Origin of the sequence: Streptomyces sp. NPDC016640, assembly GCF_043076215.1 — a bacterium.
Classification (GTDB): Bacteria; Actinomycetota; Actinomycetes; order Streptomycetales; family Streptomycetaceae; genus Streptomyces.
Genome location: NZ_JBIBRG010000004.1, coordinates 212689 through 267929 on the forward strand (window position 1 = coordinate 212689; position 55241 = coordinate 267929).

A 55241-nucleotide genomic window follows, 5' to 3' on the forward strand; every position below is an offset into this window, starting at 1 on the left:
GCACCGTCTTCTTGATCATCTCCCCGGCGGTGGAGGCGACCGCGCGGCCCGCGGGCTCGCTCCCGGTGAGGGTCGCCGCCTTCACCCGCTCGTCCCGCAGGACGTCGTCGACCGCGGCGGAACCGATCAGCAGGGTCTGGAAGCAGCCCTCGGTGAAGCCCGCGCGGTGGAACAGGTCCTCCAGGTACAGGGCGGTCTGCGGCACGTTCGAGGCGTGCTTGAGCAGGCCCACGTTGCCCGCCATCAGCGCGGGCGCCGCGAACCGCACCACCTGCCACAGCGGGAAGTTCCACGGCATCACGGCGAGCACCGGACCCAGCGGCCGGTAGCGCACCAGCACCCGGGAGGCGCCGGAGTCCTTCACGTCGGAGGCGTCGGGCTCCTCGTCGGCGAGGAGTTCCGCCGCGTGGTCGGCGTACCAGTGCATCGCCTTGGCGCACTTGGCCGCCTCCGCGCGGGCCTGCCGGACCGGCTTGCCCATCTCCGTGGTGATCACCCGGCCGATGGTGTCCTGGTCCTCGTCGAGGATCTCGGCGGCCCGGTGCAGCAGGCCGGCCCGCTCGCCGAAGGACGTGGTCCGGTACGTGCGGAAGGTGGCCTGCGCGAGCTGGAGCCGGCGTTCGACCTCGTCCTCGCCCATGGGGTGGTACGTCTTGACCGTCTCGCCGTTCGCCGGATTGACCGTTGCGATGCGCATCGCTGACCTCCCTGAGGACGGGCTGTGCCTCTCGACCCTCCCGCGGGGCGATGGGCGGCGCAACGCGGGAGGTCTCCTCAGGCCGAGTGCTCCGCCAGGCGGTCGAGAAACGCGGCTTGCGCCGTGACGATCACCTGCCGGGCCCGGTCCAGGGTGAACCACGCCACCCGGTCGAGCTCCGGGAACTCCCGGATCCGTCCCGACCGCGGCGGCCACTCCATCTCGAACGTGCCGGGAACGACCGTCGCCGGGTCGAGGTCGGACTCGACCGCCCAGGCCGTGACGGTCTTCCCGCCCGACTGACGGACCTCCCCGAGCGGCACCGCCTCCCCGTCCGGCGGCGGCAGCCCCAGTTCCTCCCGGAACTCCCGGCGCGCCGCCTCCCAGGCCGGTTCGCCGGGGCCGTACTCACCCTTCGGCACCGTCCAGGCGCCGCTCTCCCGCCGTGCGAAGAACGGGCCGCCCATATGACCGAGCAACACCTCCAGCCCTTGTCCGGTGTGTCGGAACACCAGCAGCCCGGCACTCCGGGCGCCCGTCACGGCCGCACCTCGGGGTGCGCGGCGAGCAGCGTCTCCACCGTGTCCGCCTCCTCGGGCCGTTTGTCCTCGCGGTAGCGGATCAGGCGGGCGAAGCGCAGGGTGACGCCGGCCGGGTAGCGGGTGGAGCGCTGGAGGCCGTCGTAGGCGATCTCCACGACGAGTTCGGGGCGCACGGTGACGACGTATCCGCTCTCGTCGACCGCCAGCTCCCGCAGCCTCTCCGTCTGCCAGGCCAGCACCGCGTCGGTCATGCCCTTGAAGGTCTTGCCGAGCATGGCGAAACCGCCGTCGGCGGTGCGGGCGCCCAGGTGCAGGTTGGAGAGCCTTCCGGCGCGGCGGCCGTGCCCCCATTCGGCGGCCAGCACCACCAGGTCGAGCGTGTGGACCGGCTTGACCTTCAGCCAGGAGGCGCCGCGCCGGCCGGCGCTGTAGGGGGCGTCCAGGCCCTTGACCACGACGCCCTCGTGGCCGCGCCGCAGCGTCCCGGCGAGGAAGTCCTCCGCCGCGGCCAGGTCCCCGGGACCCGACACCAGGGCGCGCCGCACCCGCATGGGCTCCGGGACCAGCCGGGCCAGCGCGACGTGCCGCTCGGTGAACGGCAGGTCCAGCAGGTCGCGGCCGTCCACGGAGAGCGCGTCGAAGAAGACGGGCGAGACGGGGACCTCCCGGGCGGCCGTCGCCACGTCCACCCGCGAGCCGACCCGCCCGGCGGTCTCCTGGAAGGAGCGGGGGCGGCCGTCGCCGTCGAAGGAGACGACCTCCCCGTCCAGGATGAACCGCTCGCCCCGCAACTCCCTGGCCGCCGCGGTCACTTCCGGCAGCCGGTCGGTGATGTCGTCCAGAGTGCGGGTGTGCACGCGTACCGTGTCGCCGTCGCGGTGCACCTGGACGCGGATGCCGTCGAGCTTCTCCTCGACCGCGCAGGTCCCCAGCTTCTCGACCGCCTCGGCGACCGATGAGGCGCTGTGCGCCAGCATCGGCAGCACCGGGCGGCCGACCGTGAGCCGGAACCGCTCCAGCGCTCCGGGGCCGTCCGCCAGCAGCGCCTCGGCCACCGTCTGCAGGGAGCCGGCCAGCATCACCGCCCGCCGCACGTCGGCCGGCGGCGCCCCCGTGGCCCGGGCCAGCCCCTCCACCGCGACCGCGTCCAGGGCGCCCTGCCGGACCTCGCCGGTGAGCAGCCCGAAGAGGAACCGCTGCTCGTCCTCGGTGGACGCGCCCAACAGCTCGCCGACCAGCCGGGCCCGCTCGGCCCGGGATCCCGGACCGGACACCTTGCCGAGCGCGGTGAGCCGCGCGTCGGCCTCGCGCACGGTCAGGGACGGCTCGGCGGCGGGGGCGACCGGACGGCTCAGCACCTTCCAGCCCACGCCGAGCCGTCCCTGCGGCAGCCGGCCCGCCAGACAGGGGATGACGATCGGCACGTCGTCCGCCTCCGCCTCCCGGAACAGCTCGGCGAGCAGCGCGATCTTCCGGGACCGCGCCGAAGTGGCGGCGACCTCCTGGGACACCTGGGCCAGCCGGGACAGCAGCATGGGGCCATCGTGCTACGGAGGAGGGCGCCGCACACCCCGGCCGGCCGCGGTCATCCGGCCACCGCGGCGTCCAGGTCGCTCATCAGCAGGTCTCCGACGATCGCGGACGCCGCGCGGTAGCCGCCGCTCGCGGCGTGCACGACCTGCTCGGCGAAACCGATCGCGTTGCCCGCGGCCCAGACGCCGGGCACCGAGGTCAGACCCGTCCGGTCGACGACCGGGTAGGCGCCGAACGGAGTCTCCTCCAGCGCGGCGCCCAGCCGCTCCAGCAGCCCCGTCCGCGGCACCGGGCGCGGCGCGACGAAGACCACGGAGCGGGCGTGCGCGCTGCCGTCGGCCAGCCGCACCCCGGTGAGCCGGTCGTCCTCGACGACCAGGCCCGCGACCTCCCCGGGCACCACGCCGACCCCTGCGGCGGCCAGCCGCCGCAGGTCCTGGTCGGACAGCTCCTCCTCGGCGACCCGGTGCAGGAAGAGGGTGACGTCCTTCGACCACTGGGACACCATCAGCGCCTGGTGCACGCTCATCGCACTCGACGCGAGCACGCCGAAGGGCTCGTCGCGCACCTCCCAGCCGTGGCAGAAGGGGCAGTGCAGCACGTCCCTCCCGAACCGCTCGGCGACCCCCGGGACCTCGGGCAGCTCGTCCTCCAGCCCGGTGGCGACGATCAGCCGCCGGGCGCGCACGGTCCCTCCCGCGTCCAGGACGACGGTGAAGTCGCCGTCCCGGGCGACGTCGGCGACCCGGTCCCGGACCAGCTCGACGCCGTAGCGGGCGATCTCCTCCCGTCCGAGTGCCAGGAACTCGGCCGGCGGCATCCCGTCCCGGGACAGATAGCCCTGCATGTGGGACGAGGGCGCGTTGCGCGGCTCGCCCGCGTCGACGACCAGCGTGCGGAGCCGGGCCCGGCCCAGCACCAGCGCGGCGGAGAGCCCCGCCGCGCCGCCTCCGACGACGACCACGTCGTACCTGCCGTCGTGGCTGTCGTTCCCGTACGTGTCGTTCGTGTGCGGCTCGTTCGTGTGTGTCTCGCTCATCGTGACCACCTCCACGACGACGGTCACCCGGGCACTGCCGTATTGACAAACAACTTTGCCGGTTCTGCAATACCGGTATGACGACCGACGACGTTCTCGCGGAAGTGGGCCCCCGGCTGCGGCGGATCAGGAAGGAGCGGGAGGTGACCCTCTCGGCGCTGTCGGAGGCGACCGGCATCTCCGTCAGCACCCTCTCGAGGCTGGAGTCCGGGCTGCGCAGACCCAGCCTGGAGCTGCTGCTGCCGATCGCGCAGGCCCACCAGGTGGCGCTGGACGAACTGGTCGGCGCGCCGCCGGTCGGTGATCCGCGCGTGCGTGCCGAGCCGATCCGGCGCTACGGCCGCACCCACTGGCCGCTCACCCGGCAGCCCGGCGGACTCCAGGCGTACAAGGTGCTCGAGCCGATGCGGAAGCTGGAGCCGGAACCGCGCGTCCACGAGGGCTACGAGTGGCTGTACGTGCTGGCCGGGAAGCTGCGGCTGGTGCTGGGCGACCACGACGTGGTGCTGGCGGCGGGGGAGGCGGCCGAGTTCGACACCCGGGTGCCGCACTGGTTCGGGTCGACGGGGGAGGGGCCCGTGGAGTTCCTCAGCCTGTTCGGCCCGCAGGGGGAGCGGATGCACGTACGGGCGCGGCCCAAGCGGCCGTGAGGGGGGGGACCGGCGGGTGTGACGGGGTGACCAGTGCGCGTGACGGGGGTGACCGGCGGGTGTGACGGGGACGGTCGGCGGGCGGTGAGGGGCGAGACGGTTCCCTGATGGGCAAGCGACCGCTTAGTATGCGGTGGATCCGGTCAGGCGAACACGACGTTCACAGTCCCGTGGAGGCCCCGCATGCAGGCATGGCAAGTGCACGAGCCCGGCGAGCCGGGCGAGGTGATGCGCCGCGCGGAGGTGGAACGGCCGACGCCCGGTGAGGGACAGGTCCTGCTGAAGGTGCGCGCCGCCAACATCAACTTCCCGGACGCGCTGATGTGCCGGGGCCAGTACCAGGTCAGGCCGCCGCTGCCGTTCACACCGGGCGTGGAGATCTGCGGCGAGACCGAGGACGGGCGCCGTGTCATCGCCAACCCCGCGCTGCCGCACGGCGGTTTCGCCGAGTACGCCGTCGCCGACGCCGCTGCGCTGCTGCCCGCCCCGGACGCGCTGGACGACGCCGAGGCCGCCGCCCTGCACGTCGGCTACCAGACCGGCTGGTTCGGCCTGCACCGCCGGGCCGGCCTGGAAGCCGGTGAGACCCTGCTCGTGCACGCCGCCGCAGGAGGGGTCGGCAGCGCGGCCGTACAGCTCGGCAAGGCGGCCGGGGCCACGGTCATCGGAGTCGTCGGCGGCGCCGGGAAGGCGGCCGTCGCCCGCGAACTGGGCTGCGACCTGGTGATCGACAGGCGCGAGCAGGACGTCGTCGCCGCCGTCAAGGACGCCACCGGCGGCCGGGGCGCCGACGTGATCTACGACCCCGTCGGCGGCCAGGCCTACGCCCAGTCCGCCAAGGCCGTCGCCTTCGAGGGCCGGATCGTCGTCGTCGGCTTCGCCAGCGGTTCGATCCCCAGCCCGGCCCTGAACCACGCCCTGGTGAAGAACTACTCGATCCTCGGACTGCACTGGGGCCTGTACAACACCAGGAACCCCGAGCTGGTCCGGCACTGCCACGAGCGGCTCACCGAACTCGCGGCCCGGGGTGCGGTCAAGCCGCTGGTGAGCGAGCGCGTGCCGCTGGACGGTGCCGCGGCCGCCGTCCAGCGGGTCGCCGACGGGGCCACCACCGGGCGCGTCGCCGTGCTGCCCGCCCTGGGGAACGGAGCCGCCGCATGACCGACGCCGCCGAACTGCGCCGCCGGACGCGGGAGTTGCTGGCCGCGCACCCGCCCGCCAGGACCGGCCGCCCGGACTTCCTGCGCGCCCGCTTCGACGCCGGTCTGGCCTGGGTGCACTTCCCGGAAGGGCTCGGCGGGCTGGACGCGCCGCGCTCCCTCCAGGCCGTCGTGGACACCGAGTTGGAGGCCGCCGGTGCCCCCGACAACGACCCGCGGCGCATCGGCATCGGCCTGGGCATGGCCGCGCCGACCATCCTGCAGTACGGCACCGAGGAGCAGAAGAAGCGCTTCCTGCGGCCCCTGTGGACCGGTGAGGAGGTCTGGTGCCAGCTGTTCAGCGAGCCGGGCGCCGGCTCCGACCTGGCAGCGCTGGGCACGCGCGCCGTACGCGAGGGCGACCACTGGGTGGTCAACGGGCAGAAGGTGTGGACCTCCAGCGCGCACCTCGCCCGCTGGGCCATCCTCATCGCCCGCACCGACCCGGACGTGCCCAAGCACCGGGGCATCACCTACTTCGTCTGCGACATGACCGATCCCGGTGTCGAGGTGCGGCCCCTGCGTCAGATCACCGGCGAGGCCGAGTTCAACGAGGTCTTCCTCACCGGTGTCCGCATCCCCGACGCCCACCGCCTCGGCGGGACCGGGGACGGCTGGCGGGTCGCCCGGACCACGCTCGACAACGAGCGCGTCGCCATCGGCGGCATGCGGCTGCCCCGCGAGGGCGGCATGATCGGCCCGGTCTCCAGGACCTGGCGCGAACGCCCCGGACTGCGCACCCACGACCTGCACCAGCGGCTGCTGAGGCTCTGGGTCGAGGCCGAGGTTGCCCGGCTCACCGGCGAACGCCTGCGCCAGCAGCTCGTCGCCGGACAGCCCGGCCCCGAGGGCGCCGGCATGAAGCTCGCCTTCGCCCGCCTCAACCAGGAGATCAGCGGCCTGGAAGTGGAACTCCGCGGCGAAGAGGGCCTGTTGTACGACGACTGGACGATGCGCCGCCCCGAACTCGTCGACTTCACCGGGCGCGACGCCGGCTACCGCTATCTCCGCTCCAAGGGCAACAGCATCGAGGGCGGGACCAGCGAGGTGCTGCTGAACATCGTCGCCGAGCGCGTCCTGGGCCTGCCGGCCGAGCCGCGCACCGACAAGGACGTCGCCTGGAAGGACCTCTCCCGATGACCGACCTGCTGTACTCGCGGGAGGAGGAGGCGCTGCGCGCCGCCGTCCGGGACCTCCTCACCGACCACTGCGACGCGGCCGGGGTGATCGCCCGCACCGGGTCGGACGCCCCGCACGACCTGGCCCTGTGGAAGGCGCTCGCCGGCGGCATGGGCCTGGCCGGACTGCTGGTCCCCGAGGGGCTGGGAGGTCACGGCGCGACCCACCGCGAAGCCGGCGTCGTCCTGGAGGAGCTGGGACGCGCCGTCGCCCCCGTGCCGTACCTGACGAGCGCGGTGGTCGCCACCGAGGCGCTGCTGGCCTGCGAGGACGCCGGCGAACAGCTCGCCGGGCTGGCGTCCGGGCGCAGGATCGGCGCCCTCGCCGTCGGGCTGCACACCGCCCCCGGCGCCGGGTTCACCACCGTACGGCTGGAGAGCGGCGCGCTGCACGGGGAACTGACCGGCATCGCGGACGCCGCGGTCGCCGACGTCCTGCTCGTGCCGGCGGACGACGGCGGGCTGTACGCCGTGGCGGCCGACGCCGTCACCGTGGTCCCGCAGACGTCCCTGGACCTCACCCGCCCCCTCGCCCGCGTCCTCCTCGACGGCGCCCCGGGACACCGGCTGGGCGACGCCGGGCCGGCCGTGCGCCGCGCCCTGCGGGCGGGTGCCGGACTCCTCGCCTCCGAGCAGCTCGGCGTGGCCGACTGGTCCCTGACGGAGACCGTCCGGTACCTGAAGGAGCGCAAGCAGTTCAACCGGCCCGTCGGCGGCTTCCAGGCGCTCAAGCACCGGCTCGCCCAGCTGTGGCTCGAGGTCACCGGCCTCCGCGCGGCGGCGCGGGCCGCCGCCGACGCGCTCGCGACGGACGACGACGCCGACGTCACGGTCACCGTCGCCCAGGCCTACGCCGCTCCCGTCGCGGTCCGCGCCGCCGAGGAGGCCCTGCAACTGCACGGCGGTATCGGCATGACCTGGGAACACCCGGTGCACCTGTACCTCAAGCGCGCCAAGGCCGACTCGATCGCCTACGGCACGGCGGGCGCCCACCGCGCCGCGCTGGCGGACCTGGTGGACCTTCGGTCACCCTGACGCAACCTGGCCGAACAGCCGGGGAAGCCCGTCCCTCCAGGGGCGGGCTTTTCCGTGCGCCCCGCCCCGGGGAAGTGAACGCCCGACGGCGGATCGGCCAACTCCCACCACGCCACTGCCTCTTGGCCACACGGGGACCTCATACTCTCTCCCAGTCTCGCATCGACCCGGCCGGGCGGCGCCCCCATGGGCCCGCCCGGCACCTCCAGGGAGGCAGAGCATGGCCCTCACCACCCGTCGCAGAGCCCTCACCACCCTCGGCGCCGCGCTCGCCGGCTCGGTCGCCCTGCCCGCGACCCAGGCACTGGCCGGCGAACGGAAGCACCACCCGCGCCCGTTGTGGCGCGCCCACGCCCACAACGACTACGAGCACCCGCGTCCCCTCCTCGACGCCCTCGACCACCGCTTCGGCAGCGTCGAGGCGGACATCTTCCTGGTCGGCGGCCAACTCCTCGTCGCCCACGACCCCGAGGACCTCGACCCGTCCCGCACCCTCGAGTCCCTGTACCTCGACCCGCTCGCCGCCCGGGTCCGCGCCCACCACGGCTCCGTCCACCGCGGGCACCGCGGACCGCTCCAGCTCCTGGTCGACATCAAGACCGAGGGCGCGTCCACCTACCTGGAACTCGACCGGCATCTGCGCCGCTACGGGCACCTGTTCACCACCTACGCGCACGGCGGGGTGCTGCCCGGACCCGTCACCGTCGTCGTCTCGGGCGACCGCGCCGCCCGTGTCCCCATGGAGGCCCAGCGGGTGCGCCGCGCCTTCTACGACGGCCGGCTCGCCGACCTCGGCACGCCCGCACCGGCCTCCTTCGTCCCGCTGATCAGCGACAACTGGACGCTCAACTTCACCTGGCGGGGCGTCGGCGCCTTCCCCGACGCCGAGCGCCGGAAACTGCGCGACATCGTGGGCACCGCGCACGCGCGCGGGCAGCGGATACGGTTCTGGGCCACCCCGGACCAGCCGGGACCCGCCCGCGACGCCCTCTGGGGCGAACTGGTCGCGGCCGGTGTCGACCACCTCAACACCGACGACCTCGCGGGACTGGAGTCCTTCCTCGACGCCCACCGGGGGGCGTGACACCACACGTTCGGCGGACAGGTCAGCCGCCCGGACGGACCCTCCGCTACGCCACACTTGCGGCCGAACGCCGCGAAACGGATGTGGCGGAGGAGGTTGACGATGGCCGTTTCCATCTCTGTGGTGCTGCTGCTCGGGGTCCTGGCGGTGATCTTCCTGCGCAACGGCGGACTGAAGATCTCCCACGCGCTGGTCTGTCTGCTGCTGGGGTTCTACCTGTCCAGCACGAGCATCGCGCCCACGATCCACAGCGGCTTCACGGCGACCGCCGAGATCGTCGGCGGTCTGCGGCCGTGAGGCCACGTCGGCGACCGCGGTTCAGCGGTCGCTCATCGCGGCGCGCGGCAGCACGGTGACGCGGTGGAAGTTGCACCCGGCCGGTGCCGGCGCGCCGCACGGGGGCCGGTTCTGGTGTGCCTTCAGGGCCACGCTCACCAGGCTCAGCAGCAGGTCCACGTCGGTGGCGCAGTCCAGGTGCACCGTCACCCAGCAGGAGCCGGGGACCAGTTGGATCGCGCTCGACCCGCCCAGGTCGTAGTGGAAACGCTGGATCGCGCGACGGGTGAGGTGGAGGTCAACGTCCCGCGCGGAGTGGAAGTGGACGATCTCGTCACGGGCGGTACGGAGTGCCTGCCCCGTACCGCAACCGGCCGGACAGGCCGTGAGATCGGGCCAGGTGAGCAGTCGCTCCATGGCTCGCTGTGCCGGTGTCATGCCCTCATCGTCGCCTGCTCACCGCGCCGACACCAGGAGTTGGACGATTCGTAATCAAGCGGTGAGGTCGCGCGGGAGCCGCCGGTGCGGCGGTGCCGGGACCGCCCACGCCCTTCCGGCCGGGCCCGCGGCCGGGTGTGTCCCCGGTGCCGGTCAGACCCGTTCGGCCACGGCCGCCGGGTCGTCCAGCACCCCCCGCACCACCGAGTGCGCCGCGCCCAGCAGCGGGCCCTCGGGCCCCAGTGCCGACACGGAGACGGGACAGGCCGGTCCGGCGGTCCGGCGGGCCAGTTCGGAGCGCAGTGAGGGCAGCAGCCAGGGCGCGAGTCCGGAGAGGGCTCCGCCCAGCACCACGCCCTCGGGGTCCAGCAGATTCACCGCCCCGGTCAGGGCGATCCCGAGTGCGGTGCCCGCGTCGTGCAGGGCGCGCCGTACGTCCCCGTCGCCCTGTTCGGCGCGGCCCGCGAGGAGGCCGACCCGGTCCTCGCCCGGCTCCAGTCCGGCCGCGCGCAGCACCGCCTCCTCACCGGCGTACTGCTCCAGGCAGCCCCGTCCGCCGCACGGGCACGCCGGCCCGTCGGGTCGCACCGGCACATGGCCCAGCTCGCCCGCGAAGCCCCGGTTCCCGTGCAGCAGCCGCCCGTCCACGACGACCGCCGCGCCGATGCCGATCTCGGCCGACACGTGGAGGAAGTCGCGCGGGGTGCCCTCGCCGAGCCACAGTTCGGCCAGGGCACCGAAGTTGGCCTCGTTGGCCACGGTGAGCGGGAACCGGGCCGGCAGCAGGTCGCCGAGGTCCGTGTCGTGCCAGCCGAGGTTCGGGGCGCGTACGACGGTCCGGGCGTCGCGCGCCACCAGACCCGGTACGGCCACGGCGAGCCCGGCCGGCCACAGGCCCTCACCTTCCGCCCCGGCGACCACCCGGTCTATCAGCCCGGTGAGTTCCCCGAGCACCGGCTCGGGGGAGCGGTCCCGGTTGGGGACGTGACGCACCGCCCGCGCCCTGACCCGTCCGCGCAGGTCGACCGCGCAGACCGCGAGGTGGTCCACGCCGACCTCGGCGCCGATCCCCGCGGGGCCGCGCCCGCTGACGGCGAGCGCGGACCCGGGACGGCCCACGCGTCCGGGCCGCTCGGGTCCCAGTTCCTCCAGCAGTCCCGAGCGGATCAGCTCGTCGACCAGCGTGGACACCGCCGCGCGGGTCAGGCCGATGCGTGAGGCCACGGCGGCCCGCGACAGCGGGCCCCCGGCACTGACGGCGTGCATGACCCGCGAGAGGTTGCGGCGTCGCATGCCCTGCTGGGTGTCGGGCAGCGCGCGCCCCGGACCGGCCGGGCGGGCCTTGTGCGGCGGTGCGCTCATTCCTCCGTCGATTCCTCGGTCTCTGCCGGTGTCGCGTGCTGTCGGTCGCCGCCACCGCCGGCCCGTGTCCCGCCGGCCGGTACCGCGCCGGCGGGCGCCGTCAGCCGGCGTCCGTTCCGCGCTCCAGCAGCGGGGCCGCGTCGGAGAGTACCCCGGCCAGCCTGGCCAGCGTCTCCTCGTCCCGCTCCACCGCGTCCAGCACGGGACCCGCCGCCGTCTCCCAGCGCCGGGCGACCGCCGCCGGGTCCTCGCCGGTGAGCAGCCCGGCCGCCTGTGCCGCCGCGCCGAGCGCGACCAGCTCCCTGGCCTCGGGCACCTGCACGGGCCGCCCCGACAGCCGCCGTACGGTCTGCTGCCAGGCGGTTCCCCGGGAGCCGCCGCCGATCAGCAGCAGGGGCGCCGAGGGGTCGGCGTCCGCGTCGACGACGAGGTCGAGCGCGGCCAGCAGCGAGTACACGGCTCCGTCGTAGGCGGCCTGGAGCAGCTGGCCACCGGTGGTGTCGTGGCGCAACCCGTGCAGCAGACCGGAGGAGTGGGGCAGGTTCGGGGTGCGCTCGCCGTCCAGGAAGGGCAGCAGCGTGATGCCGCGGCCGGGTTCGACGGCCTCGCGGTCCAGGCCCAGCAGGGTCGCCACCCGGTCCACGGCGAGCGTGCAGTTGAGGGTGCAGGCCAGCGGCAGCCAGTCGCCGCGCGCGTCGGCGAACCCCGCGACCGTGCCGGTCGGGTCGGCCGGCCTGCGCCGCGACACCGCGTACACGGTGCCCGAGGTGCCGAGGCTCATCACCGGCGTGCCGGGGTGCACCCCGAGGCCGAGCGCGGCGGCGGCGTTGTCGCCGGTGCCGCACGCCACCAGGGTGCCCTTGGAGAACGGCAGGTCGTGGCTGTCGCGCACGGTCCCGGCCACCTCACCGGGCCGCACCACGCGGGGCAGCAGTGCCGGGTCGAGCCCCACGTGCGCGAGGGTCTCCTCGTCGTACGCCTCCGTCCCGGACGCCCACCACCCGGTGCCGGAGGCGTCGCCGCGGTCGGTGGTGCCCTGCCCGGTGAGCCGCTCGGTGAGGTAGTCGTGGGGGAGGCGGACGGCCCTGGTGGCGCGGACCGCCTCCGGCTCGTGCTCCGCCAGCCAGGCCCACTTGGTGACCGTGAAGGAGGCGGCGGGCACGCTTCCGGTGCGCTCGGCCCAGGCCCCGGCACCGCCCAGTTCCCCGATCAGCCGGCGGGTCTGGGGTGCCGAGCGCACGTCGTTCCACAGCAGCGCCGGCCGGACCGGCTCGCCGTGCCCGTCCAGCGTGACCAGGCCGTGCTGCTGTCCGCCGATCGACACGGCGGCGGCCTCGTGCGCCGGCTCGCCGCACTGGCGCAGCGCCTCCAGCAGGGCGTCCCACCACTGGCGCGGATCGCTCTCCCGGCCGGCCCCCGAGGTCACCGTGTGCGGCGCCTGGCCGCTCGCGACGACCCGGCCGGTGGCCACGTCGACCACCAGAGCCTTGGTGGACTGCGTGGACGTGTCCACGCCTACGACCAGCGGACCCTCGGCTGCCGGCATCGGTTTCTCCCTCTTCCGCGACTTCGCGGGGTGTGACTCTTCCCTGGATTGTTCCTGCATACTAATTTGTAAAGCGCCATGACGAAATAGCCCCAGTGAGCAAGGAGCCGCGGCATGAACTACCAGCCCACCCCCGAGGACAGGTTCACCTTCGGACTGTGGACCGTCGGCTGGCAGGGACGGGATCCCTTCGGCGACGCCACCCGGCGTGCCCTCGCCCCGGCCGAGTCGGTGCGGCGCCTGGCCGAGCTGGGCGCCCACGGCGTCACCTTCCACGACGACGACCTCATCCCCTTCGGCTCGAGCGACAGCGAGCGCGAGGAGCACGTCAAGCGCTTCCGGCAGGCGCTGGACGACACCGGCATGAAGGTGCCGATGGCGACCACCAACCTGTTCACCCACCCGGTGTTCAAGGACGGCGCCTTCACCGCCAACGACCGCGACGTGCGCCGCTACGCGCTGCGCAAGACCATCCGCAACATCGACCTCGCGGTCGAGCTCGGTGCGGAGACCTACGTGGCCTGGGGTGGCCGTGAGGGTGCCGAGTCCGGCGGCGCCAAGGACGTGCGGGACGCCCTCGACCGCATGAAGGAGGCCTTCGACCTGCTCGGCGAGTACGTCACCGCCCAGGGCTACGACATCCGCTTCGCCATCGAGCCCAAGCCGAACGAGCCGCGCGGCGACATCCTCCTGCCGACCGTCGGACACGCCCTGGCGTTCATCGAGCGCCTGGAGCGCCCGGAGCTGTACGGCGTCAACCCCGAGGTCGGCCACGAGCAGATGGCCGGGCTGAACTTCCCGCACGGCATCGCGCAGGCGCTGTGGGCGGGCAAGCTGTTCCACATCGACCTCAACGGCCAGAACGGCATCAAGTACGACCAGGACCTCCGCTTCGGCGCGGGTGATCTGCGTGCCGCGTTCTGGCTGGTGGACCTGCTGGAGTCGGCCGGCTACAGCGGCCCGCGGCACTTCGACTTCAAGCCGCCGCGGACCGAGGACCTCGACGGCGTGTGGGCCTCGGCGGCCGGCTGCATGCGCAACTACCTGATCCTCAAGGACCGCGCGGCCGCCTTCCGCGCCGACCCGGAGGTGCAGGAGGCGCTGCGCGCGGCCCGTCTGGACCAGCTGGCCCGGCCCACGGCGGCCGACGGTCTCCAGGCCCTGCTCGAGGACCGGTCCGCCTTCGAGGACTTCGACGTCGACGCGGCCGCCGCGCGGGGCATGGCCTTCGAGCACCTCGACCAGCTGGCGATGGACCACCTGCTGGGCGCCCGGGGCTGAACCCCGGACGCGCGGGGCGCGGTCGTCCGGCGGAACCGCCGGTGCGACCGCGCCCCGCGCGCCGTGTGCCGCGCGTCACGCGGGGCGCGCCGACCGGGTCCCTCGCCGGGGCGGCCCCCGAGCCCTGTGCTGCGGCGCCCCCCGCCGGCCGCGGTGCGGTCCGCGGCGAGCCGAAGGCCGCGTCCCGGGCCCGGCCCACACCTCGGCGGCGTCCGCGGCGAGGGCGGGATCGCCCACGCCGTGCATCTGGAGCACGGCCCGGAACGACACGTCCGCGCCGGCGTGAACGCCGTCCGCCGTTGTCCGTCGGTCCGCGCGCCTCGATCCGCGGCGACAGCCGTACGCCCGCGTCGTGACCCGCGGCGACGACCGGGTCCTCGAACGTGACCGGTGGAGGCGGAGTCGCCGAACGCACAGCACGGACGGCGTCGGCCGGGTGTGCCGACGCCGTGATCCGGGTCACCATGGAGGCGCGTCACGGGCCCTCCTCCCCGGCGGGCTCCCCTCGGCCCCGAAGGGCTCTCCCGTGGACGTCGGGGGCACATCTCAGGGGTGTCTCAGGGGTGCGGTCCGGAACAGCCGGCGGCGCGGGCCCGTTCTCAGGACAGAGAGCGGCAGTGGCCGCGAAGGAGGCGACACGCATGTCGAAGAACGCCAAGATCGCCGCGGGGGGTGTGGCGGCCGGACTCGTCCTGCTCATCTGGCTGCCCTGGTGGGCCGCGCTACTGATAGTCCTGGGAGTCCCGGCCGCCGCGTACCTCACCCTGGACCCCGCGCAGCGGCGCAGGCTGCGCCGCGTCTCGCGCAAGGAGCTGGGCCGCTGAGGCGCTGCCGCGCAGCCTCATCCGTGTCCGGCGCGCGGGAGTCGACCACGTCGCCGTCCGCGGGCTGCCGATCGTCCGGTGCGCCGGCGGCGCGACTCCGCGCCCCACCCGCGCCGCCAGGGCGCCGTGCAGTCCGCACACGGGGTCTCAGCACACGCTCGGGTCCCTCACCTCTGCCCCTGGCCGCGGCCGCGCGTGCTCAGAGCGGCCGTACGGCCATCTGGTCGAGCGCCTGGAGGAGGCCCGGCAGCTCGGGTCCCCGGCCCACCGGCAGGACTTCACCGGGCTCGTCGTCGAGCAGCACGAACGCGATGTCGTCCGTCCTGGCCACCAGCGACCAGCCGGGACCGTCGGCACGCAGGGTGCGCGCGCCGCCCGGCGCGAACCACGAGCGGACCCGGCCGAGCGGCGGCGGCGAGTCGACATAGGCGCGCGCCTCCGCCAGCACGCGCCGGATCCCGCTGTGACCGGCCGGTGCCCCGCCCTCCCGCGTCCCGCCGTCATCCTCCGTGGCGTCCCCGGCACCGGCCGCTCGCGTGGAGCCGGCCGGTGCCGGGAAAGCGTCGTCGACCTGCTCCCGCCAGACCGCCCACTGCAGCGCGACCTCGTCGGCCCCCAGACGGCGCTGGGCCGGTCCCCAGGCGCCGGCGTCCGGCGGCGTCAGCGGGGGCACGTCCGCGGCATCGGGACCGGGATCGTGCGGCGCGGGGACGTCCGGCGCCGCGACGGCGACCGCCAGGGGCCAGCCGGGCAGCGCGGCGACGACCGTCCGCTCGTCCGGCGACAGATCGTGCTCCAGGCCGCAGTCCCAGGACGCGATCGCGACGGCGACCAGCGAGACGTCGTCGACGACGACGGTCCACCGGGCGCCCTCGCCGTCCTGGCCGAGCACCAGGCCGTACCCGTCGGCGGCGGGCGGGAGGCCGAGCGCCGCGCACGCCTCCGGGTAGTCGTCGCCCAGCACGCTCGGGAACTTCGCCGGCGTCAGCAGCACCGCCGTGAGCACGTAGAGCGCGTCGTCCGCGGCGGCGACGGCTTCCTCGTCCGTCCCGGCCATCCCAGCCTCCCCATCGGTTCGCCCGTCGGCGCGCACCCTATGCCGACCCCGAGCCGCTTGTCACGACCCCGCGGCCGGGCCCGGAGCTGCGGGTTCCCGGACCGGTTCAGTCCTCGTGCACCGCCAGCGCCAGGAACCGGGTGTCCTCGTCGACGTACGACGTCATGCGCCACCCCGAACCGGACAGCAGCGCACGCAGGTTCGGCTCCGCGCGGAGGTCGTCCGGCGTGATCGCGCGGCCCTGCCGGGCGGCGAGCGCCGCCCGGCCGATCGGATGGAACAGCGCGAGCACGCCACCGGGCCGCACCACCCGCGCGATCTCCCGGAGGCTGCCGGCCGGGTCGGGCAGATGGGCGATCAGGCCCGCCGCGAAGACGGCGTCCAGCGAGGCCGAGCGCAACGGCAGCGCGGCGACATCGGTGAGCAGCAGCGACCCGTCGCGGTCCCGTCCGGCCCGTGCCGCCTCCCGCAGCATGGCCGGGGTCAGATCCGCGCCGACGACCACGCCCGAGGGCCCCACGGCCGCCCGCAGCGGCGGCAGGGCCCGCCCGGTCCCGCAGCCCGCGTCGAGCACCCGGTTCCCCTCGCGCAGCCCGAGGGCGGCGACCGCCGCCGCGTAGGCCGGGCCGTCGTCGGGGAAGCGGCGGTCCCAGCCGGCGGCACGCGCGGTGAAGAACTCCTGGACGTGTGTGGGGTCGTCGCTCATGCCCCGCATGATCCCCCACCGGGACGGGCGACGCCGCCGCGCGCGTCCGGGCCCACCGCGTGGCCGTGCCCGGCCCGTGACCGCGGGGGTGTCACTTGCGCCACTCCTCCCCGGTCAACTTCCGCTGCTTGGCTTTCATCCTCCTTGTCCGGCGCCCGGTCGTGGGGAAGGCTGGCTCGCGGGCCCTCCCGCCAGGAGGGGACGGCACACGGGGAAGACCACGGGGAAGACCAGGGGGAGATGTACGGATGGGGCACAACCAGGGACTGGACTGGCTGCTGGACGACCTGACCCAACGCGTCGAGCACGTGCGCCATGCGCTGGTCCTGTCCAACGACGGGCTGGTCACGGGCGCGAGCACGGGTCTGCGCCGGGAGGACGCCGAACACCTCGCCGCCGTGTCGTCCGGACTGCACAGCCTCGCCAAGGGGTCGGGACGGCACTTCGGTGCGGGCGGAGTGCGCCAGACGATGATCGAGTTCGACGACGCGGTGCTCTTCGTCACCGCGGCGGGAGCGGGCAGCTGCCTGTGCGTGCTCAGCGGAGCAGAGGCCGACATCGGCCGGATCGCCTACGAGATGACGCTCCTGGTCAACCGGGTCGGTGAACATCTGGACGTGGACGCCCGCCGACCGGAACCCGAAACAGACCTCTGACCTGGGTTCTCACCTGCCCGTGGAGTTTTCCACAGGCCTGTCGCGGAGTGCGGCGAAGAGACTACGGTTTTTCCGCGGGCGCACCCGGCGCCGGCCGTCCACACCACACTCCGCGGGGGAGCGAGCATGTCCGGACAGCGCACCATCACCGACGAGGCCACCGCCGGCGTCACCGCCGAGAGCGTCACGGCAGGTCACGGCACCCGGGTCGCGGCGGGCCGTTCCACCGGCCCGCGGGGCGGCCCGTGCCCCGCTCGCCCGGTGGCGCGGCGGAAACCGGTGACCTACAGCGCCCGGAACAACCCCTCCTGAACCACGGACACCAGCATCCTGCCCTCCAGGTCGTAGATCCGCCCGCGGGCCAGACCCCGACCGCCCGTGGCGATCGGCGACTCCTGGTCGTAGAGGAACCACTCGTCGGCCCGGAACGGACGGTGGAACCACATGGCGTGGTCCAGCGACGCCATGTCGAAGCCGCGCGGACCCCACAGCGGCTCCACCGGGATGCGCACGGCGTCCAGGAGGGTCATGTCACTGGCGTAGGTCAGGGCGCAGGTGTGGACGAGGGGATCGTCGCCGAGCGGACCGACCGCGCGCATCCACACCGCGCTGCGCGGCTCGGCGCCCTCCACCTCCTCGGCATTCCAGCGCAGCCGGTCCACATAGCGGATGTCGAAGGGCTGGCGGCGCGCCATCCGCTCCAACTGCTCCGGCAGCGCGCCCAGGTGCTCACGGATCTCGTCCGCGACCGTCGGCAGCGACTCCGGGTCCGGGACCTCGCGGGCCGGCGGCAGCTGGTGCTCGAAACTTCCCTGTTCGGGCTGGTGGAAGGAGGCGGTGAGGTTGAAGATCGTGCGGCCCTGCTGCACCGCGGTGACCCGGCGGGTGGTGAACGACCGGCCGTCCCGCACCCGTTCGACCTGGTACACGATCGGCACCCCGGGCCTGCCCGGGCGCAGGAAGTACGCGTGCAGCGAGTGCACGGGGCGGTCGCCCTCGGTGGTGCGGCCGGCGGCGACCAGCGCCTGGCCCGCCACCTGGCCGCCGAAGACCCGCTGGAGGGACTCCTGCGGGCTGCGGCCACGGAAGATGTTGACCTCGATCTGCTCCAGGTCGAGCAGGGCGACGAGGCTTTCGGCCGGGTTCGTCATGGGTGGGGTTCTCCTGTGCTCACAGCTGGCCGACATCGGTGACACGGATGACCGCACGGCCCTCCGCGTCGGAGGCGGTGAGGTCGACCTCGGCGCTGATCCCCCAGTCGTGGTCGCCGTTCGGGTCGTCGAAGATCTGCCGGACCCGCCACAGAGCGTTGCCCGGCTCCTCCTCGATGAGCAGCAGCTTCGGTCCGCGGGCGTCGGGTCCGGTCCCGAGTTCCTCGTACTCGTCCCAGTACTTGTCCATCGCCTCGCCCCAGGCCCCGGCGTCCCAGCCCGCCTCGCCGTCCAGCTCGCCCAGCCCCCCCACCTGGTCGAGGGCGGCGAGCTCCACCCGGCGGAACATGGCGTTGCGGACCAGCACGCGGAAGGCGCGCGCGTTGGCGGTGACCGGCTTGACCTGGTCCGCCTTCTCCTGCGCCTCCTCGGCGGTCATCTCCTCCGGATTGGCCAGCTGCTCCCACTCGTCCAGCAGACTTGAGTCGACCTGGCGCACGATCTCGCCGAGCCAGGCGATCAGATCCTCCAGATCCTCCGACTTCAGGTCGTCGGGGATCGTGTGCTCCAGCGCCTTGTAGGCGCCGGCGAGGTAACGCAGCACGATGCCCTCGGTGCGGGCCAGCTCGTAGTGGGACACCAGCTCCGTGAAGGACATCGCCCGCTCGTACATGTCCCGCACCACGGACTTCGGCGACAGCGGATGGTCCCCGACCCAGGGGTGGCTCTTGCGGTAGGTGTCGTACGCGTGGAAGAGCAGCTCCTCCAGCGGCTTGGGGTGGGTGACGTCCTGCAGGCGCTCCATGCGCTCCTCGTACTCCACCCCGTCGGCCTTCATCGCGGCGACCGCCTCGCCGCGCGCCTTGTTCTGCTGGGCGGCGAGGATCTGGCGCGGATCGTCCAGGGTGGACTCCACCACGGACACCATGTCCAGCGCGTACGACGGCGACTCGGGCTCCAGCAGTTCGAACGCGGCCAGCGCGAACGTGGACAGCGGCTGGTTCAGCGCGAAGTCCTGCTGGAGGTCCACGGTGAGGCGGACGATGCGGCCCTCGGCGTCCGGCCGGTCGAGCTTCTCGACGATGCCGCCGTCCAGCAGCGAACGGTAGATGGCGATCGCCCGCCGGATGTGCCGAAGCTGCTGCTTGCGCGGCTCGTGGTTGTCCTCCAGCAGCCGCCGCATCGCCTCGAAGGCGTTGCCGGGCCGGGCGATCACCGACAGCAGCATCGTGTGCGTGACCCGGAAGCGGGAGGTCAGCGGCTCCGGCTCGGAGGTGATGAGCTTGTCGAAGGTCTGCTCGGTCCAGCCGACGAAACCCTCGGGTGCCTTCTTGCGCACGACCTTACGGCGCTTCTTCGGGTCGTCGCCGGCCTTCGCCAGGGCCTTCTCGTTCTCGATCACGTGCTCGGGGGCCTGGGCCACCACGAAGCCCTCGGTGTCGAAACCGGCGCGGCCGGCGCGGCCCGCGATCTGGTGGAACTCGCGGGCCCGCAGGGTGCGTACGCGGCTGCCGTCGTACTTGGTCAGGGCGGTGAACAGCACCGTGCGGATGGGAACGTTGACGCCCACACCGAGAGTGTCCGTGCCGCAGATGACCTTCAGCAGACCCGCCTGCGCGAGTTTCTCCACCAGCCGCCGGTACTTGGGCAGCATCCCGGCGTGATGCACGCCGATGCCGTGCCGGACGTAGCGGGAGAGGTTGCTGCCGAACTTGGTGGTGAAGCGGAAGCTGCCGATCAGTTCGGCGATCCGGTCCTTCTCCTCGCGGGTGCACATGTTGATGCTCATCAGCGCCTGCGCCCGCTCCACCGCCTGCGCCTGCGTGAAGTGCACGATGTAGACGGGAGCCTGGCGGGCCCCCAGGAGATCGGTGAGCGTCTCGGTGAGCGGTGTGTACCGGTACTCGTAGGACAGCGGAACGGGCCGGGTCGCCGAGCGGACCACGGAGGTGGGCCGGCCGGTGCGGCGGGCGAGGTCCTTCTCGAAGAAGGAGACGTCGCCCAGCGTCGCCGACATCAGGACGAACTGCGCCTGCGGCAGCTCCAGCAGCGGAATCTGCCAGGCCCAGCCGCGGTCCCCCTCGGCGTAGAAGTGGAACTCGTCCATCACGACCTGGCCCACGTCGGCGTCCTTGCCGTCGCGCAGCGCGATCGACGCCAGTACCTCGGCGGTGCAGCAGATGACCGGGGCGTCCGCGTTGACGGACGCGTCACCGGTGAGCATGCCGACGTTCTCCGTGCCGAAGACCTTGCACAGCTCGAAGAACTTCTCGGACACCAGTGCCTTGATCGGCGCCGTGTAGAAAGTGACCTCGTCCCGCGCCAGGGCGGCGAAGTGGGCACCCGCCGCGATCATGCTCTTGCCGGATCCGGTGGGCGTCGAGACGATCACGTTCGCCCCGGAGACCACCTCGATCAGCGCCTCCTCCTGATGGGGATAGAGGGTGAGACCGCGTTCCCGGGCCCACGACTCGAAGGCTTCGTACAGGGCGTCGGGGTCGGCGGTCGGCGGCAGCTGATCGATGAGGGTCACGTCCCCATCTTGCCTGCCCACCCGTCCGATGCGGGAATCGGCTGCCGGCGCGAAGATCGCGAACGCTACGCTGTGTCGCCGGCGCGGTGTTCACGCGTCCGGCCGGCTGGACGGCGGCGAACGAGGAATGGGGCGGGCAACGGCGATGATGGGACCAGCGCACTCACTGTCGGGCGCCGCGGCCTGGCTCGGGGTCGGCGCGGCGGCGGCCGCGGCCGGGCACGCCATGCCCTGGCCGGTGCTCCTGGCCGGTGCCCTGATCTGTGCCGGCGCCGCCCTCGCCCCGGACCTGGACCACAAGGCGGCCACCATCTCGCGGGCCTTCGGGCCGCTGTCCCGGTGGCTGTGCGAGATCGTCGACAAGCTGTCCTACGCCGTCTACAAGGCCACCAGGAAGCAGGGCGACCCACGCCGCTCCGGCGGGCACCGCACGCTCACGCACACCTGGCTGTGGGCCGTCCTGATCGGCGCCGGCACCGCGGTCCTCGCGATCACGGGCGGCCGCTGGGCGGTGCTGGCGATCCTCTTCGCGCACATGGTGCTGGCCATCGAGGGCCTGCTGTGGCGGGCGACCCGCGGCTCCAGCAGTGACGTCCTGGTGTGGCTGCTCGCGGCGACCAGCGCCTGGATCCTCGCCGGTGTGCTCGACCAGCCGGGCAACGGCGCGGACTGGCTGTTCACCGCGCCGGGCCAGGAGTACCTGTGGCTGGGCCTGCCGGTCGTGCTGGGCGCGCTGGTGCACGACATCGGGGACGCGCTGACCGTCTCGGGCTGCCCGATCCTGTGGCCGATACCGGTGGGCCGCAAGCGCTGGTACCCGGTCGGCCCGCCCAGGGCGCTGCGGTTCCGTGCGGGCAGCTGGGTGGAGCTGAGGGTGCTGATGCCGGTGTTCATGCTGCTGGGCGGGGTGGGCTGCGCGGCGGCGCTCAACGTCATCTGAGCGACGCGTACGTCCCCGGCTCAGCCGGAGCCCTCACCGCCGTACCGCCGTTCGAAGCGTGCGACGCGGCCCTCGGTGTCCACGGTCCGGGCCTTGCCGGTGTAGAACGGGTGGCTCTCCGAGGAGATCTCCACGTCCACCACGGGATAGGTCTCGCCGTCGTCCCACTCGATGGTCTGGTCGCTTGTCGCGGTGGACCGGGTGAGGAAGGCGTAACCGGCGGCACGGTCGCGGAAGACGACGGGGCGGTAGTCGGGGTGCTTGTCCTGCTGCATGGCAACTCCTCGGGCGGCTCGGACCCGCGCCGTGGCGGGGGAGCGGCGGGCTCAGCCGGGCAGGGTGTCCTCGTCGACGACGTGCATCGCGGCCTCCTCGGCGGAGGCGGCCGCACCGTCGATGCCGACGTCCGTGGCGACCAGGGCCTCCTCCTCGTCCTCGTGCGCCCCCTCGTCGGGGGCGACGAGCCGGCCGGAGCGTGCGGCGCCGACCTCGTTGTCCAGGAGTTCCCCGTCGGTGCCCGACGAATCGCCGAGACCGTCGCCGTCGAAGGCGGCGGGGTCCGGGAGCTCCTCGGCGAGCCGCTGGTCCAGCGTCTCGCCCTCGTGGCGCTCGGCCGCCGTCACGCCGTAGTGCTCCACGGCCCAGGGCCGCTCCGGAGGGGACCAGCCCCGGTCGAGGGGATCGGCGACGCCGTCGTTCTCCAGGGTGTCCTCGGCGTCGAGCAGCCCGGCGTCGTCCTGGATGTCGGACGCGTCGGGCTGGTAGACGTCGTCTCCCCAACCGTCGGCGCTGTTCACGGGTACCTCCAGAGGGTGAGGCCGGGCCCGTTCCCGCCGCGGTCCGTGCCGGGCCGTCCGCACGGGGCACTGGCACCACCCGTGTCCGGTCCGCCGGAATGCCGGGTGCTCCCCGAGCCGGTGCCTGACTCCAGCGTTCCACCCGGGCTGTCCACCGCGCAACGGCACGGCCGCACGGGCGCCGCGTACGGGGCCTCCCGCCGTCCCGGTCAGCGGTCGGCCGGCGGAACCGGGACCGCCCCCGGGCACGGCGACCCCGCACCGGTACGGCACCCCGCCGCGGTCCCCGCACGGCTACGGCACCCCACCGCGGTCCCGGCTCCGGACCGCACCACCCCTCCCGGAGCGACCAGGGGACCAGCCAGGACCGCCCCGACGCCCGCCCGGTCCGGAGCGGCTCCGCCGTGGTGCGGTGGACGGGGTGGGGCGGGGGGGGGGGGGGGCGCCCCCGCGCCCCCCCCCCCCCCCCCCCCGGCCCCGCGGGGGGGGGGGGGGGGGGGGGGGGGGGGGGGGGGGGGGGGGGGGGGGGGGGGGGGGGCCCCCCCCCCCCCCACCGCCGCCTCACTCACCCGTGCCAGGACCGCCACAGTGCCGCGTACGCCCCGTCCGCCGCGACCAGCTCGTCGTGGCTGCCCAGCTCGCTGATGCGGCCGTTCTCCACGACGGCGATGACGTCCGCGTCGTGGGCGGTGTGCAGGCGGTGGGCGATGGCGACGACCGTCCGGCCGTCCAGCACGCGCGCCAGGGAGCGTTCCAGATGACGCGCCGCGCGCGGATCGAGCAGCGACGTCGCCTCGTCCAGGACCAGCGTGTGCGGGTCGGCCAGCACCAGCCGGGCCAGCGCGATCTGCTGCGCCTGGGCCGGGGTGAGCGCGAACCCGCCCGAGCCGACCTCGGTGTCGAGGCCGTCGTCGAGCGCCCGCGCCCAGCCGTCCGCGTCGACCGCCCCGAGCGCCGCCCACAGCTGCGCGTCCCCGGCGTCCGTGCGGGCGAGCCGCAGGTTGTCGCGCAAGGAGCCCACGAAGACGTGGTGCTCCTGGTTGACCAGGGCCACATGCGACCGGACCCGTTCCGCGGTCATCCGGGACAGCTCGGCGTCGCCCAGGGTGACCCGCCCGTCCCGGGGCGCGTAGATCCCGGCGAGCAGCCGGCCCAGGGTGGACTTGCCCGCGCCCGAGGGGCCGACCAGCGCCAGCCTGGTTCCGGGGGCGACTTCGAGGGACACCTTGCGCAGGACGTCCACGCCCTCCTGGTAACCGAAACGCACCTCGTCCGCGTGCACCCGGCGGCCCTTGGGGACCAGTTCGGCGTCACCGGCGTCGGGCTCGATCTCCCGGACCCCGACCAGCCGGGCCAGCGACACCTGCGCCACCTGCAGCTCGTCGTACCACCGCAGGATCAGCCCCACCGGGTCGACGAGCATCTGGGCGATCAGCGCGCCGGTCGTCAGCTGGCCGACACCGATCCAGCCCTGCAGGACGAACACACCGCCGATCATCAGCACCGAGCCGAGCACGGTCACATGGGTGATGTTGATGACGGGGATGAGCACCGACCGCAGCCAGAGCGTGTAGCGCTCCCAGGCCGTCCACTCCCTGACCCGCTGGTCCGACAGGGCCACGCGACGCGCGGCGAGGCGGTGCGCCTCCACGGTCCGTCCCGCGTCCACGGTCTCGGCGAGCGCGGCGGCCACGGCCGCGTACCCGGCGGCCTCCGAGCGGTAGGCGGCCGGCGCCCGCCGGAAGTACCAGCGGCAGGTGACCACCAGCAGCGGCACGGCGACCAGTACGGCCAGAGCCAGTTCGGGCGCCGTGACGACCAGTCCGCCCAGCAGCAGCACCGCCCACACCATGCCGATGGCCAGCTGGGGCACGGCCTCGCGCATCGCGTTGCCGAGCCGGTCGATGTCGGTCGTGATCCGCGACAGCAGATCACCCGTGCCCGCCCGCTCCAGCACACCCGGTGACAGTCCGACCGAGCGCACCAGGAAGTCCTCGCGCAGATCGGCCAGCATCCGCTCGCCGAGCATCGCCCCCCGCAACCGCACCTGCCGCACGAACGCGGCCTGCACGGCCAGCGCGAGCACGAACAGCGCGGCCGTCGGCCCCGGATGCAGCTCCCGCTCCTTGTCCGCGACCCGTTCCACCAGTCCGCCCAGCAGGTACGGGCCCACCATCGAGGCGACCACGGCGACCGTGTTCACGGTGACCAGCAGCAGGAAGGCCCGCCGGTGCCGGCGCAGCAGTTCCCCCACGTAGGCACGCACGGTCGCGGCCGCACCGACCGGCAGGGTGCTGGCCGCGGTCGGGGCCGCCGGGTCGTAGGCCGGTGGCGCCACGCCGATCATGCTGTCTCCTCGATCTCTTCCAGTTCTTCCAGCCGGTGCAGGACCGCGTCCTCGCGCGGCACGCCGTCCCCGTCCGTGACCTCCGCCGGCGCGGCCTCGTCCTCGGTCTCGCGCGTCACCACGGCCCGGTACCGGGGGTCGGTGCGCACCAGTTCGCGATGGCCGCCGACCGCCGCGACGGTGTCGCCGTGCAGGAACACCACCCGGTCGGCGCGGTCCAGCAGCAGCGGGGACGAGGTGAACACCACGGTGGTGCGGCCGGCGCGCAGTTCGCGCACGCCCTGGGCGACACGGGCCTCGGTGTGCGAGTCGACGGCCGAGGTCGGCTCGTCCAGGACGAGCACCTCGGGGTCCGTGACCAGCGACCGGGCCAGCGCGAGCCGCTGGCGCTGGCCGCCGGACAGGGACCGCCCGCGTTCGGTGATCCGGGCGTCCATCGGGTCGCCGGCGCCCAGCGAGCCCTGCGCCAGGGCCGCCAGCACGTCCGCGCACTGCGCGGCGTCCAGCGCGTCCCGCGGGGCGACCGCACCGGACGCGGGCACGTCGAGCAGTTCGCGCAGGGTTCCCGACAGCAGCACCGGATCCTTGTCCTGCACGAGCACGGCGCCGCGGGCGCAGTCCAGGGGCAGTTCGTCGAGGGGCACCCCGCCGAGCAGCACCGAGGTGCCCTGCTCCGCGGCGTGCCCGCCGAGCCGTTCGGCCAGTCGTCCCGCCGCGTCGGGATCCCCGCACACCACGGCGGTGAACCGGCCCGCGGGGGCGAGCAGACCCGTCCGGGGGTCGTACAGGTCACCGGTCGGGGGCTCGGCCGCACGCGACCCCGCGGCGTCGGTGGCACGCTCCAGCGCCAGCACCCCCGCGGCCCGCTTGGCCGAGGGACGCGAGAAGGAGTACGCCATGGCGATCTCCTCGAAGTGGCGCAGCGGATACGTCAGCACCATGACCGAGCTGTAGACGGTGACCAGTTCACCGACGGTGATCCGGCCCTCGCGGGCGAGATGGACGCCGTACCAGACCACCGTGATCAGCAGCAGACCCGGCAGCAGCACCTGGATCGCGGCGATCAGGGACCACATGCGCGCGCTGCGCACGGCGGCGTGGCGCACCTCCTGCGAGGCGCGGCGGTAGCGGTCGAGGAACAGTTCCTCGCCGCCGATGCCGCGCAGCACGCGCAGCCCGGCGACGGTGTCCGAAGCCAGCTCGGTGGCCCGTCCGGCCTTCTCGCGCTGGACGTCCGCCCGCCGGGTGGCCCGCGGCAGCAGCGGCAGCACCGCGAGGGCCAGCACGGGCAGTCCCACGGCGACGACGACACCGAGCGCCGGCTGGTAGACGACCAGGGCGGCGCAGACCAGCACGATGGTGACCGCCGCCGCGGTGAACCGCGACAGGGCCTCCACGAACCAGCCGATCTTCTCCACGTCACCGGTCGAGACGGCCACCACCTCACCGGCGGCGACCCGCCGGGTCAGCGCGGAACCCAGCGTCGCGGCCTTGCGGGCCAGCAGCTGCTGGACGCGGGCGGCGGCGGTGATCCAGTTGGTGACGGCGGCGCGGTGCAGGAAGGTGTCGCCGACCGCGCTGCCGGCGCAGGCCAGCGCCAGCAGGCCGCCGGCCAGCGCCAACCGGCCCCCGGAGCGGTCGACCGCGGCCTGGACGGCGATCCCGACGCCGAACGGCAGCGAGGCGACGGAGGCGAAGTGCAGCAGGCCCCAGGCCAACGACGTGAGCTGCCCGGACAGTTGCCCCCGGAAGAGCCACCACAGGAAACGGGGACCCGAGCGCGTGTCGGGCGCACCCGGATCGGGGAACGGAAGGTCTTGAATCTGCATGACGTCCCAGTGACTCGAATCAGGGGGGCGGCGGAAACGGAAGCGGTGACGGGGCGGCGGAAACGGCAGCCGTGGAGGCGGCGGGGACCGAGGGCGTGCCCGCTCGCCTCCGCGGACGGGAACAGCAAACCGTGACAGGTTGACGCCGCTGCGTACGGGGAGGCAAACGGTTTTCCGCGCCACCGCCCGGAACCGGGTACGTGAACCGCCGGCGGGCCGTCCCCCACGCGTCACTCGGACGTCTCAACGCGTCACCGGACGACTCGCCGCGTCATCCGGGCGTCCCGCCGCACTCCGCGGCGGCCGTCCCGTCGATCAGGGTGTTCAGCAACCCGCCCAGCACTTCGCGCTGTTCCTCCCCCAGCGGGGCCAGGATCTCCTCCGCGGCGGACCGGCGCGCCGCGCGCACTCCCCGCAGCGCCGCGCGCCCGTCGTCGGTGAGCTCGATCCGGATCACCCGCCGATTGGCGGGATCCGGTGCCCGCCGCACCTTGCCGTTCGCCTCCAGCCCGTCCACCAGAGTGGTCACCGCTCGGGGGACCACCTCCAGGCGCTCCGCCAGATCGGCCATGCGGGGCGGCGACGCGTAGTGCGCGAGGGTGCGCAGCAGCCGTGACTGGGCCGGGGTGATGCCGAGTTCGCGCCGCTCCAGATGGCGCTTCTGGATGCGGTGCACCCGGCGGGTGAGCCGAAGCAGCTGCTCGGCCAGCAGGCCGTCGGGATCGGGGGCGGTCATACGGGAACAATAACAGGATGAAGTTCATTGTGAGTATAGGTAACAATGAGTTATGCTCCGCTGGCCCTCGGGCCACCACCCGCCGCAGCCCGTCCCGAAGGAGACCATGCACCCCGACCACGGACCCGACCGGACCCCGCCCGCCGACGCGCCGGAGCAGCCCCGGCAGACGCGGCGCATCCTGGAACTCTTCCGCCCCTACCGGGGACGCCTGGCGATCGTCGGTCTGCTCGTCGGCGCCGCGTCGTTGGTCTCGGTCGCCACACCGTTCCTGCTGAAGGCGATCCTCGACGTCGCGATCCCCGAGGGCCGCACCGGACTGCTCACCCTGCTCGCGCTCGGCATGATCCTCAGCGCCGTCCTCACCAGCGTCTTCGGCGTGCTCCAGACCCTGATCTCCACGACCGTCGGCCAGCGCGTCATGCACGACCTGCGCACCGCCGTCTACGGCCGGCTCCAGCGCATGTCGCTCGCCTTCTTCACCCGCACCCGCACCGGCGAGGTCCAGTCCCGCATCGCCGACGACATCGGCGGCATGCAGGCCACCGTGACCTCCACGGCGACCTCCCTGGTCTCCAACCTCACCAGCGTGGTCGCCACCGTCGTCGCGATGATCGCGCTCGACTGGCGGCTGACCGCCGTGTCGCTGGTCCTGCTGCCGGTCTTCGTCTGGATCAGTCGCCGCGTCGGCAACGAGCGGAAGAAGATCACCACCCAACGCCAGAAGCAGATGGCCGCGATGGCCGCGACGGTCACCGAGTCGCTCTCCGTCAGCGGCATCCTGCTCGGCCGCACCATGGGCCGGTCCGACTCCCTGACCCGCGCCTTCTCGGACGAGTCCGAGCGCCTGGTCGACCTGGAGGTGCGGTCGAACATGGCCGGCCGCTGGCGCATGGCGGTCATCACGATCGTCATGGCCGCCATGCCGGCCGTCATCTACTGGACGGCCGGCATCGCCCTGCGGACGGGCGGCCCGGACGTCTCCATCGGCACCATCGTCGCCTTCGTGTCGCTCCAGCAGGGCCTGTTCCGCCCGGCCGTGAGTCTGCTGTCCACCGGCGTCCAGATCCAGGCCTCGCTCGCGCTCTTCCAGCGCATCTTCGAGTACCTCGACCTTCCGATCGACATCACCGAGCGAGAGGACCCGGTGCACCTCGACCGGATCAAGGGCGAGGTCCGCTTCGAGGACGTCACCTTCCGCTACGACGAGAAGAACGCCCCCGTCCTCGACGGCATCGACATCACCGTCCCACCGGGCGGCAGCCTCGCCGTCGTCGGACCGACCGGGGCCGGCAAGTCCACCCTCGGTCACCTGGTGCCCCGGCTCTACGACGTCACCGGCGGCCGGGTCACCCTCGACGGGATCGATGTCCGCGACCTCGACTTCGACACACTGGCCCGCGCGGTGGGCGTCGTCTCCCAGGAGACGTACCTCTTCCACGCCTCGGTCGCGGACAACCTGCGCTTCGCCAAACCCGGCGCCACCGACGAGGAGCTGCACGCGGCGGCGAAGGCGGCCCAGATCCACGACCACATCGCCGCCCTGCCCGACGGGTACGACACGGTGGTCGGCGAGCGCGGGCACCGTTTCTCCGGAGGTGAGAAGCAGCGTCTGGCGATCGCCCGCACCATCCTGCGCGACCCGCCGGTCCTGGTGCTCGACGAGGCCACCAGTGCCCTGGACACCCGCACCGAGGCCGCCGTCCAGAGGGCCATCGACGCGCTGTCCGCCGACCGCACCACGCTGACCATCGCCCACCGGCTGTCCACCATCCGCGGTGCCGACCAGATCGTGGTGCTCGACTCCGGCCGGGCGGTCGAACGCGGCACCCACGACGAGTTGCTGGGGCGCGACGGGCGGTACGCGGCCCTCGTCCGCCGGGACGCCCGACCGGAGCTGACAAAATGAAAATATGCCGGGTTTATGGCGACATGCGGGTTACCGTGCCCGCATGCAGATGAACACTCCGTCACGGAGCACGATTCGACTGACGCGCCGGGGCCGTCTCGCCCTCGCGGTGATCGGCGCCCTCGTGGCCGGCACCGTCGTGGCGGTTCCGCTGCTGCTGATCACGGACGACGACGGCGAGTCCCGCCCCACGACCCTGGTGGTCCCCGAGGGCTGGCGGGCGAGCCAGGTCTACGCCGCCGTCGACCAGGTCCTCGCCCTGCCCGCCGGTACCACGAGGAAGTCCCTGGGCAAGGCGGACCTGAAGCTGCCGGACGAGGCCGGGGGGAATCCGGAGGGCTACCTCTTCCCGGCGACCTATCCGCTGGACGAGAAGGCGACCCCGGAGAAACTGCTGTCCCGGATGGTCGCCACCGCCAACCGGAAGTTCAACGGAGCCCCGGTCGCCGCCGGTGCGCAGCGCAACGCGATGAACGTCTACCAGGCCGTCACCGTGGCGAGCATCGTCCAGGCGGAGACGGCCGCCAAGGCGGACATGGGCAAGGTGGCCCGGGTCGTCTTCAACCGGCTGGAACGCGGGATGCCGCTGCAGATGGACTCGACCGTGAACTACGCCCTGGGCCGCTCGGCGGCGCGCACGACGGAGGCCGACACCAGGATCGACAGCCCCTACAACTCCTATCAGCGCATGGGGCTCCCGCCGACCCCGATCGACAACCCCGGCGAGGACGCGGTGCGCGCCGCGGTCAACCCGACCCCGGGCGACTGGCTGTACTTCGTCACGGTCGAGCCGGGCGACACCCGCTTCACCGCCGACTACGCGGAACACCAGCGCAACGTCGCCGAGTTCAACGCCCGGCAGAAGAAGACGACCGCCCGGCCGCAGCGGTGAGCAGGCGGCCCGGCCGTCACACCGCGGCCGGTTCCCGTGCCAGCAGCCGCCTGATGTCCCGCACCGCCGCCCGTCCCGCCCGGTTGGCGCCGACGGTGCTGGCCGACGGGCCGTAGCCGACCAGGTGGACGCGCGGGTCGGCGACCGCGCGTGTGCCCTCGACCCGGATGCCGCCGCCCGGTTCCCGCAGCCGCAGCGGGGCGAGATGGTCCACGGCGGGCCGGAAGCCGGTGGCCCACAGGATGACGTCGGCCCTCACCCGCCGCCCTCCCCCGGACTCCCGGCCGTGCTCGGGCAGGGGGGACTCCCCTGCCCACTCCACGCCGTCGGGCGTGATCCGGTCGAACATGGGCAGCCGGTCGAGTACGCCGTCCGCGAGCCCCCGCCGGATCGCGTCGTCGAGCGGCAGCCCCGTCACCGAGACGACACTGCGCGGCGGCAGCCCCTGCCGCACCCGTTCCTCGACGAGGGCCACGGCCGCCCGCCCGGCCTCCTCGTCGAAGGGCCCCTCCCGGAAGACCGGGGGCCGCCGGGTCACCCACGTGGTGGCCGCCGCGTACGGAGCGATCTCCAGCAGGTGCTGGGTGCCCGAGGCGCCACCGCCCACCACGACCACCCGCTGCCCGGCGAACGCCTCGGGCCCCGGATACTGCGCGGTGTGCAACTGCCGCCCCCGGAAGGTCTCCTGGCCCGGATAGCGTGGCCAGAACGGCCGGTCCCAGGTCCCGGTGGCGTTGATCAGCGCGCGCGTCGCCCAGGTGCCGTCCGAGGTCTCCACCAGCAGGCGTCCGCCGGACCCCTCCCGCACGGCCCGCACGTCCACCGGGCGCCGTACCCGCAGGTCGAAGGTCCGCTCGTAGCGGTCGAAGTACTCGCCGATCACCTCGGAGGAGGCCCGCGCCGGATCGGCGTCCGTGAGCTCCATGCCGGGCAGCGCGTGCATCCCGTGCACCCTGCCGTACGTCAGTGAGGGCCACCGGAACTGCCAGGCGCCGCCGGGGCCGGGGGAGTGGTCCAGCACCACGAAGTCGCGGTCCGGCTCGAACCCGGCCCGCCGCAGATGATAGGCGCCGGCCAGTCCGGCCTGCCCGGCGCCCGTGACGACCACCTCGACCTCGCGCACATTGTTCACGCTTCTACCAACAGTGCGGAGGCCGTGGATCTTCCCGCCCCCGCTGCCGTGCGAAGCCCGGTGGATGGGCCAGGATGGAGCACATGTCCGATGCCTTCACCACCCGAGTCCTCACCGTCGCCACCGGATCCGCCGAGAGGGTCGTCGACATCACCGGCGACTGCGCGTCCTTCCTGCGGGAGGCGGCGGCCGGCCGCGACGGCCTGCTCAACGTCTTCGTGCCGCACGCCACGGCCGGCATCGCCGTCATCGAGACCGGCGCGGGCAGCGACGACGACCTCCTGTCCGCCCTGCACACCCTGCTCCCCGCCGACGACCGCTGGCAGCACCGCCACGGCAGCCCCGGCCACGGCCGCGACCACGTCCTGCCCGCCTTCGTCCCGCCCCACGCGACCCTGCCGGTGCTGGGCGGACGTCTGGAACTGGGCACCTGGCAGTCGGTGTGCCTGGTCGACACCAACAAGGACAACCCCGACCGGCAGGTGCGTCTGTCGTTCCTCGGCTGACCAAGATCGTTCAGCTGGGGCGTGCCGCCGATTCTCCGTACCATGCGCGCTCGAACGGAGAGAAGAAATGCGCGGTACGGACCTCAACGCGGTCGAACGTCCCTACAGCGGATGCGGCACGTGCCTGCTCGGAGTGCGGCGGCTGTCGCGCGTGAAACCGGCGACGTCTTCGCCTGAGCGCCAGCGCGAGAACGTGCTCACTGCCGCCGTCTCCGTCGGGGCGCACATCATCGGCTGGGCGGACGACCGGGAGGTCTCCGGCGCCACGGATCCCGTGACCCGCCCGAGCCTGGGCCCGTGGCTCCGTGACGAGAGGGGCCCGTACGACGCCTTGGTCGCGGCAGCGGTGGACCGACCGGCTCGGCCGCAATGTCGTCGACTGCCTGAACACCGGCTACAAGATGCGGGACGAGAAGAAGATGCTCGTCACGTACGGGCACCACGGAGCATGGGATCTCGATGACTTTACGAGCCCCACAGGATCACACCATGTGTGCGGGTTGTCGACATAGGTCGCAGGGTTGGACGCGGGCCCGAGCCCGAGCGGGGCGGGGGGCCTCGCGCCGTATGGTGCCGATCACCCGCTCGCAGTGGGCGTTCATCCGAGGGGCCTGCGGCGCGCTTTTGAGGATCGCGATCTCCTCGGCCTCGAAGACAGCATCGAACGACTGGCCTTACCTGCCGTCGCGGTCACGCAGCAGGAAGCGTAGGGACCCCATACGCGTGCCCAGGTCGGCGGCGAGGTTCCGGGCCTCAGAACTCGTGCACGACCACCCAGTAGTCGTCGTCCTCCACCGTGGAGGCACACAGATGACGTCCGTCCACCGAGACGGCGATGAACTCGGGGGCGCCCGTCGCGGCGGCGACACGCGAGGGAAGGTTCTCGCCGACCCGGTCCCTCACCCGCACCCAGCCGACCTTGCTCCCGCCGGATCCAGGGGGCAGGACCAGGAAATCGCCGCTCTCCATGAACAAGCGCGCAGGCTCGGCCCGCCGGTGCCACTCCCTGCTCAGCTTCTCCAGGGCCTGAGGGTCCGAGTCGGAGACCTCGGCCGACGGCCGGACCTCGACCCCGTTCACCGCGTAGAGCGCGGCATTGACGGGAGGTCCGTCGTGCGTCTGATCCTCCACGATCTCGAGACCGCAGTTCTCAAAGATCTCCAGCCAGTGTGGCGTCAGCCGGTCGTTCATACTGCTTACCCTCCGTCGGTTCGCCGGGTTCAGCCGCCCGAATAGAAAAGGTGATGATCACCGCCTGGCTTGTTTATCTTGGCATATCTCTCCATGGACTCCGGATAGCCGACGGTGCCGTCCGGCCGTTGGATCTGTGTGTTGTCCCAGCCGAAGTTGACCAGGCTTCGAGTGTCGTCGTTCTTCGGTTTGCCGGCGTGGAAGTGCGGGCCCGCCGGATCGTGGGTGTGCTCGACCACCACGCGCGAGCCGTTGTCCGTCTCGAACTGGCGGAAGTGACCCCAGTGGGCCGGGTCGGACGAATAGATGTACCCGGGGGCGTGCTTGAGGTGCCGATCCCCGGTCACGGTCCATTCGGCGATCGGTTCCTCGCCGTACCGCACGCCGGCGAGTTCGTAGGCGGCCCGCTCCGCGTCGGCACGGTGGTCGAACGGGTTGCCTCGCTCGCCGCGCGGATAAGGACTGAGCCCGAGCGGATCGGACCAGGTGTGGGGGTTACGTACGTAGGTGACGGGGTTGGGCGCGGGAGCGAGACCGAGGGGGTCGGGCGTGATGTAGCGGGCTGTCTCGGGATCGTAGTGACGGAACAGGTTGTAGTGGAGGCCGGTCTCGGAGTCGTAGTACTGGCCGGGAAAGCGCAGCGGAGTGTAGGCCTTGCTGTCTCTCGCCCAGGCAGTGGTGCCCCACAGGGTGGCCCGCTTGCGCCACGCGACGGCGCCGTCCTCGTCGATCAGCTCGGTGGGCGTGCCGACCAGATCGGTGGCGATGGCGAAGAACCGACGGTCGATCTCTTCCTGGCGGGTGCCCGCACCGAGGACGCGCTCGGTCTGGGACAGGGGAACACCGGAGCGGTGGTCCCAGGTGAGGGCGACCGTGGTTCGGAGGTCAGCCTGGAAGATGGCCTCTTCGCAGAGCGTCATCCCGTCCCACGAGAACCGGATCTCCTCGGCCACCGTCCCGCCGTCGTCGGCCAGCCGCTGTTTGGCGATGCGACGGCCCAGCGCGTCGTACCGGTATCGCCAGTGGGTTCCGTCCGGAGTGACGACCGAGGTGAGGCGGTTCTCCGCGTCCCAGGTGTAGCGCCAGGTGTCCGGGCGCCGGGACGGGCGCCGCTTCTGGCGGAGGGTGATGCGGCCGAGCACGTCGTGCTCGAAGCGGACGGCTCCGGCACGGAGGATCGCCGAGCCGGCGTAGGTCCGCTGTCCGATCGCCTCGCTCCCCGGATGGGAGACGGGCCAGATGGCCTCCACCTGGTTGCCGCTCGCGTCGTACACGTACCGCTCGGACCAGTTCTGCGCCCGGACGCCGACGACCTGGCCGACGGCATCCAGGTCGAAGGAACGGTTTCCGGCCAACTGGTCGTCGACCGCGCTGAGATAGCCGTCCGGGCGGTAGGTGTAGGCACGCCGGTTGAGTGTCCGGCCGCCGACGCTCACGTGTTCGGCGGCAAGACGACCGGCCGCGTCCCAGGCGGAGGTGATGGTGAGAGCGCCCTCGATGTCACCGAAGACCCGGGCCGTTTCACGGCCCGCGACGTCGTGGGTGAAGAAGACCGAGTTCCGGCCGGTGGTCAGTCGTCCGGGGCGGCCGCCCGTGTCGTATCCGTAGGTGGTGACATGCCCGGTGGGCGTGATGCGGCGGGTCCTGCGTCCCACGGCGTCGTAGGCGTAGCTCATGGTGCGGCCGTCGACGATCTCGGCCTTGAGCCGGCCACGACGGTCGTACACGCAGAGCAGTTCACTGTCCGGCCCCGTCGCACGCAGAAGGCGTCCGGCCGGGTCGTACTCGTAGGTGGTGACCTTCCCCGCGGCGTCCTTCCGCAGCACCCGTCCCAGCTGGTCACGTTCGAAGGTGATGGTCTGCCCGAGCGCGTCCGTGCGGGAGAGCAGCAGCCCGGCGGGGTCGAACCGATAGCGGAGCGTCCTGCCGTCGAAGTCGGTCTCCGCGGCCACGTGGCCTGCCGCGTCGTACTCGTACGTCCACCGTGCGCCCTGCGGATCAGTGACGCCGACGAGTCGGAGGTCGGCGTCGTACGCGAATGTGTACCGAGCGCCGTCGGGAGCGGTTCGGGCGGTCAGCAGATCGAAGTGGCTGTACTCGCAGCGGGAAACACCGCCGACCGGGTCGGTGTGCGTGAGCTGGTTGCCCTCCCCGTCGTAGGTCCAGGACTCGACGGTGCCGTCCGGTGCGACGCGTCGGACGAGATTCCTGTCAGCGTCCCACTCGAGGCAGGTCACCCCGCCGCCCGGGTCGGTGACACGGACCACGCTGCCCAGTGCGTCGCGCTCCAGGAGGACTTTGCCCCCTGCCGGGTCGGTGACCTGTACCGGCAGCCCCGCATCGTCGCACCGCACCGTGGTGACGGCGCCGAGTGCGTCGGTGACCGACGTCAGGCGACCTCGGGTGTCGTAGGTGAAGCGAGTCGTGCCACCGCCGGGGTCGGTGACGGAGGTGCGGTTACCGCGTTCGTCGAACTCCTGGAACCACCGCGCTCCGTCGGGTCCGACCAGTTCCGTGTGCCTCCCGAAACGCCCCGGCCTCATGGTGTGTCCGCTGCCGTCGGGGCGGACCGTCGAGACGAGACGGCCGTCCTCGTCGTAGGTGAAGGCGGTCGTTCGCCCCAGTGGGTCGGTACGACTCACGAGGTTGCCGTGGGCGTCGTAGCTGTACCGGCTGGTGTGGCCGACCGGGTCGGTGGTGGCGATCACCCGGCAGCGGCGGTCGATGAGGTGGCGGGTGGTGCGGCCGTCGGCGGTGGTGAGTGTGGTGGTGCGGTGGCCGGTCTCGGGGTCGGGTTCGGTGTAGGCGAGGGTGATCTGGACGTGGCCGGCTTCGCCGCCTTCGGCGACGACGCGGTCGCGGTCGTCGTAGGCGTAGTCGTAGCGGCGGCCGTTGGAGTCGATCCAGGCGGTGACGCGGCGGCGGTCGTCGTAGACGAAGGTGGTGGTGGCGCCGGAGGGTCTGGTGACGGCGGTGAGGTCGCCGTCCTGGTAGCCGTAGGCCATCAGCGGCAGGTCGGTGCCGCCCTCGCCCGCGCCGGCCAGGGAGAGGGCGGTGATCCGGCCGTCGGCGCAGGCCAGCTTCACCTGGTGGCCGGCCGAGTGGACCAGGGCCAGCGGCAGGCCGTCGTCGGTGCGGTCGACGGTGACGGTGTGGCCGTTGCGTTCGGTGAGGGACGTCAGCCAGGCGGTTCCGTCGCCGCCGGGTTCGGCGCCGGGCGGGGCGGCGAAGTGGCGGACCAGGCCGGTGTCGGGGTCGGTGAGCGTGTAGTCGCCGTCCGCGTCGCGGGCCAGCAGGGTGCGGGCCGGGCCGGACTCTGGACGGGCGGGGGCGCCGGGGACCGGGTGCGGATAGGTGATCAGCAGGCCGTCGGCGCCGACGTGGACGACGCCGACCGGATCGACCTCCAGGCGCTCGTCGACGGTGGACGTCCAGGACGGCCCCAGGAAGCGGCCGGCCGCGCAGCCGGACTCGGTGCGCCGGGTGAACACCAGCGGCAGGACGCCGGGGATCTCCACGTCGGTCTGCGGCAGGAACATGCGGCCCGAGGCGAGGTCGACGGGGTCGGTGCCGTCGGTGGTGCGGGTGCCGTCGGGGCGGCCGTGGGTGCCGTCGGGGGCGTTGTCGACCAGGTTGCGGGCCCGCGCGGCGTCGGCGGCGTCCGCGGCGATGCGCACGCCCTTGACCGCGGCGCCGCCCCCGCCGGTGGCCGCGGTCAGCGCGAGGTCGGGGACGAGCCGGCCGAAGCCCTCGTAGGGGTCCTTCATGAAGTCGCTGACCATCTGCCTGCCGGTGCCCACCGGGTCGTTGGCGGCCAGCACCAGGCCGGAGGCCAGGCTGTTGAGGTTCGTCGCGTACTCGGCGGGGTGGGTGATGTTGTACGGGTCCAGCGGGTTGATCCCCCGCACGAAGTTCACCAGTCCCGCGGTGCCCTTGACGATCCCGCCGCCGACGTGGTCGCCCATGATCTGCAGCTCCTGCAGACCCTGCCCCGCCTGCTGCGCGTACGAAGGCTTCTCCGGGGCCAGGTCCCGCGCCGCGCGGACGGCGCTGCGGGCGGTCTCCGCGGCCGTGTTGCGCTGCTCGCGGGCGTCGGCGAGGATCTCCTGCGCCTCCTGCATCAGCTTCTTGCCCGGATCGTCGAACGTCGGCGCCGGGCAGGGCGGCAGCGTGGACGGGTCGCGCCGGTCGGCGGGCTGGGCGTTGTAGCGCTCGACGGCCCTGTTGTAGCCGTCGATCTTCTCGCGGTGGGCGTCGGCGGCGTCCTCGGACGCCTTGACCCCGTCCTTCCACTTCTCGATCGCCGTCTGCGCCTGCCCCTGCGCCCACGTCACCGTTCCGGCGAACGCCTCCAGCGCGGCGGCCGCCTTCTCACAGGCGTCGGCGCCCGTGAACCACTTGGGCGGCTGCGTGCTCACCGCCTTGCGCAGCGCCTCGGCCGCCTTGCCCTTGAGCTGCGAGGAGTCCAGGCCCTTCAGGCCCTCGCCGGCGTCGTCGAACGCCTTCTGGAAGGCGCGGAGTTTCTCGGCGGTGGAACGGATCTTCTCCGCATTGCCGTACACCAGCTTGGTCTTGTCCTCGGTCTGCCCGAGGTCCATCTCGTCGACCTCGGCGCCCATCCGGTTCGCGACCGAACGCGACTGCTCGCGCACCCAGTCCGCGCCGGACTCCCAGCCGACGTCGTCCAGCCGGTCCGCGGTCCAATTGCCCGCGCCCTCGACCCGGTCGCCGAGCCACTCGGTACCGTCCTCGACCGCCTCCTCCACCGAGTCCGGCGTGATGTCCTTGATGAAGTCGCCGATACCCACGCTCAGTCACCCCCGCGCTCGCCGCTCTGCTGTTGCTGCTGGGCGCGTTCCTCCGGCGACGGCCCGAAGACGTTGTCCAGTGCCTGCTCACGCAGTTCCGGTGTGACGCCGACCGCGTCGTCGATCCTCGACGTCAGATCACCGACCTGCCCCTCGGTGAGAACGGTGCGCCCGGTGTCCTTCCAGGTCTGCTCGATGTCCTGGCCGGCCTGCTCCCACGACTCCTTGCTCCAGTCCGGATCCAGGTAGTCGGGCTTGAACACCTCGCCCCAGCCCTGCCGGGTGATCTCCTCCTCGGAGGCGTGCGGATTGCCGCCCGCCAGGGAGTTGACCCCCACCTTCAGCGCCCCCTCGACGTACTGGTCGTGCTCCCACTGCGTGCCGGCCGCCAGACCGAGACGGTTCGCGATCTGACTGGCGTCGTGCACCAGGGCGCGCACGCCCCACTCCCACCGCTCGCAGAAGTCCTCGAAGTCGACCGACAGACCGTGGTGCCCGGCCTCCATCCCGGTCATCGACAGCTGGGAGAAGCCCTTGCCCATCACCGAACCGGTCGCGCCGCCCAACTCGCCCAGCCCGTCGATGGTGGCGCCCACCCCCTTGGTGAACTTCGCGACCGACGCCCTGTCGAAACTCAGGCCCAGCCCGTCACCGCCCATGACCGCGCTCCTCCCCGGCCGTCCCGGTGTCGACGGCGGCCCCGTCCGGAACGATCCCGGTGACCGGCGGGAAGAACATCGACCCGTCCTCGGTGGCGATGTCCACGGCGAGGCCGGCGGGCTCCCCCAGGCCCGGCACGACCTCGTCCACGATGCGCGCGCCCAGCAGCGCGGCGTACTCCACCGGCCGCTCCCCCGGACCGTGGCGAAGCGCGAACCGGGCCAGCGCCGTCTCGTCCGTGAAGGCGCACACCCATCGCACACCGCCCGAACGCGCGCTCCACAGGCGCCCGTCGACGGACGGGACCAGCAGCACCGTCCTGCGCATCTCGCCGACCAGCGCCCGCGGATCCCCGACGCCCGCCCGCCGCTCGGCGATCCGCTCGGCGAATACCGTTCTTGCCCGCTCCACGACCCCTCCCACCTCCTGGATCACTACCGGCACCCTAGAAGAGGACGTATGTTCGGAAGGGATGGTTCGCGTCTATGATCGAAGTTGTCTTGACGGAGGTTGGCGGACACGAACAAGGACAACCCCGACCGGCAGGTGCGTCTGTCGTTTCTGGGGTAGCGGCAGGTACAGGGGGACTGCAGGCGGGAATTCCGGCTGGACCGAGCGATGTCCCCCGGAGCGGCTCCGCGGATCCTCACCACGGCGCTCGTACTGAGCGTTTCCGACCTGCCCTTTCGCGAGTGAGGTTCGCTTTTGTGCGATCACGAGGAGGGCGTGGAGCGCGGCGGTAAGCGGTTCGGGCTGATCCGCAACGGGGCGAGCACCCGCCGGCGCCCGCTGCGTGGGAACGACGGCGCCGCGCTCCGCCGGGGCACCCTGGCAGTGCGGGCCGTGACCGCCCGGTGATCACCCTCCGGGACCGGACACCCGGCCCGAGCCGGACGGGCCTTCGCCCCGCTCCACGAAACGGGCGAGCTGCGCCAGCGCCGCCCGTACGCCCGCCTCGTTGTCGGCGGCGGGCACCGCGTCGGGGACGCCCTCGTGGACGATCAGCACGTCCGTGCCGCCACCGGCGTCGGTGAGCGTGGTCGTCATGGTCATGGTGCCGAGCAGGGCCGGATCCCGGGTCTCGAACGCCATGACCTCCACGACCACCTCCTCCGGCACCAGCCGTGCGAAGTGGCCGTGGTAGGTGTCGGTGTGCGCGGCCGACTTGCCCTCCGCGCCCGGCGCGTCGTAGGCGAGCGAGACGCGGAACGCGCCGCCCTCGCGCGCCTCGAACGCGTGCACCTCACCGCGCATGCCGGGCGGCACCCGCCACCGCGTGATCGCGTCCGCGTCCACCAGCGCCCGGTAGACGGCCGGCCGGGGCGCGTTCACATGACCGGAAGCCCGCGTCGTGTACATGGACCCACCCTGTCCCGCCCCGCCGGTGACCGTCCACCGGCGGCACCGCTCACCCCACGGCGCGGACCACGGTGACCGGGCAGTCGGCGTGGTACAGCAGCGCCTGGCTGACCGAACCGAGCAGCATCCCGGTGAAGCCGCCGTGGCCGCGTGCCCCGGCCACCACCAGCTGGGCCCCCCGGCTCGCGTCGAGCAGCGCGTGCCGCACCCGGGCACGTTCCAGCCGCGGCTCCACGGCGGCCCGCGGATACGCGGCCCGCCACGGGGCCACCGCCTCCTCCAGCAGGCGCCGGTGCCGGTCGCGGAGCCGGTCGAGATCCACCACGACGTTCAGCGGATCGGCCGGGCCCTCGTACGGCGTCGGCTCGCTCCAGGTGTTCCACACGTGCATCGCGACCAGCGGGGCCCCGCGCAGCGCGGCCTCGGCGAAGGCGAAGGCCGCCGCCGCGTTCCCGGCCGGCGAGCCGTCCACGGCGAGCAGCACGGGCCCCCGCGGGTCGGCGCGCCCGCGGACCACCATCAGCGGTCCGTGCCCGTGCGCGGCCAGCTGCACCACCGTCGAGCCCAGCAGCAGACCCCCGAACCCGCCGCGGCCCCGCCCGCCGACCACCGTCAGCACCGCGTGCCGCGACTCGCTGCGCAACACCGTCAGCGTCTCACCGGAGGCCACGGTCCGGGCGACCTCCAGCCCGGGCGCCAGCTCATGGGCGCGCCGCTCGGACCGCGCCAGCACACCGTGGATCATCGGATCCAGGTCGGCGGGGCGGCTGAAGGCGTGCACGATCCGCAGCCCTGCGCCGCGCAACCGCGCCTCACCGACCGCGACGTCGACCGCGGCGAGGCTGGCCGGCGAACCGTCCACTCCCACGATCACCGTGTCGTCCACTGCACACTCCCGTCCCGGCGGGGCTTTCGGGTACCCCCGCCGGGCGGCTCGTACGCGCCACCGCCACGCCCTTCAGGGACGGTCCCGACCTGCGGCGATACGGCAGACCCGGGCATTCTCGGCGCCGACACGCCCGATGTCCGTCCGTGACGGCACCCATGTCCCGGCCGAATGGCGGGATGGCACCATTGCTGCCGTGGGGGTGGATCACCTGTGCGACGCGAGGGCCCCTCCGGTACCGACACGCACTGCGGTACCGACGCGTCGGACGACATCGGAAGACATCGGAAGACATCGGGAAGGGGACGGGCTGTGCCTGCTCCACGGATGAGCGCGACGCCGCTGCCGGGCATCGGCGTGAAATACGACCTCACCACGCGTGAGCACCAGCACCTGTCCGTGATCGCGCACCGGGACGGCGCCCGCACGGTCAACGTCTACCGCTCCGACGATCCGGACGCCTGCGCGCAGTCGCTGCGCCTGAACGTCGCCGAGTCGGCCGCGCTGATCGACGCGCTGATGCCCGCCCACCACAGTCCCAACCTGCTGCACACCACCGACCTCGGGCTGGTGGCCGAGCGCATCGAGCTGTCCTCGGTCTCGCACTGGAACGGCCGGCTGCTGGGCGAGACCCGGATGCGCGCCGACACCGGCGCGTCGATCGTGGCGGTGCTGCGGCGGGCCGAGGCGATCCCGTCCCCCGCGCCGGACTTCCGGCTGGCAGGCGGGGACACCCTGATCGTGATCGGCACCCGTGAGGGCATCGAGGCCGCCGCCGAGATCCTCGGTCGGGAGTGAGCGCGTGCACTCCTCCGCGACCTTCCTGATCGAGTTCGGCGCGATCATCCTCGGACTGGGCCTGCTCGGACGCCTCGCCGGACGACTGCAGTTCTCCCCGATCCCCCTTTACCTGCTGGCCGGCCTGGCCTTCGGCGAGGGCGGGCTGCTGCCGCTCGGCGCGAGCGAGGAGTTCGTGGCGATCGGTGCCGAGATCGGCGTCATCCTGCTGCTGCTCATGCTCGGCCTGGAGTACACGGCCAGCGACCTCGTCTCCAACCTCAAGACCCAGTACCCGGCCGGCCTCGTGGACATGGCGCTGAACGCCCTGCCCGGCGCCCTCCTGGCCCTGCTGCTCGGCTGGGGGCCGGTCGCCGTCGTGGTGCTGGCCGGGGTCACCTGGATCTCGTCCTCCGGCGTCATCGCCAAGGTCCTCGGCGACCTCGGACGGCTCGGCAACCGCGAGACGCCGGTGATCCTCAGCATCCTGGTGCTCGAGGACCTGGCGATGGCGGTCTACCTGCCGATCATCACCGCCCTGCTGGCCGGCGTCAGCCTCGCCGCCGGCAGCGTCACGCTGGCCATCGCGCTGGGCGTCGCGGGACTCGTCCTGTTCGTCGCCGTCCGCTACGGGCGGGTGCTCTCCCGGTTCGTCTCCAGCGACGACCCGGAGAAGCTGCTGCTGGTCGTGCTGGGACTGACCCTGCTGGTCGCGGGGCTGGCCCAGCAGCTGCAGGTGTCGGCGGCCGTGGGCGCGTTCCTGGTCGGCATCGCCCTGTCCGGCGAGGTCGCCGAGGGGGCGCACAACCTGCTGGCACCGCTGCGGGACCTGTTCGCCGCGGTGTTCTTCGTCTTCTTCGGACTGCACACCGACCCCGAGTCCATCCCGCCGGTGATCCTCCCGGCCTTCGCGCTCGCCGTCGTCACCGCACTGACGAAGATCGCCACCGGGTACTGGGCCGCCCGCCGGGCCGGTATCTCCTCCAAGGGCCGCTGGCGCGCGGGCGGCACCCTGGTCGCCCGGGGCGAGTTCTCCATCGTCATCGCCGGACTCGCGGTCACCGCCGGCATCGAACCGGACCTCGGCCCGCTGGCCACCGCCTACGTCCTGGTCCTGGTCGTCCTCGGCCCGCTCACGGCCCGCTGCACCGAGCCCTTCGCCCTGTGGCTGACCGGCCGTCGCACCGCCCCCGCGGGCACTCCGCCCGAGCACGGTGCGACACCGGAGGCGCGGACGCTGGAGCCGGTGGACGACGGCGGCCCGGAACGCTGATCCCGTCCGGGGAGCCGCGTCACCGGACCGCCGCGACGCACCTCAGTCCTCCAGCCGCACCGGCATCAGCAGGGAGAACGTGTGCTCGTCGTCCGGCCGGCGGACCGCGAGGGGCGCCGTGGGCGTACCGACCTCGAGGATCAGCCGGTCGCGGCCGCCCGCGGCGAGCGCGTCCAGCAGGAACGCGCGGTTGACGGCGACGAGGTCCCGGCCGCCGGCGCCGTCCCCGGCGAGGGAGACCGAGCCGTCCTCCGACACCTCCAGCACGCTGACGTCACGGGCCGCCTCGTCCCGCCCGCCGCCCTCGCCCGCGCGGACGGGACCGGTGCGCACCGCCTCCCGGAACGCCGGCACGTCCACCAGGGCGCGCCGTCCGGCCGGGAGGCGGACGAGGCGCCGGTAGTCGGGGAAGTCGTGGCCGAGGCGCCGGCCGGACGTCTGCCGGTCCCCTGCCTCCAGGGTGACGCGGTCACCGTCCAGGGTGAGCCGGGCGTGCTCCTCGCCGTCCAGCAGTGCCCGCGTCGCGTCGGCGAGCGCGAGCGGCACGGTGACCTGGACCCGCGGCCCGCCGTGCCCGTCGGCGGCGGTGCGCGCGACGGCCATCCGGTACCGGTCGGTGGCCACGAGACGCAGCGCGTCGCCCTCGACGTCGAACAGGATCCCGCCGAGCATCGGCAGTTCGGGGTCGGTGCCGGCCGCGAAACGGACCGCGTCCAGCGCGGCGGCCAGCTCGGGGGCGGGGACGGACAGCCGGACCACAACGTCGGTACGGGGTGCGGTCATGGGGTTCTCCCTGAGATCGAGTAGGGCTCCGAGCGTAGAGAACTCCGTACGGGCATCGGACAGCCCCTGTTCCAGACGGCGCAGGTGCGCCTCCAGGAGCCGGCGTACGAGGGCGGTGTCGGCGCCGGCCCAGCCGGCCAGCACCAGCCGGACGTCCGCCAGCGGCATCCCGGCCCGGCGCAGCCGGGCCAGCAGCCGGGCCTCGCCGACCTGCCCGGGGGCGTACCAGCGGTAACCGCTGACCGGATCCACCCGGTCGGGCACCAGGACACCGGCACGGTCGTAGAACCGCAGGGCGCTCACGCCCAGCCCGCTGTCCCGGGCCATCTCACCGATGCTGCGCATTCCGCTCTCCACGCCCGCAACCCTGATCCCTCGACAAGGTCGAGGGTCAATCCCGGTGCCGGCGCGACGGCCGGGCACCGCGCGGGGGCGGACTCACCAGCCGTCCGGCCCCGCCGCGTCCGCGCCGGCCGGGGCCAGTACGGCGAGCGTCCCGGTCGCCTTGCGCAGGGCCAGTTCCAGCGGGCCCGGGGCGTGCAGGGTGCCGGTGCCGTCCGGCGGGACGAGCCACTCCAGGCGGCCGGCCGGCCGGTACGGCGGCGGTACGGCGACCCAGGAGCCCCGGCCGACGTGCCGCACCCCGCATCCGATCCACTCGTTGACCGGGTCGGGCGGCAGGAAGAACCCCACTCTGCGGGCCGTGACGTCCACCAGGGTGGGCCCCGGCACCTTCAGGGGATCGCGCCACAGGATGTCCAGGGCGAGCAGACCGAGGCGGTCGGGCACGCTGAGCACGTCCCAGTACCGGCCCGCCGCGAGCAGCGCCGTCCCCTTGCCGTAGTCCCACTCGCGCTTGCACTCCTGCGGGTCCGTGGCCGCAGCGGCCAGCCACTCGACGGCCTGCTTCCACATCAAGCTGTGCATGTCCCCACCCCGGGCACGGTCGGCTGCGCCGCTGTGGGCGCGTGCGGTACGGCCATGCTGGTGGATATTTCCGACCACCGGAAGGGTGGCGCGGCCTGGCGTTCTCCTCCGGCGGACAACGCCCGGCCGGGCCGGGCCGGGGACTCGACCCGGGTCAGTCGCCGTGCTGCGCCCGCTCCGCGTCCCGCTGCTTGAGGCGCGCCGCTTCCTTGCGGACTCCGGCCTGGATGGCGCGTTCCCGCTCCAGCCATTCGGGACGCTCCTGCTTCAGCGCCTCGATCCGCTCCGTGGTGAGCGGCTCGGTGACGCCGCCGCGGGCGAGACCGGCGATGGAGACGCCCAGCTTCGCCGCGACCACCGGGCGGGGGTGCGGCCCGTCGCGCCGCAGGTCCCGCAGCCACTGCGGCGGATCCGCCTGGAGCGCGCTCAGCTCGGCGCGTGAGACGGCGCCCTCCCGGAACTCGGCGGGGGTGGCCTCGAGGTACACACCCAGCTTCTTGGCCGCGGTCGCGGGCTTCATGGTCTGGGTGTTCTGGTGCGACGTCATGGGGTCCAGGGTATCGAGCGTGTGCGCGACCACCGACCACGGCCGGTAACCTGGCCAGGTGACAGGCTCGGAAGTGTCCCCCGCGTTCCGGCTCGCGTACGTCCCCGGCGTGATGCCCGGCAAATGGGTGCGCATCTGGAACGAGCGGCTGCCCGGCGTCCCGCTGACCCTCACGCAGGTGCCCGCCGCGACGGCACAGGGGCTGCTGACGGGCGGGGACGCCGACGCGGGCCTCGTCCGGCTGCCCGTCGACCGTACGGTCCTCAGCGCGATCCCGCTCTACACCGAGCAGACGGTCGTCGTGGTGCCCCGGGACCATGTCGTCACGGCGGTCGACGCGGTGTCCCCCGGGGACCTGGCCGACGAGATCGTGCTGCACCCCCTCGACGACGTCCTCGGCTGGGAGAACCCGCCCGGACGGCCCGCCCTCGAACGCCCCGCCACCACGGCCGACGCCGTCGAGCTCGTCGCGGCCGGGATCGGCGTGCTCGTGGTGCCGCTGTCCCTCGCCCGCCTGTACCACCGCAAGGACCTCACCCACCGGCCGCTCGAGGGGGCTGTCGAGTCGAGCGTGGCACTGGCCTGGCCCGAGGCGGCGACGACGGACCGGGTCGAGGACTTCATCGGGATCGTCCGCGGCCGGACCGTCAACAGCAGCCGCGGCCGCAGGCAGCCGCCGGACGGGGACAAGCGCGAGCGGGCCGACCGCACGGGCGTCCGCCGGCAGCAGCCGGCCGGCGGGTCGAGCGGTCGCGGCCGCCGGGGAGCCGCCGGCGGGGCGGCGAAGAAGCCGCGGCGGGGCAGGCCCCGTCGCGGGTCGTGACCGTGCGGGAGGGTCGCCCTATCCGATCGTCGGCGACGGCGACGGCGCCGGAGAGGCCGTGTTCAGGTCCTCCAGCCCCTCGGGGATCTTCAGCACGAGGACCGGCGCGCCCGCCTGCGGTGCCGGCGGGGTCACCTGCTCCTGCGGCATCTTGGGCGGGCTGGTCTGCTGGAAGTTGACCTGCTCGTGATTGACCAGCCCCGTCTTCTCCAGCACCGTGATGTGGTCGAGCACCGTGTCGTTGGCCTGGTCGGCCAGCTGCCGCACCAGGGTGTTCCTGGTGTTGGCCCGGATCTTGGCGATGGCCGGGAAGATCTGGCCGTGGGTCACCCGCATGATGTTCACCGCCGTGGAGTCGAACTCCTTGCCGGTGGAGGACTGCACGGTCGCGACGAACCCCTGCTGCTGGGGTGAGGCCTGGTTCGGCAGGGTGATGCCCAGTTCGAGGGCGAGCTTGCGGCAGGTGTCGTCGAGTCTGCCGTGACCGACGACCAGGTGCTCACCCGCCTCCTTCATCTCGGGGGTCGTGCCCCGCTCCATCGCCAGCAGCCCCAGCGGGTGCTCCCACAGTCCCGCCGCGCGCACCTTCACCACGAAGTCACGGTCCGCCTCGGTGAGCGGACCGTAGTTCGTGTTGGCCACCACCCGGTCCGGCTTGGTCGACGTGTTCTGTACGCCCAGCATGGTGGGATAGGCGAGCGCGGCGAGGGTGAGGATCATGGCTCCGCCCACGAACGCGGTTCCTGCCGTGCTGCGCGAGATGCGCATCGTGCCTCCTGGGATATGAACGGCCCAACAGCAGGAAGTACGGACGCAAGGCGCGGGGCAATCACCGTTCGGGAAAGAATTTTCCGCCCGTTCCAGCGGACGTGGGCAGCCGCCCGGGCCGTCCTCACCACCGTGTCGCCGTCGGCGCGGCCCAGCAGGCCGGCGGAGACCCGGGCATCCACGGTGGACCGCACCCGTGCGACCGGTTCGCCCTTGCCGGGGGGGGGTGCTCCGGCCCGGACGAGGAGGGGCCGTGCCATGGGCGCTCCTCCGTGCGGTTCGTTATGCCGAACCCTGTGCGAAAGGCCGGCCGGACGACAGGGAAGGGCCGGCCGGACGGCAGGGAGGGGGCGGAGGGGCGTCGACGGTCCGGGAGCGATACGTTGCGGACATGCGCCGCCGCGGACGGGTGGCCGCGTGGACAGCGGACCGGGCCGGGGGCGCCGAGGGTGCTCAGGGGGTCCGGAACGCCGGGCTCACTTCCGTGCCGAGCGGCCGATCGACTCCACCAGCGGCAGCAGCCGGTGCGGGACCCGCTCGCGCAGTGCCACCTCGGTGCGGGTGCGCACCACACCGGGCAGGCCGATCAGCTTCTGGATGACGTCCTCCAGGTGCCCGGCGTCGCGCGCCACGACCCGGGTCAGCAGATCGCCGCCGCCCGTGATGGAGAACGCCTCGACGATCTCCGGTACGGCGGCGAGCGCCTCGCCCACCTCGTCCAGGTGCCCCTGGGTGACCTCGATGTGCACGAACGCCAGCACGGGGTGGCCCAGTGCGGCGGGGGACAGGGCGGGGCCCGTGCCGGTGATCACACCCTCGCGTTCCATGCGGTCGAGGCGCGCCTGGAGGGTGCCGCGGGCGATCCCGAGGATCCGGGCGTACTCCCGCACACTGGTGCGCGGCCGCTCCAGCAGCAGTCGCAGGATGCGGGTGTCGAGCTCGTCCACGGCCATGACGCCCCGCCTCCCCGTCCCTCGGTGATCGTTTCCGACTGTACCAATGGCCCGGGGGAGTGCCGGGCGGCCGAGCCACCCGCCGTCGGCCGTTGGCACCCCGGCGGCCGAGCACCCGCCGTTCTGGCCAGGCCATTGGCCCAGTCGAAAGGCGGCCTGTTGAGCCATCGGTGTCAATGATGCTCATATGGAGGGGTCGATGGCGCTGCGGATTCCGCGGCGCCTTTTCCATGCCACGGTGCACACCACCATTCACAGGGGGCGGTAAGCGGTGCTGAAGAGGGTGTTCACGGCTCCGGACCCCGGCCGGATCCGGCTGCGCTTCGCGGCGCGGGCCGTGCTCGGCATCGGGCTCGCCGTCGTCGTCTGCGGTCTGGCCGGACACTCGCTCACCGGTGCCGTCACCGGTGGGCTCGCCGCGCTGCTCGCCCTGTTCACCGTCACCGACGCCACGGTCCGCGCGCAGGCCGTCACCACGGCGCTGCTGCCCGCCGTCGGCCTGCCGGTGCTCGCCGCCGCGGCCGTGCTGCACGACCACCCGGTGGCGCGCGATGTCACCTTCCTCGCCGTGGTCGGCCTGGGCGTGTACGTGCGGCGCTGGGGTCCGCGCGGGCACAGCCTCGGCGTCTTCGCGTTCATGACGTACTTCGTGGCGCAGTTCCTGCACGCGAGGCCGGACCAGCTCCCCGAGCTGTACACCGCCGTCCTGCTCTCCGTGCCGGCCGCGGCGGCGGTGCGCTTCGGTCTGTGGTGCTACGAGCGCCGCCTGCCCCCGGCCGTCGTACCGGCACCGCCGGGTGGCGCCGGCCGGCTCCGAGTGACCACCCGCCAGGCGATCCAGGCGACCGCCGGCGCGGGCTTCGCCCTGGTCGTGGGCCAGCTGGTGTCCGGACAGCGCTGGTACTGGGCCGTCGGCGCCGCCTGGTGGGTGTTCGTCAACACCACCTCGCGCGGCGAGACCCTGGTACGCGGCTTCCGGCGCGTGCTGGGCACGGTCATCGGCATCGCACTCGCGCTGTTCGTCGCCGTCCCCGCGCACGGCGCCGTGCCCCTCACGGCGCTGGTCGTCACCGTCTCGGTCTTCGGCGTCTTCTACACGGCCGCCGTGTCCTACACCTGGATGATGCTCTGGGTGACGATGCTCGCCGCCATGCTCTACGGCCTGCTGGGTGTGCTCACCCCCGGACTGCTGGCGCTGCGGCTCGTGGAGACCGGCGTCGGCGCGCTCGGCGCCGCGCTCGCGGTGGCCTTCGTCCTGCCCGTCACCACGCACGGCGTCACCGACGCCTGGATCCGGCGGGCCCTGCGCTGCGTCCACGCCTGCACCGCACAGACCGCCGCGCGGCTGGCCGGGGCCGCGGACGCCGACCCGGCGCCGACGGTGGCGGAGCTGGAGCAGCTCCTGGCCCGGGTGCGGCTCTCGGTCGCCCCGCTGGTGCATCCCCTCAACCCCATGCTCGGCCGCAAGCGGCGTGCCCGCCGGGTGCTCGCCCTGCTCGACGACTGCGCCCGGGAGATCCGCGGGCTCGTCGCCGTCGCCGCGGACCCGGAGGCCTCGCACGACGTCCGTCTGGCCGCCGCCTGCCGGCGGGTCGAGGTGGCTGTCGAGGCGCTCACCGATGGCCGGGACCTCGCGGTGGAGGCCGCCCCGGCCGCGACGGAACCCGCCCTGGCCCACCTCCACGGGCTGGAACGCGCCCTGGCCGAACTGGCCGTGCCCCTGCGGGCACCGTCCGGCTCCCCGCTGGTCGGGGCCTGACCGGGCACGGGACGCACGGAGTCGACTTATGGTCTAGACCTCGAGTGATCGACTGCTACCGTCACTCCGTTCGACAGGGGACGAGAGGGGACAGTCGTGGCGGTCGGCAGACGGCGGGCGTTCATCGGGTCGTACACGGCGGCGGGAGGCCCGGGCATCGTCACCGCGTCCATCGATGCCGGCAGCGGCGCGCTGAGCGTCCTCAGCACGGTGAACACCGTGGCGGACCCCGCCTACCTGGCCCTCTCGCCGGACGCGCGCACGCTGTACGCGGTCAGCGAGACGGCCGAGGGCGCCGTCGCCGCGTTCCGCGTGACCGGGAACGGGCCGCAACCGGCCGGGCGCCAGGTACCGGTGGGCGGGAGCGGGCCGACCCACCTCAGCCTCGTCGCCGGCCACGTCCTGACCGCCAACTACGGCTCCGGCAGCGTCAGCGCGGTCCCGGTCCGCCCGGACGGCGGCCTCGCGCGGACCCCGCCCGGGGTGTTGCGGCACAGTGGCTCCGGCCCCCATCCGCAACGCCAGCAGGGACCGCACCCGCACCAGGTACAGGCCGACCCGAGCGGCCGCTGGGTGGTGAGCGTCGACCTCGGCACCGACTCCGTGCGGGTGTGCACCCTGGCCGGCGGAGTCCTCTCGCCGCACCGGGAGGTCGCCCTGCGCCCGGGGTCGGGCCCGCGGCACCTGGCCTTCCACCCGGGCGGTTCCCGCGCCTACGTCCTCAACGAACTGAGCCCCACCCTCGTCGTCTGCCGCTGGGACGCCGCCGACGGAGTGCTGAGGCCGCTCGCCGAGATTCCGGTGCTGCCCGGCTCTCCGGCCGGCGACGCCTACCCCTCCGGCGTGGCCGTCTCGCCCGACGGCCGCTTCGTGTGGACCGCGACCCGCGGCGAGGACGTCCTGTCCGTGTTCGCGGTCGAGGGGGAGGGACAGGCGCCGACCCCGCTCACCACCGTCCCCTGCGGCGGCCGCTGGCCGCGGGCGATCACCGAGTCCGACGGCTTCCTGTACGTCGCGAACGAGCGTTCCGGAGACGTGACCTGGTTCGCGCTCGACCCGGACACGGGAGTGCCGCACCGCGAGGGCTCGATCCCGGTGCCCGCGGCGTCCTGCGTGGTCACCGGCTGACCGGGACGCCGGAACACGCCGAACGGCCCGCCCCTGGAGACCGGGGACGGGCCCTTTCGGCGTCGTGGGCCGACGGCCGCGTCAGCGGGCCGGGGTGCTCTGCGCCTGCTGCGGGGCGATGCCCAGGGCCGTCGTGTACTTGGCCAGGGCCAGCTTGCCGATCGCCGGGTAGGGGCCGAGCGCCTCGGATGCGGGGCAGTCGGCCTCCTTCGCCGCCTCCGTGATCAGGCTCGCGTCGATCTCGGGCCCGATCAGGTACGGCGCGAGCGCCAGCTGCTGCGAACCGGAGGTGCGCAGCTGCTCGGCCACGGAGGCGATGGAACCCTCCTGGTCCAGGGCCGCCGCCATCACCGGCACGGCCAGGCGCGCGGCGAGCAGCATGCCGGTGATCCCGGCCGCCTGCACGGCCTCGTCACCGCCCACGGAGGCCAGGATGATGCCGTCCGCCGCGGTCGCCACGGTGAACAGGCGGGCACGGTCGGCGCGCGCCAGACCGGCCTCGGACAGCCGCACGTGCAGCGCCTCGGCGAGCAGCGGGTGCGGGCCCAGCGCATCGGTCAGCTCCGCCGAGACCCGGCTGTCCATCACGGCCTGGCGGATCTGGCGCAGCAGGGAGCCGTCCGGGCCGGCGAGCAGCGGCACGACGACGGCGACGGGGCCGTCGGGCTCCTTGACGTCCAGGCCGGCCTCGCGGGCGTGCTCGAAACGGGTGGTGCGCTCCTCGCCGGCGTACGCGAGGACGGACTGCAGCGAGGAGAATTCCTCGTCGTCGCCGTCCAGGTAGCCGATCCGGGCGTCGAGGCCGGGCAGCTCGGAACGGGCGATGCTCACGACCTCGTCGGCGAGCGAGCGAGTGGCACTACTGGGCGTACCCGGCACGGCGAGGACGAGCGCGGGCGCGCCCTCGGGAGCCACCAGCGGTTCGGGACGGCGGTGCCGCCCCGGCTGGCGGGGGCGCGGCATTCGTACTGGCAGGCCGGACGCGGGCCCAGTGGGGGTGCTCATGTTGCGGCATGTTAGTGGTTTCCTGGGCTCCCCTGTTCGGGGAGGGTGCAGGTGAGCGGTATCCGTCCGGTTTTGTCTGATGAGTCACCTCCGGGCGTCGGCCGCGCCGGTGACGTCCTCACCTGCCGTGCTCGTCACACACAGCATGGTCGCGTCACCCGGAAGCGTGAACGCGCCGGTGGTGAGGTCCTCCGCGATACGCGCCGCCCCCCGCAAGGGGTCCCCCTCGGCCATGATCCGTCGCGCCTGCGGGAGCCTTGCCGACAGTTCCTCGGCGAGGGGTGCGAGCAGACCGGCGCCCATCCTGAACAGGCCACCGGTGAGAGCGATCACCGGCTCACCCGCCGCCGGGCACACCGCCGCGGCGGACTCGGCCATGTGCCGGGCCGCCGCCCGGAGGATCTCCACGGCCACGGGGTCGCCGTCGGCCGCGCAGTCGCCCACCCGCGGCGCGAAGGAGGCGAGAACGGCCGGCCGGTCGGTACGCGGATACAGCCGGCCGGGCAGTCCGGCCGCCGGGCCGAGCATCTCCTCGGCGCCCGCCAGCAGCCGCGCGGAGCCGCCCGCCCGGCCGTCGTGCGCGCGCATCGCCGCCTCCAGCCCCGCCCGCCCGATCCAGGCGCCTCCGCCGCAGTCGCCCAGCAGATGTCCCCAGCCGTCCGCCCGGCGCCAGCCGGCCAGGTCGGTGCCGATCGCGACCAGACCCGTGCCGGCGGCGATCACGGCACCGGGCCGCGGACCGAGGGCACCGGCATACGCGGTGACCGCGTCGGCGGCCAGCGCCACCCGCCGCACGCCCAGCGCACGGCTCAGCGCGCCCGGCAGCTCCGCGCGCAGCGCGTCCCCCAGGCTGGCCATCCCGGCCGCGCCGACGACGGCCGTCTCCAGCCGCTCGATCCCGGCCTCGGCGCACAAGGACCGGGCCATCGGGACCAGTTGCTCCATCAGGTGCCCCGGGTCGATCCCCCGCGTCCCCGTCCGCACGGGTTCCCCCGAGGCGGCCCGGGCCAGCGGACCCCGCCCGCCGGCCCCGACGACGGCCCGCAGACCGGAGCCTCCGGAGTCCACGGCGAGATAACCGGTCACGGCAGGCGCCAGTCCACCGGTTGGCCGCCCTGACGGGTCAACAGGTCGTTGACGCGGCTGAACGGGCGGGAGCCGAAGAAACCCCGGTCGGCGGACATCGGCGAGGGGTGTGCCGACTCCACCGCGGGCAGGTCGCCCAGCAGCGGACGGCAGTTGCGGGCATCGCGCCCCCACAGGACGGAGACCAGCGGTTTGCCCCGCCCGGCCAGCGCCCGTATTGCCTGCTCGGTGACCTCCTCCCAGCCCTTGCCGCGGTGGGCGCCCGGCTTGCGCGGGGCCGTGGTCAGGGCACGGTTGAGCAGCAGCACGCCCTGCTCGGTCCACGGCGTGAGATCACCGCTCGTCGGCTGCGGAAGGCCCAGATCGGTGTTCAGTTCCCGGAAGATGTTGACGAGGCTGCCGGGCAGCGGCCGTACCTCGGGTGCGACCGAGAAGGACAGTCCCACCGCGTGCCCCGGGGTCGGGTACGGGTCCTGTCCGACGATCAGCACGCGTACCTCGTCGAAGGGCTGCTGGAAGGCCCGCAGCACATGCGGTCCGGCCGGGAGGTAGGTGCGTCCCGCGGCGATCTCCGCGCGCAGGAAGTCCCCCATTCCGGCGATGCGCCGGGCCACCGGCTCCAACGCCTGCGCCCAGCCTGCTTCGACGATCTCGTTCAAGGGTCGTGGTGCCACGGGCGTCACCCTACTGCCGTACCGGCGGTGGGGATCAACCAGTGGCCGGGGCCCGGCGGTTTCGTGCTCCGGCTCATCCGACGACCGCTGCCCGCACGCACAGCACGTCCGGCAGATGCGACGCCAGCTGTCGCCGTCGTCGGCCGACGCGTACACCTCGCCGTTGCGGTTGCCGAAGTAGACGCCCGCCGGGTCCGCGCCGTCGTGGCACATCGCGTCGCGCAGCACCGTGCCGTAGTGGTCCTCCCGCGGCAGTCCCGCCGTGAGGGGCTCCCAGCTGCCGCCCGCGTCCGCCGTGCGGAAGACCCGGCAGCGCCGGCCGGCCGGCACCCGGTCGGAGTCGGCGCCGATCGGGAACACGTAGGCGGTGCCCCCGCGTCGCGGATGGGCCACCACCGCGAACCCGAACGTGGACGGCAGTCCCTCGCCGATGTCCGTCCAGTGTCCGCCCGCGTCGTCGCTGCGGTACACACCCCAGTGGTTCTGCAGGTACAGCCGGTCCGGATCCGCCGCGTCCCGGGCGACCTTGTGCACGCACTGCCCGAACTCCGGGGCGGGGTCCGGCAGGAACACCGCGGAGACACCGGAGTTGGACGGTGTCCAGCCGGCGCCGCCGTCCACGGTACGGAACACACCCGCCGCGGAGACGGCCACCGTCACCGCCCGCGGATCACGCTCGTCGGTCAGCACGGTGTGCAGGCCCTCACCGCCGCCGCCCGGCACCCATCTCGACCGCGTGGGGTGCTCCCACAGCGGCCGGACCAGCTCGAAGCTCTCCCCGCGGTCCTCCGAGCGGTACAGCGCGGCCGGTTGCGTACCCGCGTACACCACGTCCGGTTCGGCCGCGGCGGGGTGCAGCTGCCACACCCGCTCCAGCGAAGCCCCGGTGTCCCGCGGGAACCTGACGGCGGGCCGGGCCGGTTCGGTCCAGGTGCGGCCCAGGTCGTCGGAGTGGAACACCGACGGACCCCAGTGCGCGCTGTCCGCGCCGGCCAGCAGCCGCGGGCTCGTGCCCCGGGTGTCGATGGCGACGGAGTACACGGCCTGTGCGTTGAAGCAGGGCCTCTCGTCGAACTTCCAGGTGCCACCCCGCCGGCGCCCGATGAACAGGCCCTTGCGGGTGCCCACGGCGAGCAGTACCTCGGTCATGCCGATCACCTCCGTGACGTCCTCCGAGACGCCTCGTCGACGTCCTCGTTCCGGACGCCGGCCAGTCTGCACCCCACCACTGACAGTCACCTTCGGAGCAGTCCCGCCGCAGGTCGGGACGGTGCGGTGCCCCGCGGCCCGGGTACACCGCCGCAGCGGCGGCCGGGGCCGGCCGCCGCCGGGGGAGGCGCGCCCGCGCGGGGCGGCGCGGGAAAGCGGTCGGCCGTACGAGGCGCCGCGGAGGGCGCCTCGTACGGCCGTTACCCGTGGGGGCTACCGGTAGGTGATGTCGGACGACGTGTACTTGCAGTAGGTGCCGTCGGCGCCCGAGCCGTTGCTGTCCGGCTCGTCACCGTCGTCGTTGCCGATGTACTTCTGGCAGGGGACGATCTTCTTGCTGCTGTCCCCGATGATCGTGATGTTCCGCAGGGTCGCGCTGTCGCCGTAGTTGGTGTTGATGCCGGCGATCCGGCTGCCCTTCCAGCTCACCTCGATGGTGTTGAGGTTGATCGTCCGCTTGTACTGCGTGGAGCAGTTGCCGCAGGAGCGGACGAAGGTGCCGAAGTTCCGGACCGCGAAGTTCGACACGTTGAGCGTGCCGGCGCCGTTGAACTGGAACACCTTGTCGCTGGCTTCCTTGGCGCCGCCGCCGCTGACGGTGTAGACGGACCCCGAGGACTTGCCCTTGAAGGTGGCGGCGTCCTCGCCGACGTCCTCCCACCAGACGTTCTGCAGTGTGCAGGAGCCCTGGCAGTGGATGCCGTCGGCCGCCGGGGCGCCCAGGATGACGTTCTTCAGCACCGCGCCGTC

General features: G+C 73.3%; 52 protein-coding genes and 3 pseudogenes (2 of these 55 only partly in view). 20 read left to right on the forward strand and 35 right to left on the reverse strand.

What is annotated here, in order from left to right; all coding sequences use genetic code 11:
• The 4 genes from ACF07S_RS10690 to ACF07S_RS10705 form a co-directional block, all read right to left on the reverse strand.
• On the reverse strand, positions 1-697 hold the 5' portion of the coding sequence (locus ACF07S_RS10690) for an NADP-dependent succinic semialdehyde dehydrogenase (RefSeq protein WP_391964208.1). It extends 689 nt beyond the left edge of the window; only the first 697 of its 1386 coding nucleotides appear in the window; its start codon is at positions 695-697; its stop codon lies beyond the left edge, outside the window.
• Between the two features lie 77 nt (positions 698-774).
• The gene (locus ACF07S_RS10695; protein WP_391964207.1) at positions 775-1239 is read right to left on the reverse strand and encodes an NUDIX domain-containing protein; all 465 of its coding nucleotides are present in this window, start codon (positions 1237-1239) and stop codon (positions 775-777) included.
• On the reverse strand, positions 1236-2774 hold the full coding sequence (locus tag ACF07S_RS10700) for an ATP-dependent DNA ligase (protein ID WP_391964206.1): 1539 nt from the start codon (positions 2772-2774) through the stop codon (positions 1236-1238). The genes ACF07S_RS10695 and ACF07S_RS10700 overlap by 4 nt, the downstream gene beginning before the upstream one ends.
• 50 nt (positions 2775-2824) lie before the next feature.
• Positions 2825-3811 (reverse strand): NAD(P)/FAD-dependent oxidoreductase, encoded by a 987-nt coding sequence (locus tag ACF07S_RS10705; protein ID WP_391964205.1) that lies wholly within the window; start codon positions 3809-3811, stop codon positions 2825-2827.
• Between the two features lie 77 nt (positions 3812-3888).
• On the opposite strand from ACF07S_RS10705, the gene ACF07S_RS10710 reads away from it, so the two are divergent.
• From ACF07S_RS10710 to ACF07S_RS10735, 6 genes are all read left to right on the forward strand, one after another.
• The gene (locus ACF07S_RS10710; RefSeq protein WP_391964204.1) at positions 3889-4461 is read left to right on the forward strand and encodes a helix-turn-helix domain-containing protein; all 573 of its coding nucleotides are present in this window, start codon (positions 3889-3891) and stop codon (positions 4459-4461) included.
• A gap of 183 nt (positions 4462-4644) precedes the next feature.
• A complete protein-coding gene (locus ACF07S_RS10715; protein WP_391964203.1) occupies positions 4645-5622 on the forward strand; it encodes an NADPH:quinone oxidoreductase family protein in 978 nt (325 codons plus the stop codon).
• Positions 5619-6800: an acyl-CoA dehydrogenase family protein gene (locus ACF07S_RS10720; protein ID WP_391964202.1), complete on the forward strand. Its 1182-nt coding sequence runs from the start codon at positions 5619-5621 to the stop codon at positions 6798-6800. Before ACF07S_RS10715 ends, ACF07S_RS10720 begins: the two co-directional genes overlap by 4 nt.
• Entirely contained in the window at positions 6797-7873 is a 1077-nt protein-coding gene (locus tag ACF07S_RS10725) for an acyl-CoA dehydrogenase family protein (RefSeq protein ID WP_391974012.1), read from the forward strand. The genes ACF07S_RS10720 and ACF07S_RS10725 overlap by 4 nt, the downstream gene beginning before the upstream one ends.
• Positions 7874-8093: 220 nt before the next feature.
• Positions 8094-8957, forward strand: a complete 864-nt coding sequence (locus ACF07S_RS10730; RefSeq protein WP_391964200.1) for a phosphatidylinositol-specific phospholipase C/glycerophosphodiester phosphodiesterase family protein — start codon at positions 8094-8096, stop codon at positions 8955-8957.
• Between the two features lie 102 nt (positions 8958-9059).
• Positions 9060-9254, forward strand: a complete 195-nt coding sequence (locus tag ACF07S_RS10735) for a hypothetical protein (RefSeq protein ID WP_391964199.1) — start codon at positions 9060-9062, stop codon at positions 9252-9254.
• A gap of 21 nt (positions 9255-9275) precedes the next feature.
• On the opposite strand, the gene ACF07S_RS10740 is transcribed toward ACF07S_RS10735, so the two are convergent.
• The 3 genes from ACF07S_RS10740 to xylB form a co-directional block, all read right to left on the reverse strand.
• Positions 9276-9671 (reverse strand): luciferase family protein, encoded by a 396-nt coding sequence (locus tag ACF07S_RS10740; protein WP_391974013.1) that lies wholly within the window; start codon positions 9669-9671, stop codon positions 9276-9278.
• Positions 9672-9824: 153 nt separating this feature from the next.
• Positions 9825-11033, reverse strand: a complete 1209-nt coding sequence (locus ACF07S_RS10745; RefSeq protein WP_391964197.1) for an ROK family protein — start codon at positions 11031-11033, stop codon at positions 9825-9827.
• Between the two features lie 100 nt (positions 11034-11133).
• On the reverse strand, positions 11134-12579 hold the full coding sequence (gene xylB, locus ACF07S_RS10750; protein WP_391974014.1) for a xylulokinase: 1446 nt from the start codon (positions 12577-12579) through the stop codon (positions 11134-11136).
• Between the two features lie 114 nt (positions 12580-12693).
• Between xylB and xylA the strand changes: the two genes are divergently transcribed.
• Positions 12694-13860 (forward strand): xylose isomerase, encoded by a 1167-nt coding sequence (gene xylA / locus ACF07S_RS10755; RefSeq protein WP_391964195.1) that lies wholly within the window; start codon positions 12694-12696, stop codon positions 13858-13860.
• A 156-nt stretch (positions 13861-14016) separates the two neighbouring features.
• On the opposite strand, the pseudogene ACF07S_RS10760 reads toward xylA, so the two are convergent.
• Positions 14017-14227 (reverse strand): annotated as a pseudogene (locus ACF07S_RS10760) (hypothetical protein); the annotation flags it as partial.
• Between the two features lie 274 nt (positions 14228-14501).
• On the opposite strand from ACF07S_RS10760, the gene ACF07S_RS10765 reads away from it, so the two are divergent.
• On the forward strand, positions 14502-14684 hold the full coding sequence (locus tag ACF07S_RS10765; protein WP_391964194.1) for a hypothetical protein: 183 nt from the start codon (positions 14502-14504) through the stop codon (positions 14682-14684).
• 199 nt (positions 14685-14883) lie between these two features.
• Here ACF07S_RS10765 and ACF07S_RS10770 read toward each other — a convergent pair whose 3' ends face one another.
• Together ACF07S_RS10770 and ACF07S_RS10775 are read right to left on the reverse strand one after the other, a co-directional pair.
• Positions 14884-15741 carry a hypothetical protein gene (locus tag ACF07S_RS10770; RefSeq protein ID WP_391974015.1) on the reverse strand — a complete coding sequence of 286 codons (858 nt, stop codon included), beginning with the start codon at positions 15739-15741 and terminating at the stop codon, positions 14884-14886.
• Between the two features lie 106 nt (positions 15742-15847).
• Positions 15848-16447, reverse strand: coding sequence for a class I SAM-dependent methyltransferase (locus tag ACF07S_RS10775; RefSeq protein WP_391974016.1), 600 nt, complete (start codon positions 16445-16447; stop codon positions 15848-15850).
• A gap of 248 nt (positions 16448-16695) precedes the next feature.
• On the opposite strand from ACF07S_RS10775, the gene ACF07S_RS10780 reads away from it, so the two are divergent.
• Positions 16696-17103, forward strand: coding sequence for a roadblock/LC7 domain-containing protein (locus ACF07S_RS10780; protein ID WP_391964191.1), 408 nt, complete (start codon positions 16696-16698; stop codon positions 17101-17103).
• 126 nt (positions 17104-17229) lie between these two features.
• Positions 17230-17415 (forward strand): hypothetical protein, encoded by a 186-nt coding sequence (locus tag ACF07S_RS10785; RefSeq protein ID WP_391974017.1) that lies wholly within the window; start codon positions 17230-17232, stop codon positions 17413-17415.
• On the opposite strand, the gene ACF07S_RS10790 is transcribed toward ACF07S_RS10785, so the two are convergent.
• Both ACF07S_RS10790 and ACF07S_RS10795 read right to left on the reverse strand, forming a co-directional pair.
• The gene (locus ACF07S_RS10790; protein WP_391964189.1) at positions 17388-18254 is read right to left on the reverse strand and encodes an acyl-CoA thioesterase; all 867 of its coding nucleotides are present in this window, start codon (positions 18252-18254) and stop codon (positions 17388-17390) included. The two genes, ACF07S_RS10785 and ACF07S_RS10790, sit on opposite strands and share 28 nt — an antisense overlap.
• A 19-nt stretch (positions 18255-18273) precedes the next feature.
• Positions 18274-20787 carry a DEAD/DEAH box helicase gene (locus ACF07S_RS10795; RefSeq protein ID WP_391964188.1) on the reverse strand — a complete coding sequence of 838 codons (2514 nt, stop codon included), beginning with the start codon at positions 20785-20787 and terminating at the stop codon, positions 18274-18276.
• Positions 20788-20932: 145 nt separating this feature from the next.
• Between ACF07S_RS10795 and ACF07S_RS10800 the strand changes: the two genes are divergently transcribed.
• A complete protein-coding gene (locus ACF07S_RS10800) occupies positions 20933-21727 on the forward strand; it encodes a metal-dependent hydrolase (RefSeq protein ID WP_391964187.1) in 795 nt (264 codons plus the stop codon).
• A 20-nt stretch (positions 21728-21747) separates the two neighbouring features.
• On the opposite strand, the gene ACF07S_RS10805 is transcribed toward ACF07S_RS10800, so the two are convergent.
• The 5 genes from ACF07S_RS10805 to ACF07S_RS10825 all read right to left on the reverse strand — a co-directional run bounded on the left by ACF07S_RS10805 (position 21748) and on the right by ACF07S_RS10825 (position 27436).
• The gene (locus ACF07S_RS10805; RefSeq protein ID WP_391964186.1) at positions 21748-22002 is read right to left on the reverse strand and encodes a type B 50S ribosomal protein L31; all 255 of its coding nucleotides are present in this window, start codon (positions 22000-22002) and stop codon (positions 21748-21750) included.
• A gap of 51 nt (positions 22003-22053) precedes the next feature.
• Entirely contained in the window at positions 22054-22524 is a 471-nt protein-coding gene (locus tag ACF07S_RS10810; RefSeq protein ID WP_391964185.1) for a DUF5709 domain-containing protein, read from the reverse strand.
• A 565-nt stretch (positions 22525-23089) separates the two neighbouring features.
• Entirely contained in the window at positions 23090-24871 is a 1782-nt protein-coding gene (locus ACF07S_RS10815; protein ID WP_391974018.1) for an ABC transporter ATP-binding protein, read from the reverse strand.
• Entirely contained in the window at positions 24868-26700 is a 1833-nt protein-coding gene (locus ACF07S_RS10820) for an ABC transporter transmembrane domain-containing protein (RefSeq protein ID WP_391974019.1), read from the reverse strand. The genes ACF07S_RS10815 and ACF07S_RS10820 overlap by 4 nt, the downstream gene beginning before the upstream one ends.
• Before the next feature lie 271 nt (positions 26701-26971).
• Positions 26972-27436 carry a MarR family winged helix-turn-helix transcriptional regulator gene (locus ACF07S_RS10825; RefSeq protein WP_391964182.1) on the reverse strand — a complete coding sequence of 155 codons (465 nt, stop codon included), beginning with the start codon at positions 27434-27436 and terminating at the stop codon, positions 26972-26974.
• Positions 27437-27542: 106 nt separating this feature from the next.
• Between ACF07S_RS10825 and ACF07S_RS10830 the strand changes: the two genes are divergently transcribed.
• Together ACF07S_RS10830 and mltG are read left to right on the forward strand one after the other, a co-directional pair.
• Positions 27543-29345 carry an ABC transporter ATP-binding protein gene (locus ACF07S_RS10830; protein WP_391964340.1) on the forward strand — a complete coding sequence of 601 codons (1803 nt, stop codon included), beginning with the start codon at positions 27543-27545 and terminating at the stop codon, positions 29343-29345.
• Between the two features lie 43 nt (positions 29346-29388).
• Positions 29389-30237 (forward strand): endolytic transglycosylase MltG, encoded by an 849-nt coding sequence (gene mltG, locus ACF07S_RS10835; protein ID WP_391974020.1) that lies wholly within the window; start codon positions 29389-29391, stop codon positions 30235-30237.
• 16 nt (positions 30238-30253) lie between these two features.
• On the opposite strand, the gene ACF07S_RS10840 is transcribed toward mltG, so the two are convergent.
• Positions 30254-31369: an NAD(P)-binding domain-containing protein gene (locus ACF07S_RS10840; RefSeq protein ID WP_391974021.1), complete on the reverse strand. Its 1116-nt coding sequence runs from the start codon at positions 31367-31369 to the stop codon at positions 30254-30256.
• Positions 31370-31452: 83 nt separating this feature from the next.
• On the opposite strand from ACF07S_RS10840, the gene ACF07S_RS10845 reads away from it, so the two are divergent.
• Entirely contained in the window at positions 31453-31875 is a 423-nt protein-coding gene (locus tag ACF07S_RS10845; protein WP_391964179.1) for a YjbQ family protein, read from the forward strand.
• 557 nt (positions 31876-32432) lie between these two features.
• Here the strand turns inward: ACF07S_RS10845 and ACF07S_RS10850 are convergent.
• The 5 genes and pseudogenes from ACF07S_RS10850 to ACF07S_RS10870 form a co-directional block, all read right to left on the reverse strand.
• A pseudogene (locus tag ACF07S_RS10850) lies at positions 32433-32657 on the reverse strand (integrase); the annotation flags it as partial.
• Positions 32629-33066, reverse strand: coding sequence for a hypothetical protein (locus tag ACF07S_RS10855; protein WP_391974022.1), 438 nt, complete (start codon positions 33064-33066; stop codon positions 32629-32631). The gene ACF07S_RS10855 and the pseudogene ACF07S_RS10850, both read right to left, overlap by 29 nt.
• A gap of 29 nt (positions 33067-33095) precedes the next feature.
• Positions 33096-37874, reverse strand: a complete 4779-nt coding sequence (locus ACF07S_RS10860) for a putative T7SS-secreted protein (RefSeq protein ID WP_391974023.1) — start codon at positions 37872-37874, stop codon at positions 33096-33098.
• Positions 37875-37876: 2 nt separating this feature from the next.
• Complete coding sequence (locus tag ACF07S_RS10865) at positions 37877-38533, reverse strand: hypothetical protein (RefSeq protein ID WP_391964176.1); 657 nt, start codon at positions 38531-38533, stop codon at positions 37877-37879.
• Positions 38523-38969, reverse strand: coding sequence for a hypothetical protein (locus ACF07S_RS10870; RefSeq protein ID WP_391974024.1), 447 nt, complete (start codon positions 38967-38969; stop codon positions 38523-38525). Before ACF07S_RS10870 ends, ACF07S_RS10865 begins: the two co-directional genes overlap by 11 nt.
• Before the next feature lie 270 nt (positions 38970-39239).
• Here ACF07S_RS10870 and ACF07S_RS10875 point away from each other — a divergent pair, with 270 nt between their 5' ends.
• Positions 39240-39392, forward strand: coding sequence for a hypothetical protein (locus ACF07S_RS10875; RefSeq protein ID WP_391974025.1), 153 nt, complete (start codon positions 39240-39242; stop codon positions 39390-39392).
• Here the strand turns inward: ACF07S_RS10875 and ACF07S_RS10880 are convergent, their stop codons facing one another.
• Together ACF07S_RS10880 and ACF07S_RS10885 are read right to left on the reverse strand one after the other, a co-directional pair.
• The gene (locus ACF07S_RS10880) at positions 39393-39893 is read right to left on the reverse strand and encodes an SRPBCC domain-containing protein (RefSeq protein ID WP_391974026.1); all 501 of its coding nucleotides are present in this window, start codon (positions 39891-39893) and stop codon (positions 39393-39395) included.
• Positions 39894-39942: 49 nt separating this feature from the next.
• Positions 39943-40779 carry a universal stress protein gene (locus tag ACF07S_RS10885; protein WP_391964172.1) on the reverse strand — a complete coding sequence of 279 codons (837 nt, stop codon included), beginning with the start codon at positions 40777-40779 and terminating at the stop codon, positions 39943-39945.
• Between the two features lie 327 nt (positions 40780-41106).
• Between ACF07S_RS10885 and ACF07S_RS10890 the strand changes: the two genes are divergently transcribed.
• Together ACF07S_RS10890 and ACF07S_RS10895 are read left to right on the forward strand one after the other, a co-directional pair.
• Entirely contained in the window at positions 41107-41577 is a 471-nt protein-coding gene (locus ACF07S_RS10890) for a cation:proton antiporter regulatory subunit (protein ID WP_391964171.1), read from the forward strand.
• A 4-nt stretch (positions 41578-41581) separates the two neighbouring features.
• Complete coding sequence (locus ACF07S_RS10895; protein WP_391964170.1) at positions 41582-42829, forward strand: cation:proton antiporter; 1248 nt, start codon at positions 41582-41584, stop codon at positions 42827-42829.
• Positions 42830-42871: 42 nt separating this feature from the next.
• On the opposite strand, the gene ACF07S_RS10900 is transcribed toward ACF07S_RS10895, so the two are convergent.
• The 3 genes from ACF07S_RS10900 to ACF07S_RS10910 form a co-directional block, all read right to left on the reverse strand.
• Positions 42872-43957: a MerR family transcriptional regulator gene (locus tag ACF07S_RS10900; RefSeq protein WP_391974027.1), complete on the reverse strand. Its 1086-nt coding sequence runs from the start codon at positions 43955-43957 to the stop codon at positions 42872-42874.
• 93 nt (positions 43958-44050) lie between these two features.
• On the reverse strand, positions 44051-44539 hold the full coding sequence (locus tag ACF07S_RS10905) for a hypothetical protein (RefSeq protein WP_391964168.1): 489 nt from the start codon (positions 44537-44539) through the stop codon (positions 44051-44053).
• Between the two features lie 154 nt (positions 44540-44693).
• A complete protein-coding gene (locus ACF07S_RS10910; protein WP_391964167.1) occupies positions 44694-45086 on the reverse strand; it encodes a DUF5997 family protein in 393 nt (130 codons plus the stop codon).
• A gap of 58 nt (positions 45087-45144) precedes the next feature.
• Between ACF07S_RS10910 and ACF07S_RS10915 the strand changes: the two genes are divergently transcribed.
• The gene (locus ACF07S_RS10915) at positions 45145-45909 is read left to right on the forward strand and encodes a LysR substrate-binding domain-containing protein (RefSeq protein ID WP_391974028.1); all 765 of its coding nucleotides are present in this window, start codon (positions 45145-45147) and stop codon (positions 45907-45909) included.
• An 18-nt stretch (positions 45910-45927) separates the two neighbouring features.
• Here the strand turns inward: ACF07S_RS10915 and ACF07S_RS10920 are convergent, their stop codons facing one another.
• Both ACF07S_RS10920 and ACF07S_RS10925 read right to left on the reverse strand, forming a co-directional pair.
• Positions 45928-46677: a DUF4142 domain-containing protein gene (locus tag ACF07S_RS10920; protein WP_391974029.1), complete on the reverse strand. Its 750-nt coding sequence runs from the start codon at positions 46675-46677 to the stop codon at positions 45928-45930.
• A gap of 476 nt (positions 46678-47153) precedes the next feature.
• Entirely contained in the window at positions 47154-47630 is a 477-nt protein-coding gene (locus tag ACF07S_RS10925; protein WP_391974030.1) for an Lrp/AsnC family transcriptional regulator, read from the reverse strand.
• Positions 47631-47901: 271 nt separating this feature from the next.
• Here ACF07S_RS10925 and ACF07S_RS10930 point away from each other — a divergent pair, with 271 nt between their 5' ends.
• Together ACF07S_RS10930 and ACF07S_RS10935 are read left to right on the forward strand one after the other, a co-directional pair.
• A complete protein-coding gene (locus ACF07S_RS10930; RefSeq protein WP_391974031.1) occupies positions 47902-49389 on the forward strand; it encodes an FUSC family protein in 1488 nt (495 codons plus the stop codon).
• Positions 49390-49485: 96 nt separating this feature from the next.
• Positions 49486-50517: a lactonase family protein gene (locus ACF07S_RS10935; protein WP_391964162.1), complete on the forward strand. Its 1032-nt coding sequence runs from the start codon at positions 49486-49488 to the stop codon at positions 50515-50517.
• An 81-nt stretch (positions 50518-50598) separates the two neighbouring features.
• Here the strand turns inward: ACF07S_RS10935 and ACF07S_RS10940 are convergent, their stop codons facing one another.
• The 5 genes and pseudogenes from ACF07S_RS10940 to ACF07S_RS10960 all read right to left on the reverse strand — a co-directional run.
• Positions 50599-51522: a sirohydrochlorin chelatase gene (locus ACF07S_RS10940; RefSeq protein ID WP_391964161.1), complete on the reverse strand. Its 924-nt coding sequence runs from the start codon at positions 51520-51522 to the stop codon at positions 50599-50601.
• 84 nt (positions 51523-51606) lie between these two features.
• Positions 51607-52608 carry an N-acetylglucosamine kinase gene (locus ACF07S_RS10945; RefSeq protein WP_391964160.1) on the reverse strand — a complete coding sequence of 334 codons (1002 nt, stop codon included), beginning with the start codon at positions 52606-52608 and terminating at the stop codon, positions 51607-51609.
• On the reverse strand, positions 52605-53291 hold the full coding sequence (locus ACF07S_RS10950; RefSeq protein ID WP_391974032.1) for a uracil-DNA glycosylase: 687 nt from the start codon (positions 53289-53291) through the stop codon (positions 52605-52607). Before ACF07S_RS10950 ends, ACF07S_RS10945 begins: the two co-directional genes overlap by 4 nt.
• 64 nt (positions 53292-53355) lie before the next feature.
• Positions 53356-54431: pseudogene (locus ACF07S_RS10955) on the reverse strand (WD40/YVTN/BNR-like repeat-containing protein).
• 273 nt (positions 54432-54704) lie between these two features.
• Positions 54705-55241, reverse strand: the 3' portion of a protein-coding gene (locus tag ACF07S_RS10960; protein WP_391974033.1) for a pectate lyase. The gene runs 267 nt beyond the window's last position; only the last 537 of its 804 coding nucleotides appear in the window; the start codon falls outside the window, past its right edge; its stop codon occupies positions 54705-54707.

Bases quoted from the DNA above. Each gene is read 5' to 3' on its own strand.
- ACF07S_RS10815 (WP_391974018.1), bottom strand. From the start codon at position 24,871: ATGATCGGCGTGGCGCCACCGGCCTACGACCCGGCGGCCCCGACCGCG.
- ACF07S_RS10830 (WP_391964340.1), top strand. From the start codon at position 27,543: ATGCACCCCGACCACGGACCCGACCGGACCCCGCCCGCCGACGCGCCG.
- ACF07S_RS10735 (WP_391964199.1), top strand. From the start codon at position 9,060: ATGGCCGTTTCCATCTCTGTGGTGCTGCTGCTCGGGGTCCTGGCGGTG.
- ACF07S_RS10785 (WP_391974017.1), top strand. From the start codon at position 17,230: ATGTCCGGACAGCGCACCATCACCGACGAGGCCACCGCCGGCGTCACC.
- ACF07S_RS10920 (WP_391974029.1), bottom strand. From the start codon at position 46,677: ATGCGCATCTCGCGCAGCACGGCAGGAACCGCGTTCGTGGGCGGAGCC.
- ACF07S_RS10705 (WP_391964205.1), bottom strand. From the start codon at position 3,811: ATGAGCGAGACACACACGAACGAGCCGCACACGAACGACACGTACGGG.
- ACF07S_RS10740 (WP_391974013.1), bottom strand. From the start codon at position 9,671: ATGACACCGGCACAGCGAGCCATGGAGCGACTGCTCACCTGGCCCGAT.
- ACF07S_RS10765 (WP_391964194.1), top strand. From the start codon at position 14,502: ATGTCGAAGAACGCCAAGATCGCCGCGGGGGGTGTGGCGGCCGGACTC.
- ACF07S_RS10805 (WP_391964186.1), bottom strand. From the start codon at position 22,002: ATGCAGCAGGACAAGCACCCCGACTACCGCCCCGTCGTCTTCCGCGAC.
- ACF07S_RS10775 (WP_391974016.1), bottom strand. From the start codon at position 16,447: ATGAGCGACGACCCCACACACGTCCAGGAGTTCTTCACCGCGCGTGCC.
- mltG (WP_391974020.1), top strand. From the start codon at position 29,389: ATGCAGATGAACACTCCGTCACGGAGCACGATTCGACTGACGCGCCGG.
- ACF07S_RS10790 (WP_391964189.1), bottom strand. From the start codon at position 18,254: ATGACGAACCCGGCCGAAAGCCTCGTCGCCCTGCTCGACCTGGAGCAG.
- ACF07S_RS10770 (WP_391974015.1), bottom strand. From the start codon at position 15,741: ATGGCCGGGACGGACGAGGAAGCCGTCGCCGCCGCGGACGACGCGCTC.
- ACF07S_RS10715 (WP_391964203.1), top strand. From the start codon at position 4,645: ATGCAGGCATGGCAAGTGCACGAGCCCGGCGAGCCGGGCGAGGTGATG.
- ACF07S_RS10730 (WP_391964200.1), top strand. From the start codon at position 8,094: ATGGCCCTCACCACCCGTCGCAGAGCCCTCACCACCCTCGGCGCCGCG.
- ACF07S_RS10865 (WP_391964176.1), bottom strand. From the start codon at position 38,533: ATGGGCGGTGACGGGCTGGGCCTGAGTTTCGACAGGGCGTCGGTCGCG.
- ACF07S_RS10800 (WP_391964187.1), top strand. From the start codon at position 20,933: ATGATGGGACCAGCGCACTCACTGTCGGGCGCCGCGGCCTGGCTCGGG.
- ACF07S_RS10725 (WP_391974012.1), top strand. From the start codon at position 6,797: ATGACCGACCTGCTGTACTCGCGGGAGGAGGAGGCGCTGCGCGCCGCC.
- xylB (WP_391974014.1), bottom strand. From the start codon at position 12,579: ATGCCGGCAGCCGAGGGTCCGCTGGTCGTAGGCGTGGACACGTCCACG.
- ACF07S_RS10940 (WP_391964161.1), bottom strand. From the start codon at position 51,522: ATGAGCACCCCCACTGGGCCCGCGTCCGGCCTGCCAGTACGAATGCCG.
- ACF07S_RS10845 (WP_391964179.1), top strand. From the start codon at position 31,453: ATGTCCGATGCCTTCACCACCCGAGTCCTCACCGTCGCCACCGGATCC.
- ACF07S_RS10880 (WP_391974026.1), bottom strand. From the start codon at position 39,893: ATGTACACGACGCGGGCTTCCGGTCATGTGAACGCGCCCCGGCCGGCC.
- xylA (WP_391964195.1), top strand. From the start codon at position 12,694: ATGAACTACCAGCCCACCCCCGAGGACAGGTTCACCTTCGGACTGTGG.
- ACF07S_RS10700 (WP_391964206.1), bottom strand. From the start codon at position 2,774: ATGCTGCTGTCCCGGCTGGCCCAGGTGTCCCAGGAGGTCGCCGCCACT.
- ACF07S_RS10820 (WP_391974019.1), bottom strand. From the start codon at position 26,700: ATGCAGATTCAAGACCTTCCGTTCCCCGATCCGGGTGCGCCCGACACG.
- ACF07S_RS10910 (WP_391964167.1), bottom strand. From the start codon at position 45,086: ATGACGTCGCACCAGAACACCCAGACCATGAAGCCCGCGACCGCGGCC.
- ACF07S_RS10900 (WP_391974027.1), bottom strand. From the start codon at position 43,957: ATGCGCAGCATCGGTGAGATGGCCCGGGACAGCGGGCTGGGCGTGAGC.
- ACF07S_RS10710 (WP_391964204.1), top strand. From the start codon at position 3,889: ATGACGACCGACGACGTTCTCGCGGAAGTGGGCCCCCGGCTGCGGCGG.
- ACF07S_RS10825 (WP_391964182.1), bottom strand. From the start codon at position 27,436: ATGACCGCCCCCGATCCCGACGGCCTGCTGGCCGAGCAGCTGCTTCGG.
- ACF07S_RS10780 (WP_391964191.1), top strand. From the start codon at position 16,696: ATGGGGCACAACCAGGGACTGGACTGGCTGCTGGACGACCTGACCCAA.
- ACF07S_RS10890 (WP_391964171.1), top strand. From the start codon at position 41,107: ATGAGCGCGACGCCGCTGCCGGGCATCGGCGTGAAATACGACCTCACC.
- ACF07S_RS10855 (WP_391974022.1), bottom strand. From the start codon at position 33,066: ATGAACGACCGGCTGACGCCACACTGGCTGGAGATCTTTGAGAACTGC.
- ACF07S_RS10925 (WP_391974030.1), bottom strand. From the start codon at position 47,630: ATGGCCGTGGACGAGCTCGACACCCGCATCCTGCGACTGCTGCTGGAG.
- ACF07S_RS10745 (WP_391964197.1), bottom strand. From the start codon at position 11,033: ATGAGCGCACCGCCGCACAAGGCCCGCCCGGCCGGTCCGGGGCGCGCG.
- ACF07S_RS10905 (WP_391964168.1), bottom strand. From the start codon at position 44,539: ATGCACAGCTTGATGTGGAAGCAGGCCGTCGAGTGGCTGGCCGCTGCG.
- ACF07S_RS10720 (WP_391964202.1), top strand. From the start codon at position 5,619: ATGACCGACGCCGCCGAACTGCGCCGCCGGACGCGGGAGTTGCTGGCC.